Below are 57,671 nucleotides of genomic sequence, written 5' to 3'. Positions count from 1 at the left end.
AAAAGACATGAGCTTGATGACTTACTGGCGAATCCATCGCCTGCGAATTTGAGAGATTATTGTTTAGTCAGACTATCCGAACAGCTCGCCTCTACCGACATTGATATTTTTCAGAAATTTTTCGATCCATATAAAAAAGAGAAAAATTTAGAAGAAGCTATATTTAACTTCAATCCAGGTTTTTTAAAAGCATCGCAGAAATTTATCCAAGGCAAAACTGAAAATCCTGATGACCTTCTTGTCAAATTAATCGCAATACTTGTAGACTATCAACCAAGACCATTTCAATATAGCTATGATCTAACCACCGGAAAGCCAGGAAGTCCTCCAACCGGAGGGCCAGGAAATCCTCCAACCGGAGGGCCAGGAAGTCCTCCGACCGGAGGGCCAGGAAATTCCCCAACCGGAGGGCCAGGAAGTCCTCCGACCGGAGGGCCAGGAAATTCCCCAACCGGAGGGCCAGGAAGTCCTCCGACCGGAGGGCGACTAATGGGGTTTTATAAAAACAACATGATTGCGCTAAGATTCTCTACCGTTTCAGGTCTAATAATCATTATATTTTATATAATATATTGTTTGACCCCAAAAGGATGCATGTATTGGGATGGTCATAGATATGTTGAAACAACATGTCAATCCTCTGTACCTTACCATCGAGTAATTGGTTTTAATAACAATCAATTCCATAGTTTCTTCAAAATAATGCGACCAGATACTTTAAGTAAGAAAGATGTTGGGTTTGTCTGGTACTCCAAAATTGACAATGAAGTTGAATTCTTTACCGGGCCAGGATTTCATCCTATTGAAACTAAAAAAGGGTTGAAACTTGCCACCGAATATATTATAGAAACTTATGCGGGAGTAAATGCTAAAATAGATCAAAACAAAAGACTTAGCATCACGGGGAAATAACAAAAAGATTACTCAATAAAAAAAGCCACATCTTATGACGTGGCCTTAAATAAACATATGATTCACTAGTGGTTTGTCTTTTATTAACGGCAAACCACTAGTTGTAAAATTCTATTTATACGAATTGATCGATTTGGAAACTTTCCAGTCATTGCCCACACGCTCCAAGGTAACGAGATCTCTCTTGGTAAAGTTTTCAAATTTCAAAGTCACTCTAGCCACCATATAGTCTGCAAATTCCTCGATGATATCTGTGCTTACTGTACAGTTTAGCTTTTCGCCTTTTTGTTTTTTCAGAGATTTAACCACTTCGCTACGGCTGTTAGACTGCGCACTGGTAGCTTGGATCTTTTGATTAAAATCAGCTGCAAATAACTGCTCTACTCCTGCTGATTCTCCCTCTGTAGTTACCGCTACGTAGTGTTCTAAAGCGAAATCTGCTGTAGAAAGGTTAATATTAGCTTTTGTTGCTTTTGCTCCAGGCCCTTCAGCTGCCATAGCGAAAGTAGATACTGCGATTAGGGCTGCTGCTGCGAATGTTTTTACTAGCGTTTTCATAATGTCTTTATTTTATTGTGTTAGTTTTTAGTTCTTATTTGTTGACTCAAAACTACGACACAATACGCCCCTAGCCTATGGGCTTTAGACTAACGATCGGGAAAACTCGGTGAATGACAGGAATGGGGAGGTAAAAATAAATTCGCATGACTTGTAATAATTTAAAGAAATGCGGCCAGTAGGTATACCAGCCCTATTTTCTTTAAATCACCGGATAACCTACGTTATACGAATTGTTGTTGGCATTGATTTGAATTGTCTGAAATGACAGAAGTCGGTCAGCCTTACCAAAGTTGTCGATTGATGGTGCTACAAATGTAGATAGTATTAGTTTTACAAAATCGCCGTCCGGAACAGCTGTAAGCGCTGCCGTATCCTCATTGAAATGAGCCTTAGTTGTTGCAGCAGTAAAATTCGAATTGATCGGCTTTCCTGCATCGATGTTAAATACACTTCGCAATTTAAACTTATAGTATATATCATCAATTGCTCCCGAACCCATTCCTTCTGATGCAGGCATAATTATAAAATCAACAATCGCTAATGTCGCGCCAATTGTGATCATTCCTGATGTTTTAGCTAATAACATGATATGAATTGTTCCGTTCGAAGTCCTCTCTTCCTGTTTAGCCATCAAACTTTTGATTCGGGCAATATTTATGCGGGCTATCACATGGCCATCTGACGATAGATAGCTTGAGCTCAATAACTCCTGTCTTTTCCGTTGAAATGAAATGCGACTTTGAGTAGGACTCACCACCGTTCGAGCTCTTGCATACATATCAGCAGTAATTGAATTCCCTTCATAAAATTTAATCCGCGATTGCGGCTCAACCAGAGAATAGGAATTAGAGTTGTTGTTACGGATACTTACATTCCCTAAATATTCAGCATCTGTGGTAAAATTTCCGTCAAACTTGATATCGGAAAACTCCACATCTATCTTCTGATCTTCGTGCGCTTGGAAGTTGTTACTATCAATAGCCAACCCCATGTAATTTGTTGCCGCTCCGAATTTAAAGTACAAATGGGCTTTGTAGGTTTTAATCTCAGGTTGATTATTACCCTCGAAATAATTTCCAGAAATTTTTCCGCCGGCTATTGGTCCGGAATACAAAAAAACTCCACCACTTTCAAATACGTTATCTACAATCCTAGCAACATTTACTGTAGGTTTTCCGTCGATATTTTTAAACCAGATTCCGGATATACAGCCTTCACACATATTATCTTTAAAAGTAAAGTTAAAGCATCGATCAGCATCAACTATCCGTTCAACCTGTTCAAATATATTACCCGTAATCGTAACAGATTGTAAATACCCGTTTTTATAAGCGTCTGTGTCATTGGGCCTCTTTTCTTTATAAGATTTGATAACATGTTTAACCCTAAAAAAAGAACACTTGGTTATAAATACATTATAAATCCGATCCCCATCTACAAATGTACCGGATAAAGGTGTCCCATCTATTATGTTTCCAATATCCGGGCCGGCATTTCTTACAACCAAATTATCGATAAAAACCTTGCCTGTGTACAAATTTCCTGTTGAACCGGGATTCAATAATGAAGACTGTGATGTTATCCAGCCGTCATTGACATTATTCGTTAAATGCACCGATCCGCCTTTGCCACTAATCCGATGCGAAGGATATCTTTGTAATGTTGCATCAGGCAGTCCCAAATAGGAATCTGCGAGTAATTGGCAGGTAATTTCTATACTCCTATAACCTGAATTAAAAATTTGCTGTATAAAAGGGGTGGAATCGGTATCTAATCCGGCTTTTGCACCAAAGTAAAGCGGATTAACCGCTTCTAGAAATTTATGTTCTAACTTAATTCCTGCAGTAGCAATGATACTCCCGCCGTCGTCTGAACCCGTTGTATCTGATAAACTGTAAACAATAGGACCTGGTGTATCTCCTGCTTGGTAATAGCCCAGAAGTTGTACGCCTAGATAAGTACCATCCTGTAATTCGGCAATTTCACATGCACATAAGTTGCGCAAATCTGCCATTGTCTTTTTGATTAGAAATTGTTTTGCCATAATGCTGTTGTTTTTAATTCCTACACAAACTTAGGCTTCATTCAAGGGCTATATGAGTGAAAAGCGTCCAATGTAAGCGGTAGAATACATCTACCGAAAAGTTGAGCCGATGCGTAACCATAAAACGTAAAAAAGCCACATCTCACGAGTGGCTTCTAAACTAAACTTAAACATATGATTCACTAGTGCTCTACCTATAGCTTCGCAGAGCACTAGTTCTTGAGATTTATTTATATGAATTAATTGATTTGGATACTTTCCAGTCATTAGCCACACGCTCCAAGGTAACTAAGTCCGTTTTGGTGAAGTTCTCAAATTTCAACGTTACTTTAGCTACCATATAATCTGCAGATTCTTCTAAAATATCAGTGCTAACTGTGCAGTTCAGCTTCTCTCCTTTTTGCTTTTTCAATAGTTTAACTACGGCACTACGGCTGTTAGACTGCGCATTGGTAGCTTGGATCTTTTGATTAAAATCAGCTGCGAATAACTGCTCTACTCCTGCTGATTCTCCTTCAGTCGTTACCGCAACATAGTGATCCAGTGCCAAGTCTGCTGTGGAAAGGTTAACGTTTGTTTTTGTTGCTTTTGCTCCAGGTCCTTCAGCTGCCATGGCAAATGTTGATACGGCGATTAGGGCTGCTGCTGCGAATGTTTTTACTAGCGTTTTCATAATGTCTTTATTTTATATTGTTAGTTTTTTATCTGTTCTTATTTGTTGACTCAAAACTACAACACAATAGCCTTCTAGCCTACAGGCTTTAGACCAACGATCGGGAAAACTCGGTAAATGGTGGGAATGGGGAGGTGAAAGTTATCGTTCGAATTAACGATTCAATGAACCTATAGACTCCCGGAGAGATAATTTATTTCAAAATTTCATTATCTTAGTGCATGTGGCCACCGATATCAATTGACAAAATAGAACTTCTTATTTTGCAAGCAGAACTGACAATGGATTATAAAGCTTTAAACCTTTGGAATCTCATCAAAGTAACTCCTCATAAGTGGCAAGAAAAATCATTTGGAGATGACAGTGGGGGCTTTTGGGTGGTTGCTTTATTTGGAAATCAAATAATTTACTATAATGACATCGAAGAAGGCTTTAATATATCATCGTTTGTAATCTACGGCGTTATTGATCAATACGATTGTAACCAATCTGAATTGACCTCCCCCATTAATTATTTAGTTTCACAGTTGAGTCAAATCCCTGACGAGATTATTTAGGGTAATAAACCGAACTAAAGAAATAGATAAATCATAAAAAGGCCGCATCTCTCGACGTGGCCTTAATAAATAGATGATTTACGAGATCAGCCTTGGTAAGAACTTCAAATTTCAATATTACCTTGGATTCACGGCTATTACCCTTAAATTCTTTATTAGGGAAAAAAGTACAATACATATCCACCATTATCCATTCCTTGCGAATCAAGCTGATTATATCTTTGTATCATAACTTTAAAACAATTTAAACATTAAAAAAATGAAAACAATTATTGCAACAATCAGCTTAGTGATGACTTTATTGAGCACTTCTCTTTTCGCTCAAGGGAAAAGAGTACCAGCTTCTGCCGGAAGAGCAGAATACATCGAAGTAGAAAAGGGAGTAAAGCTCCATGTAACCGACCTTGGCGAAGGTAAGCCTATCGTATTGATTCATGGTTGGCCATTGAGCGATGAAATGTACGAATACCAATACCAATATCTATCCCGCAGAGGATTCAGAGTGATTGGTATTACACTTCGTGGTTTTGGAAAATCAGATAAACCTTACGGAAAGTATGACTTTGATGTTTTTTCCGATGATATAAAAGTGGTTCTGGAAAAACTGGACATACAAAATGCTACGCTTGGAGGGTTTTCGCTAGGTGGCGCAGTGGTACTGCATTATGTGACAAAATATAACTCCGCCCATATAAGCAAGCTAGCGCTGTTTGGGGCAGCGGCACCATCGTGGAAACAGCGGGAAGGTTTTCCTGACGGATTGCCGGATGCAGCGGTACAAGGATTGATAAACGCAACCAAAACACAAAGACAGGATCTGATCGCAAGTTTCGGCGCAGGCTTCGTGGCGAAAGAAGGTAATATCTCTAAAAACGTAGAAAAATGGTTGGAAAATATCAACTTGCAGGCCTCTCCTTATGCCATGACAGAATCGATCACGGCACTCCGCGATTTGGACCTACGCCCCCAGCTTTCAAAAATCAATATCCCTGTGATCATATTTCAGGGAGTGTATGATAAAAACTGTCCGCTTGTTTGGGCCGAACAATTACAGAAAGGCATAAAAAATGCAACGCTTATCCGCTTTGAAAACAGCGGTCATGCCTTGTTTGTCGAAGAAATGGAAAAATTCAATACCGAGCTGGAGAAATTTGCAAAATCATGATGAATTGCAAAACGGGAGAGCAAGAATATTGTGTTCTCCTGTTTCTATTTGAACTGAGATTTGTATTTTTAACCCCATTAGTTGACCAATATGGCAAGTGAAAAAGTATTTCGAAACGACCTAAAAACCATAGGGCTTATATCGTTGCATGAAGATAATGTCGATTCCATTAATGGCGCGGGATATAAACAATACATAAAAGTACTGCTTCTTTCAAAGGGAGCTGAGTTACAGGTTGATCTTGCTGAATATTCCGTAAAACAGCCCTCCCTGTTCTTTGTAAGCCCCAATCAGCATCTGCATATAAAGAAGCTTGGAAAAGAAGAGGGACACTTCATCTTTTACAACCGCGACTTTTATTGTATCCAGATACATGATGAGGAAGTAGCCTGCAACGGATTGCTGTTCAGCAACATCTACAATATGCCGATGGTGGAATTGGACAAGGACGAAATTCCCTTCTTTAGCTATATTTTCGGACAGATGACGGATGAGTTCGGATTGAACGATACCTCGCTGGAAGAGATGCTCCGTACCTATCTTAAACAATTGTTCATCAAATCCGCACGTTTGTGGAAAAAGCAAAATCTCGATAAAGAACTTAACGAACAGAACAGCGACCTGGAGTTTTTCAGGAAATTTACCTTGTTGGTTGACGAACATTATAAAGAAAAGCACCATGTTGCCGATTATGCCGAACTGCTGTTTATGGCTCCAAAAACAATTAGCCATAAATTTAAAAGACTCAACCTGCCACAGCCCAATGATGTGATCAAGAACAGAATTCTGTTAGAAGCAAAACGGCTGCTGGTACATACCAATCTGACGGCAAAAGAGGTTGGCTATGAACTGGGATATGAAGATCCAGCATACTTCAGCAGGCTATTTGTGCAGAAATCAGGTGAAACGCCGTCAGCATTCCGGGCAAAATTTCTTGCCATAAATTAAATTCAGTCGTTGTTGTTCCAATACAAAATTCAATATGATAAGCAGATTCTTTACTTACTTATTTTTTTCTCTTTTTATCCCGATGGCTCTTCGCGCGCAAATTCCAGAAAGCCGGTCCATGTCAGCATTGGCAGAACGAATACAACCGGCACCGGATGAAGTTTTCAACAAATTTCGCGAAGCAGGGATGCAGCCTGTGGATCATGTACTGACAGCCAAAGAAAAAGACAAGGTCGCAAAGGCTTTTAGTATGCTGTCGCCGCTGCACAGTAAAATTCTGAAGCAACATCTGCACAGTATAAGTTTCATGGATAATATGCCCAATACGGCACTTACATCACCGGTTGAAACAGCCGATTCAAGCCAAAAATTCAACATTACTTTTCGTGCAGAAATTATTAACGAAACTGTTTCCCAATGGGCCACATGGAAGGAGAATTCATACTACAAATTCCCTGAAGACAGCGGACTGAAGGTAACGATAGATGCCGGCGAGTTGGACGCTATGGTGTACGTATTGCTTCACGAGGCAACGCATGTGGTGGATGCGGTACTGGCTCTTACACCTCACTACGGCGAGGACGATACAGTTGCGGCACCTACAGCATTTACCCGGGGTATCTGGCATGCCGCGAATGTGCCCGAGAAAGCGTTCATCAGCCCTTTGCTGGCAACCACACGCTTCCGGAGCGGGAAGCAGGTGCCGGTTTCTGATGCACCGAAAATATACAAAGAGCTTCAAAAAACGCCCTTCGCTTCACTTTACAGTACAGCTGCATGGTTTGAAGACCTCGCTGAGCTGGTGGCTATCTATCATGTGACAGCAAAGCTAAACCAGCCGTTTCGGGTATCCGTAAAACAGAACAGCAAAGAAATCATGAGTTTTGAACCGATGAAGAGTAAGCTAGTGAAAAAGAGGCTGCAGCAGCTGAAGGTATTTTATGATTAGCGGTCCTTCGTGATTAATCCCGAGTTGTAAGCTCTGGTTGATAATCAAAGGATGTTGCAAATATTTACTAGTCCAACCTGTACTTCACTACGAGCGTAAGTCTTTTGAATTAAAACTGCAGTTAGTAAAAAATTATAAAACTATTTGCAAATGGCAATTGTTCTTATAATACAAAGCGGCTCCAAGCTATCTTTCGAAGGAAAGGTTCAACATAAAAATTGGCGTCGTACAGTGAAAATCCAATAGTCTTTAAAAACATTGGATGACGAAACAAAAAAGAGGAAACGATAGGAAACATAAAAATTACTGTACAAATAAACGCTAAGAGAAAGGGTCTGATGAGAATCAGGCCCTTTTGACGTAAAAACGCCAGATTTCACGGCCTGGCTTCTAAACTAAACTTAAATAGATGATTCACTAGTGGTTTGTCTTTTATTACTGGCAAACCACCAGTTGTAAAGTTCTATTTATACGAATTGATTGATTTGGATACTTTCCAGTCATCACCCACACGCTCCAAGGTGACAAGATCTGTTTTGGTGAAGTGCTCAAATTTCAAGGTCACTTTAGCGACCATATAGTCTGCGGATTCTTCTAAAATATCTGTGCTTACTGTACAGTTCAGCTTCTCCCCTTTTTGCTTTTTCAATAGTTTAACTACGGCACTACGGCTGTTAGACTGTGCATTGGAAGCTTGGATCTTTTGATTGAAATCTTCTGTGAATAACTGCACTACTCCTGCCGATTCGCCCGCAGTCGTTACTGCAACATAGTGCTCTAAAGCGAAATCTGCTGTGTAAAGGTTAACTTTTGCTGATTTTGAACCGTGGCCTTCAGCTGCCATAGCGAAAGTTGATACGGCGATTAAAGCTGCTACTGCGAATATTTTTACTATTGCTTTCATAATGTCTTTTTTTATAGTGTTAGTTTTTCATCTAAATAATTTGCTCTTCAATTGTGATGAAGCTTGAGCATTTCCATCGATGCTCATGATGGTTTTTGTTCTTATTTGTTGACTCAAAACTACAACACAATAGGTCCCTAGCCTATGGGCTTTAGACTAACGATCAGGAAAACTCGGTAAATAGCGGAAATGGGGAGGTAAATCTAAATAGGATGACGACTGATGTCAATACACCATCAACGACAGACAACAATGTACTGTTTCGTGTAAAAGCAGACATTAACAGTGAATTTACTCAATAGCTACTTACCAAACTCTTTCGATAATGAAAATAAGCCGTTGATCCTAGCGACAACATGTTCTCGCAGCCCCATATTGACGGCACCAAGACGTTATTGGCAAAAAATCAGGGTGATATATTCGGCCAAAGTAAGGGAGATATTCGTATGGGTTACACCAGACTATTGGTGCAAAACCGACCATTTACTATTGACCATTTCACCCCCTTTTTTTGCTGTAAATCCCCTCGAATTATCCAATTCATTGTAACGATAATTGTACCTAACATAACTCAATTTATAACCAAAATTCTTATTAATGAAAAGATGGAAGAAGATTAAATCTCGTCTAGGAATTTTTATATTTCTAATGACGGCAGCTTGTTGTGCAGCTATGGCTCAACAAGTTCGTGTACAAGGAAAAGTCTCCTCGGAAAATGACGGTACAGCGGTATCAGGCGTCACAGTAAGTGTCTTGGGGGGCACTATGCGCGTATCTACGGATGGAAATGGAAACTATGTACTTAATACTAACAAAACTGCGACATTAGTATTTAGTAGTGTCGGCTACGCACGTCAGGAAATTCTCCTGACCGGGAAAAAACCAGATGCCAACAATACCATCACTTTAGACATCCAAATTAAACTAAACGAAAATGTTATCGACGATGTCGTTGTCACGGGTTTTGGTCAACGCGAAAAAAGAGCTTCCGTAGTCGGCTCCGTAACCACGATTAACCCGAAAGAATTAAAAGGCCCGACGAGCAACCTAACCACTATGCTCGCCGGAAGGGTTGCCGGTATGATTGCCTTTCAACGCAGTGGTGAGCCTGGATCTGATAATGCAAATTTCTTTATTCGGGGACTTGGAAGTTTTGGTACCGGAAAACAGGACCCATTGATTCTCATCGATAACATCGAATCTTCACCGACCGATATGGCCCGCTTACAGCCCGATGATATTGCGAGCTTTTCTGTCCTTCGCGATGCCAATGCGGCCGCCATGTATGGTGCCCGGGGTGCAAACGGCGTCGTTCTGATCACCACAAAACTGGGTAAAGAAGGGGCTACCAAATTTGAATTCCGTACGGAAAGTAATGTTTCTACCAATACCCGCAATTTTAAATTTGCAGACAACATCCGCTACATGGAAATGGCCAACGAGGCCTACCTGACAAGGCCCGCTGATGCGGCCAGTGGACAGGGGCTCCCGTATTGGCAGACCAAAATTGACCATACAAGAGCCGGAGACAATCCGCTGCTCTACCCGAATAATAATTGGATTGACCAGCTTATAAAAGACTACACCATAAACCAACGTAATAACTTAAATATCAGCGGCGGTGGAGCAAAAGCAAAGTACTACCTATCCGGTACATATAACATCGACAATGGTATTTTAAAGATGAACGGAATCAACAATTTCAATAACAATATCAAGTTAAAAAATTACTCCGTCCGTTCAAATGTTGATATCAACTTTACCCCTACGACAACAGGTATCGTACGTGTATATGCTCAGTTTGACGATTACAATGGACCGATCGGCAGCACAGACGAAAATGGAAGCCGTATCAATGGTGGAGCTGCGACCTTCAGACGCGCCATCTGGTCAAATCCTGTGATGTTCCCGGCGATCTATCCGTCTTCGTATATGCCATACATGAATCACCCTTTATTTGGTAATGCACTAAATAGGAATGGTGGTTTATTTGTAAACCCTTACGCCGAAATGGTACGTGGTTACCAAGAATTTAATACCTCGACGATCATGCCACAGATTCAGATTAACCAAAATCTGAATGCATTGATCCCAGGGCTGAGCCTTACGGCAATGACTTATCTAAAACGTTATGCTTACTTTGAAGTAAGCCGCAAATATAATCCTTTCTATTACACAGCATCTGCTGATGCGACTGGCGATCTAAGCCTCCGGGTCATGAATGATGGTTCACTGGGATCGATTGGAACTGTTGGTACCGAATACCTCGATTATTCGGAGTCTGCAAAAGAAGTAAATTCGATGTTTTATGCGCATGCGATTGCCAGCTACAACCATGCTTTTGGTAAGCATAATGTAGGGGCTACAGTGATCGGTTTAGTTCAAAATTCATTGAGTGGGAATGCCGGAAACTTGCAATTGTCGCTGCCTTCACGCAATATCGGTCTTTCTGGTCGCTTTTCGTACAATTTTGATGATCGTTATATCGCCGAGTTCAACTTTGGTTACAATGGTTCAGAACGTTTTGCCAAAAATCGACGTTTAGGATTTTTTCCTTCCTTTGGGCTTAGCTACAATATATCCAATGAATCATTTTTCGAACCTGTCAAAGATGTCATTTCAAAACTAAAAATCCGTGCTACACATGGTTTTGCTGGTAACGATCAAATCGGCCGTTCGCAAGATCGTTTTTTCTATTTATCTGATGTCGACATGAATGCCTTTCAGATTGGATTTGGTGAGCTTTCGGGATATACCAGACCAACCATCGCCATACGTCGTTATGCCAATCAGGACATCACATGGGAGCGATCGCGCCAAACAAACTTAGGACTCGAACTCGGCCTCTTTAAAGACCTCGAGTTAAATGTAGATGTATACAAACAGATCCGGAGCAATATTCTCACCGGCCGATCATATATACCGAGTACAATGGGCCTTCGCGCCGCCATTGTCGCCAATACGAATAAAGCCGAAAGTAAAGGGGTAGATGTGACGTTAAATTATAATAAAAACTTTGGCGACAGCTGGTACATTCAGGGACGTGGAACGATGACTTATGCCGTAAGCAAGAAACTGATTGTGGATGAACCCGCATACAAAGAAGCCAGTCGCTATACAGTAGGTACTTCGGCGTCCCAAGAGTTTGGTTACATCGCTGAACGACTTTTTGTGGACGATCAGGAGGTACTGAATTCTCCGGTTCAATTCGGAAAACCGGGCTTAGATTACCTGGGTGGAGACATCAAATACCGTGACGTAAATGGCGATGGACAGATCACAGATTTAGACCGCGTCGCGATCGGATACCCTACCACGCCAGAAATGATCTATGGCTTTGGCGGTACTGTGGGTGGAAAGGGCTTAGACTTCAGCTTTTACTTTCAGGGATCTGCACGCTCTTCCTTTTTCATTAATCCCGAAAATATTTCGCCCTTCTATTTAAATGGTGGTTCGCAAAACGGCCTTCTACAGGTCATTGCCGATAGTTATTGGAGTGAAGAAAATCGAAATCTATACGCCTTTTGGCCTCGTCTAAGTGAAAACATTATAGCGAATAATAACCAAAGAAGTACCTGGTGGATGCGTAGTGGTGCTTTCCTTCGATTGAAAACAGTGGAAGTAGGTTACACGTTTAAGGAAAGTTTGATGAAACGCCTCAAAGCAAAAAACCTTCGGGTATACGCCAATGGAATGAATTTATTTGCCTTAAGCTCTTTTAAAATGTGGGATGTCGAGATGGGTGGAAAAGGAATAGGCTATCCGATTCAGGCCGTATATAACATAGGCTTACAACTGAGCTTTTAATGTGAACTACAATTAAGAAATCATGAAAAATAAAAATATGAAAAAGACAGCAACCTATATCGCATGCCTCTTGTTTAGTGCTTTTGGAGTTTCTGCCTGTAAAGATTATATCGATGTCGTTCCGGACAACGTGGCGACAATTGACAATGCCTTTTCCTTACGAAATGAAGCTGAAAAATTTCTCTTCACCTGCTACTCGTGGTTACCAAATAATTCGGATGCCCAAAGCAATACTGGATTTCTTGCCGGCGATGAGGTATGGCTACCTGTTGCCCAGCGGGAAATCTATCCGGCGAATAACTGGCGTATCGCCCGCGGCGGGCAGAATGTCAATCAACCACTTGTAGACTCCTGGAGAAGTGGTTTATGGATCGCTATCCGAGATTGCAATATCTTTTTAGAAAATGTTTCTGATCTGTCCAAGGTACCTGATCTCTCAATCGATGATCGTTCGCGATGGATTGGAGAAGTATTGTTTCTAAAAGCTTATTACCACTATTTGTTATTTCGCCAATATGGACCAATTCCCGTTGTCGAAAAAAACATCTCACTTGACGCAGATCAGTCTGCTGTACGGGTAGAACAGCGTCCTGTCGATGAGGTGGTCAATTACATTGTTTCTTTGCTGGACTCTGCTGCACAAAAATCTGTTCCTTTAATTATCCCCAATAAGGCCGCGGAACTTGGACGGGTGACCAAACCCATCATTCAGGCTGTAAAGGCTGAGGTATTGCTGACTGCCGCAAGTCCCCTATTCAATGGAAATACAGATTATCAGTCCATGCGCAATAGCAAAGGCGAACAGCTGTTTAATCCAACTTATGAGGCCTCAAAATGGACGAAGGCCGCGGAAGCTGCAAAAGCGGCAATTGAATCTGCCGATGCTGCGGGCATCCGCTTCTTCCCTTTCAATAAGGCCGAATATGGACAGTTTAAAATGAGCGATGCAACCGCACAGGTGCTGGGCATCAACTTGGGCTTTAATGAGCGTTGGTCTGCTGAACACATCTGGGCAAACCCCAATTACCAGGCATGGAATATACAGCGGGATGCGATGCCCCTCTTAACCCCGGAAGCAGTGGTCGGTACGGCAAGACAACACCTCAGCGCACCGCTGAAAATTGCAGAAATGTTTTACACAAAAAATGGTGTCCCCATCAATGAGGATAAAACCCTCGATTTTAACGACAAGTCGAGTCTACGCGCGGCTACCGCTGCAGATCGGTATTATATCAAAGAAGGGTATACTACAGCGCGTCTAAACTTCGACCGCGAGCCCCGATTTTATGCTGACCTGGGTTTTGACGGCGGCATCTGGTTCAAGTTTGATACCAAAAGCCTATCGGATGAGGATACGTATTATGTACAGGCGAAGCTAAATCAGCCGGCTGGTGCCAATAACCATGGGTGGATCAATGAAACTGGATACTTCCTTAAAAAATTAGTGAATTGGGAACAAGCTTTCAGTAGCAATGGTGTCAGTTATAAATCCTACCCTTGGCCAGATATGCGCCTAAGCGATATTTATCTGATGTATGCTGAGGCGTTGAATGAAGCCAATGGTCCTTCAGCTGATGTTTACGCGTATTTAGACCGCATACGCGAACGTGCTGGAATCCCCGGTGTCCTAACGTCTTGGAGCCAGTATTCGTCAAACCCAGACAAGCCTACAACCAAAGAAGGTCTTCGCGAAATTATCCAACGGGAGCGCATGATCGAATTGGCCTTTGAAGGAAAACGTTATTGGGATCTAAGGCGCTGGAAACTGGCCGTTAAATATTTCAATCAGAACATTACCGGATGGAGCGTAAATCAGGAGATCAGTCCAGATTATTACCAGATAAGAACATTGTTTCAGCAGACATTTGTGGCCCCTAGAGATTATTTCTGGCCAATTGCCCAAGGTGAATTAACCGTAAATCCTTCGTTGACACAAAATTTAGGCTGGTAGTCCTTTCAATTTTATCCTTAAAGTCATAAAGAAATGAACATAAACAGAAAATTGATACAGACCATATTTTTGTTCTGCATCTTATTCCAAAACTGTAAAGAAGAAATTCAAGTCGCTCCTGTTGTCAACAGTACTACACCGGGGCAAGTCAGTAATGTGAAGGTAGAAAACCTGGCTGGGGCCGCACGTATTACCTATACCTTACCAAAAGATCAGGATCTATTGTATGTCAAAGCCGTCTATCAATTAAAATCAGGTAAAGAAATGGAGGTGAAATCCTCCTACTATAACAACACACTTCTCGTGGAAGGTTTTGCAGATACAAATCCGCATTCGATCAAGCTCTATGCCGTAAATAGAAGTGAAATCAGTTCGGCGCCTATCGAAGTCTCCGTAACGCCTTTAGAAAATCCCATCTGGAATACCTTTCGGAGTCTGGAGGCCATTCCAGCTTTTGGTGGCATTCGGATCACTGCCGAAAACGAGACCGAGAAAAATCTCACCGTGATGGTGATGGTCGATTCGTTGGGTGAATGGGTACCTTCTGTAGACAACATCTATACTTCCGCTAAACAGATTTCACGTACCATCCGTGGGTTTGCACCAAATCCCAAACAGTTTGCGATTACCGTGAGAGACAAATACATGAATTTTACCGATACGCTTGTGACGACTTTGACCCCGCTGTTTGAACAGGCACTTCCCAAATCAAGGTATACTGCGGTTACATTACCCACCGACGCCAAACAACAATATACTTCTACCGGGTTATCCAAGATGTGGGACGGAGACAATTGGAACTGGCCCAATATATCTTTGACTGACGTCACTGTCAATGGTCCACAATGGGTCACATTTGATACCGGTAAGTTGGCCAAAATGAGCCGGATTGTGATCTGGGACTATCCAGAATACACCAACAGTGGCCGTATGTATTATTACGGTGGGAACGTGCGATTTTTTGAAATATGGGGTTCGGACAACCCACCTTCAGACGGGAGCTGGAACAACTGGACACGCTTAGGTACCTTCGAAAGCAAAAAGCCTTCTGGACTACCCATGGGGCAACAAACAGATGAGGACTATCAACTTGCCAATTCGGGTTTAAGCTTTGACTTTGATATCAGTGCACCGAAGGTCCGCTATCTACGCATCAAAACCATTAAAAATTGGCAGGGATCGTCCTTTATGTCCATCGCCGAATTACAGGTTTATGGCGATCCACGTTAGTACAACTTGTTTATTATCAATTAGACTATTATGAAAGTAGCACATATTAAAACATTCTTTATCATGTCTATGCTTAGCATGGCCATGCTTTCTTTCCTTTGCTGTTCAAAAAGTGATGATTATAAAAAGTACCTGGAAGGCGGTGAAATTTCCTACACCGGAAAAATTGATTCCGTAAAGGTCTTCTCTGGTAAAGAGCGCGTCTATATCACTGGATTATTTATGGCCGACCCCAAGGTAGATCGTCTCAAAATATACTGGGATAATCGGCAAGATTCGACTGAGTTAAAAATCAATCGTACGGCTGGCGTAGACACCTTAAAAATTTCACTGAAAATAAGTGAAGGAGTACATAATTTTGAACTTATCACCTACGATGCCCAAGGCAATAAGTCGCTAAGCGTTTTTAAAACTGGCGTATCTTATGGCGAACGGTTCAGCTCGGGACTTATCAACAGACCAATGTATGCTGTTGACTACTTTGCTGGCGATCAAAAAACCACCGTCAATTGGGGGGGAATCGATCTGACAAGTGGTGCTCAGTTTACAGAAGTTGAGTATACCAATACCTCAGGGAAATTAGTTGTTCAAAGAGACTCTATCAAGTTAGGTAAAAGTATTCTATCGGATTTTCTCCCTGGCAAACCACTCCGCTATCGTACATTATTTGTGCCGGATTCTTTAAGTATAGATACATTCTACACGAACTATTCCGCAAATATATCGCCCAAGGAGGTTTATCTAAAAAACATGAACTTTCCTTTCGAGACTTCTGCCATGGGCGGTGATCGCTGGGGCACTCCGGCGGTGTGGCTTGTAAATGATGCGGCAAAGAACTTCAAGACAGCAGATGGAAAATATTATGGTGGAATTGAGATTCGGGATAAAAAAGCCTGTTTATCTTTGGAAGCAGGTTGGTGGCAATGGGCCTCACCCTCACCCAACTTAGCGCCAATTGTAAATGGTAAGATTTATCAAACGACCAACCTACAGCCCGGAAAATATCGTTTTACAGTCTCAAAGATTGACAAAGGCAGCGCCGGTGTCGTTCACCTCATCGCCGCAAAAGGCAATGCCTTGCCCGATCAATCAGCCTTGAATACATCCTTAGGCTTTCAAACCCTATCTGGAAGCAGTGCAATATTCGAATTTACCGTAACAGAAGCGGGACCTGTAACCTTGGGTTTTCTCGGAAACATGAATGGAACCGCATCAGACGGCTCTTATTTTAAAGTCTCTGGCAATATGATCTTTGAAAAATTATAAGCAAAATAGATGAATAGATTAGTTTTTTATGTCATTTTTACAGCCTGCACTTTAGCAGGCTGTAAAAAGGCTACTCCCGAAAGCAGTATAGTAACGCCTACAGAAAAAACAGATGATATCGCACTTGCTACGCTTGGTAAATTGGCTTTTTCCAATATCACGACTACAGGTGCTATGATTACAGGAAAAGTGCTAAACAAAGGTGGTGCACTTGTTACCAGTCGTGGCGTCTGCTGGAACAAAGACCCGAATCCGACAATCGACAACAATCCGATGGAAGCAACTTCCAGTAAAGGTTCTGGTGAATTTACTGTGGCACTAACAGCCCTTGCCCCCTCACAAACCTATTACATTAGACCTTACGCCAAAAATAAGGGCGGAATTGCTTATGGCGAACAACAGGTATTGACCACTGCCGATATCCAATCGGTTACATTCGGGACGAACCCCATCTTTATTGTAGGATCATCAATTGCTTACTACGATGTCAATATTATCAGCAGTGGTGGTGGCGCTGTGACTGAACGAGGGCTATGCTGGGGCCTACAGGAAAAACCGACGGTCACTGATCATAAGGTTATGAATGCTGCAACTGGCACAGGCAAATTTCGAATCGGCATGCTCAATCTTACCCCCAGTACAAATTATCATTTACGCGCTTATGCGATCAATGAAACAGGTGTAAGCTACGGACCCGACATTTCCTTCCATACAATCGCCAAGGGCAAAGTAACCTATACATTCAATAAAGTCGACAATCCAACAGCGCAACAACTTGCTGCATACCAACGATTGCAAGTTGCTCTGGACAGTGCCGTCTGGTATGCCAATAATTATACTTCGGCCACCAAACACGTTTACCTCAACTACGACCCCGGGGTTCCGACAGCCGACGCGAATAACGAGGGCTGGATGCGATTTGGTGCCAGCGAGGGCTACCAAAATATCCGTACCATGTTGCATGAGATGAACCATACCCTCGGTACCGGGACGACAAGCTGGTGGTCACAAGCGATTATCAATGGCAAATATAGTCTGGCAAATGCCAACAATATGTTAAAAATGATCAATTCAGACGAATCAGCCGTTATAAATGGCGATAGCATGCACTGGTGGCCCTATGGTTTAAATCAAAATTCAGAAGTCAGTTCAAGCTGGGATTACGTATACAATTGCCTGATCATAGAAGCTATGCGGAAAGACGGCATGACTAGTCACAGTGGCGCTTACTAGCGGATAACTGAGCCACAAAAAAAGAGAAGAAAAACAGCAGTATGTTAAATAGCTGCTGTTTTTTTTCTCTTTTGCATTTTAAATGCCTCAGGTGATTAACCGATACTAGTAGGTACGCTTCCCAGATGGCTGTAGCGCTTGCGGTATTCTGAGGGCGAACAACCAAAAATTTTGGAAAAATGCTGCCTAAAATGTTTGATATCTTTGAAACCAACTTGATAAGCGGTTTCATTAATGTTAGTCTTGTTTTCTATAAGTAATTGCGCAGCCCGACGCATCCGAATAGATCGGATAAATTCGTTGGCAGATTTGCCTGAGATAGATTTTATCCGCCTATACATATTGGAATGACTCATCCCGAGCTCTTCGGCAAGCATCTTTACCGTAAAATTTTCATTCAACAAGTGCTTTTCAACCACGGCTATTGCCCGTTGCAAAAAATCTTTAAAAGCTGCCGGAACTTTATGGTCTTTGGACTGCAAGGTAATTTCACTATAAAAATAGGTATGTAATCTATTTTTATTTTCAATTAGACTTTCTACACGTGCCATGAGTAGCTCCCTGTCAAAAGGTTTGACGATATAGTCATCTGCACCAACTTCTATACCGTTTAATTTAACATCAAAAGACGAACTTGCTGTTAACAAGATAATAGGTACATGACTTCGTTTTATGCTGCTCTTCATCTGTTTGCAGAGATCAATTCCGGAAGTTCCGCTCATCATTACATCACTAATGACAATACTTGGTTCTAATTTTTCTAAAATGGCTGATGCCGTTTCAGCACTATTTGCTTTGACAACCTGATATTTGTCGGAAAAAATACGAGCAATATAATTTAGCATATCTTCACTGTCGTCGACGATCAATATTTTCTCCTGCAAATCATTTTCATACAATTCATCAAGTGCCTGACTTTGCACGGAATAAGTTGAAGCTGAAGGTTCGGGCTGCTCTCCTGCTACAGCACTACGATATCCAGTAGCCGTTTGTTGTAATTCGACGCTACCCACAATAGCTGATGAACTGACCTGGGTAATGGGTAACGAAATTGAAAAAGTTGCTCCAGCTCGCGGATTCGCAAAATATTCCAATCTACCTTGATGCAGATTAATGAATTTTTTCACAAAAAACAGTCCGATTCCAAAACCATCAGCACTGTGATTAAATAAACTAAAATTGCGTTTAAAAGGTTTAAATATTTCTTCCGTTAGCTGAGTTGGATAGCCCTGTCCCGAATCAATGATAGCACACCTTAGTTCCTCGTCTGTACGACTCACTTTAATACAGACAGATCCGCCATTGGCCGTATATTTAAGTGCATTTTGAAGTAAATTGATAAAACAAATTTCCAATTTTTCATAGTCTGCATTTAAGATTAGTCTTTCAATATCAGTCTCAAATGCGTAACTGATATTTCGAGAATTGGCCAATTGCCTAAAAGAATCAAACGTTCCCCGTAAAACCGGTATGATATCAAATACTGTATAAGCAAGCTCATCAAAATTTCCATCAGATTTTCTAAACAAAAGAAGTTTATCTGCAAGATTTAACAATCGCTTGGAATGATTGTAAACAGACAGCAGTTCCTCTGACTCGCCCATATTTTTTTTTGATTTGTTGACAATGTCTTTGATGGGATTTACAATGAGCGTCAATGGAGTCCTAATTTCATGGACGATATGGGTAAAAAACGTCAGCTTATCTTCGAGTAACTCGTGCTCTTTTTCCCGCTCAAATTCGGCTGTCTTTAACTTAAATAGCAATAGATCCTTATTCTCCCGATACCCATTGTAAAGATAGATGACCGCAACGATCAGCAAAAGATATCCTATATATGCCCATATGCTTCGATACCAAGGGGGCAAAACTACCACATCGATAATACGTTCTGCTTGATTCCATTGGCCATTTGCGTTACTCGATCGGATATGCAATTTATACTTGCCTTCCCTGAGATTCGAATAATAAGCAGTCCGCTGTTTATTGACGTAATTCCAATCTTTGTCCCAACCTTCCAAATAATAAGCGTAGTCGATCCTATCCGAAAAACTATAATCCAATGCTGCAAAGGAAAAAGATAAAATAGCCTTTTCATATGGTATTTTTAAGCTTTGAACAGCGTTCAAAGAGATTTGCTTATACGCTTCACTTTGCCCGTATGGCACATTCCCAATGCTCAATCGGGTCAATTTCAACGCGGGAAACCTGGCCTTAAAAAATATATCCTGCGGCCTGAATAAATTGAACCCACGGATACCACCAAAAACCAACAGATCGTCCCGTAATTTAATGGCAGCGTTATAATTAAATTGATTGCTCTGGAGACCGTCTGACTGATAGAAGTTTTGAAATGTTTTTTTTTGTACATCCATTTTGGAGAGTCCATCAAGTGAAGACATCCACATATTACCCTGTGCATCCTGTAAGCCATTCAACAAGGTATTGCTAACAAGGCCATCCTTTTCGGTATAGCGTCTATAGTTCATCGAGCTTAGATTCAGATGTAAAAGTCCACCACCCTCTGTGCCAAGCCAAAGAAAATCGCTTTCTGTTTGTTGGATAAAACGAATTGGGCTTCCAATGTGATAGCTATTGTATTTCATCGTACGCAAGTCTAGTCGGAATAAGGCGCTCCACGATCCCATCCACAATACAGTATCCTTGTCTTCAAAAAAAGTTAACACATCATTTATCGGCAAACTGAGGTGTTTAAACTGATCTGCGATGGTATCCAAGCAATAGACATTTCCACTGGCGAGTGTTGATGCCCAAAGCGTCCCCCTACTGTCTTTAAATAAACGCCATACAGCATTATTGACATATTGAGTGTTAGGATAATAACAGGGGTAATGTTTTACCTGGCCAGTTTTGGTATTTAATTTGACAATTCCCGTATCATAACTACCAATCCACAACTGGTCATTTTGATGTTGGATTAATGAGGTTATAAAAGCGGGTTTAACATCCTTATGCGCTGAATAGGGATAATGGACCAAGCTACCTTTCGATATACTCCATTTGTATAATCCATCCCCATCGGTTCCGATCCATATATGATTTTGATCGGCTTGCTCGAACGATAAAATAAAGTCGGCAGTATTTACCCGCTCGCTTTTGGGATTAAGTTTAAATGTTTGAAATCTTCTTTTTACCGGATCTACAATATTAATACCCCCTCTTAATGTGCCAATCCAAAGTCGATCATCTTTATCTTCCAGTACTGCAAAAATAGACTGACTGGTTAGTTGCTGTTGGTCAAACCCAATATTATCTTCAAACGTTCGCGTAATAATATTAAATTTCTGTATGCCATTACCGTCTGTACATATCCACAGCTTTTTGTCTTTTCCAAAATAAAGGTTAACGATAGACTTCCGGTCAGTATTGTGATTATAAGTTGTGAAAGCACCTGTTTCTACATGATAACAACTAATTGTTTGGTTGCTGGCGAACCAAATATCTCCTGTAGGTGCTACAGCCATCGTTGTCGACTGGAAATCAACTTTTTTTACGTTTGAAAAAAGGTGTTTTTTACTATCGTAATAAGCCAAACCAACATGGTCTATGAATGCCCAGACGCCTGCATCAGCAGCTTTGCAAATCGCTGAAACACGATAATCATTTTGATTTTGGCCAGCATCTTTTAAAGGTATCTTTTGGACGATACTTCCACCTCTTGTTTCTTCAACTTTAAATAGCCCTTTGGATCCGCCATGCAGAAATAACTGGCCTTGATTATCCTTTTCTATCTGATGGATCGGAAAATTCAGCAGTTTATTTCCTCCATCCGAGTATACTAAAACTTGTTTACATTGTGTGCGATTGGGATCTATCACTGCTAACCCACTTTTCGTTGCTACATATAGCTGTCCCGAAGCACTTTCGGCAACAGCTGTTACACGATTGTCAGGAAGGGTATTCTTAGACAATGGGTCGTTTTTAAAAACTTTAAATTCGTACCCATCGTAACGATTTAGGCCATTTGATGTCCCAAACCACATAAATCCATCCCTATCCTGAAAGATCGCGGTAACAAAATCATTTGAAAGCCCTTTATGGATACCCAAATAAGCAATAGACGACTGACACCATAACACATGAATAGGCAAAAATAATCCCAGGAGGATCAAGTAGAGATTTTTCATAAAAAGTTTATAATTGTGTTTATGACACTTAAATTACGAAAAGCCTATCGATCAACAAACTGAAATACAATATTTATTATCCAACGATCGTATGCTTATTATGATTAATGCGGTTAATCTCTTTGCGACTAAGTTTATTACATTCGAGAGGACAATTGGGGAGCCCACAGAAGCGCTGGAATGGCTAATTAAAATTAATCAGTGCAAGAATATCATTCCCTAAAGATTTGCTCAAATTGCCTTTTTCATCTAAGATCGACAGCAAACCAATTTGTGCTACGTATTCTTTCCCATGGTAGTTATCGCAAAGCTCTTTCTTTTTCTGGGTATTAGCATGAGGATACAGCAACATCCCTCCTACGGCATTCCAATAATCCAAATAAACGTAGATCTGTCGTAGATCTTGCGTGGATATCATATCATAGCTATAGTTCTTCCATTTGGTATCAATGACAAACTGTTTTCCACTGATTCGATGTTTTAATAGGATATCTGGTCGAAGGGTCTTATCGCGCCAAAATTGCTTGCTCTCCTGTCCTCGTACTTCCCAATATTTCGAACAGTTCGCCAACTGCGCAAGCACATACTTCTCCCAGAGCTCATTCATATTGAAAAGCAGCGCCAGCATATTTTCAGTTCCCGCTTTGACATTGGGGGCATAGTTTAAAATAATCAATCGTGCTAATTCAATTGCTGTCCGATAAGATTCCGTTTTACGGCTATAAGATAGCCTATCAAATAATTGCTGGTCGGCCCAGATCTCTTTGACTTCTGGAAAATTCAATTGCACCGTCTTGCACCGTCCATAACGATAGCTCCCATGCGACAGGCGAGCAACTATTTCCAAGCCTAGCTGGAGAATCTGATGCAGCACATGGTCACCGCCATATACTTGATGGGTATTGTAAAAACGCTCTTTATGAACGAGATTACGCTGAATATGCCCTGCAAACTCCAGTTTTCCTTTGAGCGCAACGGTATTTTTAGTTTCCTGATAATATTGTTTCACCAGTCCGTGATGCAGCAATTCTTCTACCGCTGTTAAATACCAATCAAAATAGATATCCAACAGATGGATCTGCTGTTTGTCAACAAAAGCCTCCCCAACTGCTGTAATCTTTATCCGCTCCGTTTCGAGAAGCATTTCGATCAATACGTCGCGCCAATTGACGGTAGATGCAGTCCGCTGGATCTTGGGAAGGATTTCAATGACAAGATCGTCCACCTGAACAATCCCGACATAGCTTTTGAATCGGATACCCTGATAGACAGGCGCAAAGTATTTACCCTGATGTAGATCATTGTATTTGAGCAGCACATGGAAGTAAATCTCCACAAATCGCAGACTTTCTCCTGCCTGAGTCTTGTAGGACTGATTGAGATACAAGGTATCATGCTCATAGACTTGAAGGACATGCTGCATATGATTATCCGATCAATTGATTCAAGGCATCAATAATATTTTCTTCTGGTACCTCGAGTACATTCAGCTTTGGTTTATACTGCGGCTTCCGTATTTTATCGAAATCCGGAAAGAGATCTCCAGAAAAGTTGTCATTTTCGATTTCAACAAAACCTGGTCCCAGCACCAAAGCAATTTTCTCCTCATCCCGATAAAAATATTCTTTGAGTAAGGGTACGATGCAATTGTTAAAAGCATGCGTGAGATCGCGCGTTGACTGCACATTAATCAGATAAGAATGTCCAATTTGATGGTCTTTGTCCAAAAGCACCTTGATGCGATTGTTGATTCTACTGAGGACATGTTGCAGATTGATATTTTCGATGATGATATCGCCGAGCAGTTCGGTATTGGGCATCATCTCCACAAAGGCAAACCGACGGCGCAAAGCAGTATCCAAAGCTTCCACCGAACGGTCGGCTGTATTCATGGTACCGATGAGATACAGATTGGATGGTACCGAAAATTTCTGCTTGCTATAAGGAAGGATAACTTCAAGTGCTTCATCCCGTCCTGCACGTTTGGATTCCTCAATCAACGTAATCAGTTCACCAAATATGGCGGATACGTTGCCCCGATTGATTTCATCGATAATTAAAACCACAGGCTTTCCTTGAATATCCTGATTGGCCATCGTCTTTTGAAATACCCCGGAATTAAACTTACCGACCAGTTCGGCACTGGCAGATGTCTCTTCACTCGAGTGCAGCTCGAGATAGGTATTGTATGCCGCATGGGCACAGGCAATCTTAAACAAACCGCTTTCTACTTCATAGATAAGCTGCTTTCTTCCATCGTCGGTTTCATGAAAACGGGGTTTGATTCCTTCCACAAAATCCTCATAGCTCATGCTCTGATGAAAAGTTGTAAAAAGGATCTGTCCTCGGTCCACATAACGCTGGTAACGCGATTTCAGTGAAGTCCTATCCTCAAGGGACAGTTCCGTTTCGCTTTTTCCTTCGATTATGGAAAGAGCCAAGTTGATGCTATTATAGGTTTTTCCCGTACCTGGAGGACCATACAAAATTTGGTTGAGCTGTATAGGCATACTGTTTGCAAATGTCTCGGTACTGACAGATTTTTCCTCACTCCCTATTTCTTTAATGATAGCGTGGTGTTTTTCGACACGTTGGTTCAGCTTATTGATCAGACTGACAAACTCCTGAGGTGTAACGCGATGCGCTGTAAACCGTTGGATAGATTGCTTGACACTTAAGATACCTTGATCGACGATAGCGATAATATCGGCCAACTGGCCATCAATATCCTGGCACATCGCTTCCAAAGAGACATAGTTTTCTTTGAGGCCAGCGATTCGAATCGTATACATTTTTGCAGTTTCATTGATTTTCCGTGCCAGCTTATACTTTTCCACCAAAGGCTCTTTAATTGTCTTGATTAAGTTTAGCACCGCACGATTTTGATCATCTTTGGGATCTTGGGTTTGAGTAAATTCAAAATAGTACGTATAAGTAGACTCCCCCAACACGAATATTAGGCTCATCGCATCGCCAGAAGAACCCGGGAAATTGACAGGAATTGACCAAAAGGTAGTTGCAAAATAGCCCGAACGCTGGGTTCCGATAAAGTAATCGGTTTCGGAATTCTTTGTGGCACTTTGTCTCACTGTAAACGTAAAATTGTTGTCTGCCTGATGTTTGGACATCAGCCAATCAAAAACACTTTTTTCGTATGCTTCGTAACTTAACATATATGGTACTGGCTTGCTATCTCGGTATTCCTACCGTGTTAAATAATTTTCTTGAAAATCTAATTTGATCGCTGTAGACACAGCTCTTAAGGATTGGACAGCTGCCTGTCCTTGGAACAAAGATACGATTAATACTTCTGTTTTTGTCGATATACTTTTGGTTCATGCGCTGACAACACATTGATTAAACCATCAGCATACAAAAAGATAAAATGCTGAACATTTTCTTTACTAACAATATGATAACTATTTTTTACTATCCAATCAATCAAATCAGATTTTCCCACCGTAAATAAGGACCAATTTCCTGTAATACCATAATCGTCAATTATTTTTAAAGAACTGTTTTCATTTTGATTTTGATAATAAAGTGCATGAAATCCAAAATCGAAGACAAGGTTAGGTTCAATATTCTCTATTTCAAAACTTATCTGCAGTCTATTCTCTTGATCATCTGATAAACTTATTAAATAAAGGTCTCCTTTAATCATTTCAACGGGATGCCATTTTTTTAATATGTTGCTCTTTTTCATATGTAAATTTAGTGGTGTTCAATGGCTCATAAAAATGGGTAAGCATTCCTTGAGCAAATCCGAGCTTCGTCTTTTTACTCCATTTCAGAATTCTGCTTGCCAGAAAACTTCGATTTCATTACCGCTTATGATGTCGATAATATTATTTACATTAACTATAGAATAGTGTTTCAGATCCCAATCTGAAAACATTTCTTGACTTTCTCTACGAAACCAATCTAAATAGTTTGAATTATCAGATACCACTAAACCTCTATAACCTGGGTGCTCATAGAGACTTCTCGATCTTGCACCTTCATCTGTCACTTGATAAGACATTACACCTTTAAATTTTAAGATTAATATTCGGTCATCTTTCATTTCAGCCAGATGAATCTCTATGTTGCCACCGTTGTCCGTTAAATGAACAAAATAAATATCATTTGGTGGAGGAGATACTGGATCCCATTTTATAAAATTGTTCATAACTATTGATACCTGAATTTTGTTCCTTTTAATTTATTAACGGGTTAACTCACTAACGTTTTCACCTCTTCCTTACTTAACCAGCGAAATGTAGCAGGTTCATCCGAAAGCACCTCAATTGCATTTTCTAAATTATAAATAACGAAATGTTCAATATTTTTTCTTTCTAAAATATTATAGCTGCCCTCAATAACTGAATCCAAATAAGCGGAGCATGTAGATCTCGCAAATCCTCGAAAATCGTCGTTCTCGTTAACCATCTTCATTAGCGCCAAGTCGATCGTAACTTTATACGAAACAAAATACTCAAATTTTATTTCGAGAATTTGAGTGTGGTCAACTAAGTTTTTTAAAAGAATAACTATTTCACTGTATTCCACATACATTTTATAAAAAAATAAATCTTGAGGAAGGGATAAATCAATAGCCCATTTTTCATATTTATCTTTCATCGTGTACTATCTAAATTTTGTTTCTATTACTTTTCTTCCAAATTCAATATCGGGCGCTGATGTTAGTCCTACAGGGTCAACTTAACTACCTATCCAAATTTTCAATTTCTTTTTTGAAATTAGCTAATAGAGAATAAAATCGAGTTTTCAATAGCTCACTTTTTCTTTTATTATCCATAACAATTTCATTAAAATAGATCGCATCAACCCAAATATTTAAATTATTAGTATTCGTTTCGAGCATGAAATCATAGGCCTTTTCAATATCTGATAATTCGAAACTTGAATATATATCCTCAGATTTGGATAATTGCATAGCGCTCAATAATAACTGACTTGACTTGAATCCATTTTATAGCAATTATTCAATTTATCAAAATTTTCCAGGAACGACAGTTCGTTACCAACTTCACGTTGAAGTTGATCTAATGCTTGGGCTAAAGAATCTTCAAAACTTTTTAACGCTAGTAGGTGCTTTTTAATATCCATTACTTATTCTTTTTTACACCCAATAATCTAAGTTATTGACCTCTGTATTACTATAATGTAGCGACCACACTCCATTTGCATGAAATCTCAGCACGAATGGTGAATGCCTAAAGTTAATTTAAAAGTTCCATACTTGTATATCACAAAAAAAGCCACATCTCCCGACCTGGCTTTTAAAATAAACTTAAATAGATAATTCTCTAGTGGCCTGTCCTCCACCCGAACTGACAGACCACTAACTATTTGATTTTATTTGTACGAATTGACTGATTTGGAAACTTTCCAGCTGTTACCCTCGCGCGCTAAGGTGACCAGGTCAGTCTTGGTAAAGTTTTCAAATTTCAAGGTTACTTTAGCGACCATATAGTCTGCTGACTCTTCAAGGATATCGGTGCTTACGGTGCAGTTCAGCTTCTCTCCTTTTTGCTTTTTCAAGAATTTAACGATTTCGCTACGGCCATGACTTTGTGCATTGGACGCTTGAATCTTTTGGTTAAAATCTTCAGCAAATAGCTGCTCTACACCTGCTGATTCTCCCTCGGTAGTTACCGCAACATAGTGATCAAGTGCCAAGTCTGCTGTAGATAGATTAACGTTTGCTTTTGTAGCTTTTGCGCCCGGTCCTTCAGCTGCCATTGCGAATGTTGATATGACGATTAGGGCTGCTGCTGCGAATGTTTTTACTAATGCTATCATAATGTCTTTTTTATAGTGTTAGTATTTTGTTCTTATTTGTTGACTCAAAACTACAACACAATCGGCCCCCAGCCTACGGACTTTAGACCAACGCTCAGGAAAACTCGGTGAATGGCGGGAATTGGGAGGCGAAAATATGTAGGATTACCATCTCTAATTTTTGAACAGCTTTCAGTTTACTGAGCAAACTAAATATCAACTAAATAAGAGCGAATATTAGATCAACTCTCACGAATACGAATCCCTCAGCCCAGTCAAATTTCTTGTGATTACTTTTAGTGTCAGATAATTAAAACATGCCCAAAAAGGCATACATTATTTAACAAATAAAACTTAAAAACAATGAAAAAGTTATTGATGAGTTTGGTAGCCCTAGCTGCGCTATCAAGCGCGGCCTTCGCCGGCACTGGAGCAAAAGCCGCCAAAGAAAATGTAGAAGTGAAAACAAGTACTTCGTCAACAGCCGAAAACGCCAACAAAGTTGAAGTTGCCGAATCAACAAAGGAAAACAACGCAAAGTTTCTGAGAAAGTGTGTTTACACGTTAACAGTCTACAATAGCAGTGGCGAAGTAATTGACACTTTCACTTCGCAAACCTATGTTGAAAATTCCTGTTCAGGATTCTTCGACAACTGTAGAACGATTTACCGGCATATGCTTGCCCACGGTGAATTAGGAATATAGTCTGCAAACTATATTTCATTCGAATTATAAGTACTGAAACATAAGCGAGGCTTAGGCCTCGCTTTTTCTTACCCAACTATCCTATAAAAATAACGTTCATTCTTTCATCACTCAACTTTCTTTCGGAATATGTTAATCGGCAACAATCAATAATTCAAACAACAGATATCGTTTGAAGACTTTTAATAGCACAATTTGAATGTAATCCGATGTTTTGTTATCTGAGAAATTTATTGAAGAAAAAAATCATCAATTAAACAATTAACAAAATAAATAATTTACACAGGATTTCATTGTTTAGCTACGCTAAAAAACATTTATGAAAGAAAATATAGCCATAAAAGAAAGAAAAATAATTATATCTTTGGCTACTTATTAGCCAAGTAAAAAGAAATGAAAAGTACTCTTGTTAGCGGGTTCAACCAATTGCAGTGGAAAACACTCAGTCTGTATTTTCTAGCTTTAATGATTTGCTTTAGCTGTAAAAAGACTGAACAAACCACTCCTCTAGTAGATAATCCCTTAAAATTGGAAACCATCGGAGTTGATGCGGCAAACAAAAAGACCATCGTTTTTGCAGGACGTGTATTGTATCTCAATAGTGAAAAAATAAAAGACCACGGATTTTTACTCAAATCAGGTTTCGGAGCTTCGGCAATTGAAAAAAAATATGCCTTAGGTGATGCTGTTCAAATTGGGAAAGTACAAACAAAGATTGAAACGCCAGCTGAAGTCCTAGAAACTGGTGTGGGAACGTATCGATTTTACATAGAAACCGATAAAAACACCTATTTCGGAGAAACTGTCCGGTTTCAGCTATCAAATTTCCTCGTAGATTATCAAATGGGCTTAAGCGCAACTGCGGGCGAAACAATTACAGTAAATGGTGATTTTAAGGATTTCAACAAGGAAAGCTATAAACTTAGCTACGACTTCAACAACCCTAAAGAGGTTGCTTATAACATCGACGCCACCAAGAGGAAAATTACGTTCGCTGTACCAGCTGGTTACCGTCATGGTGTAGATCTCAGCTTCTCTCTAACTCCTATCCAACCCGAAACAAACTTTAATAGCAGTATCGGTCTTGCATCTGTTAGGATATTGGGTACACTAGCTCCTCCCACGTCATATAACTATAATTATGACGATTACCTGCGCCTATCGGGAACTGGACTTCCTCCAGATCGTCCTTCATCATTTTACGTTATTATCGGCGACAAGCTGTTCCCCTACTCTCAGGAACTATTGCTAAGCGATATGATTTATGATCAACCCAAAACAGCCTACCGCATAGGGTATTATAATGGCCGGGATACAGTCATCTTCGATAAGAAAATTACCCTTAACATTCCGAAACCGACAGATTTGTCCATCCGTCAGTCTCATGTTCATCCGGGAAGGTCGATTTCCGTAACGGGTATTATCCCGTATAAATATAGCTTCATGCCTCTAATGAGCGTAGGCGGTAAAAGTGCCCGGTATAGTTGGACCTGGAACGGCGATGATAAAATAACTATCGGAGATATCCCGGATGGAACTTATCCATTCATTATGGAAGGTCCTTTTGCCAAATTTGAAAGTAAAGAAAAAATTGTTGTTCAATCGTTAAAAGTAACTGATGCGGGTTCATCGAAGGGCTATTATGGTACATCAGTAAAAATACTGGGTAATTTCATACGCGGTGACGAGTATATTGCAAGACTTGGGGATCAGGGGGACCAAAATTTGCAGGTCGCCAATGGTAGCGCCGTACTCGAAATCCCGAATATTAAGCCTGGTAAAGTAAAGATCACCGTGTTATACAATGACGACCATGGCAAGCAGCATACTGTCGCTACCGACCATCAGATTGAAGTACTCGCTCCTATCTTTGACGATTTTTATCCAAAATCGGGTAAGCCTGGCGACGTCATCACATTAAAAGGTAAAGGACTGGGCTACTGCGCAATTTACATGGGTGACGTTAGGTTAATCTCCGTAGGTGGTACAGTAGACGAACCGCAGGTTTTTATACCAAGGAATATTTTCTTCAAAGGAAAAGTACGCATCAGTGCACAATACCAAAGTGATTGGATCGAATGCAAGGAGACATTTGAATTATTATAATCGAAAAATTTATGAAAATGTATACAGTGGGGGTAACAAAATTAATAATATCAATTTTGATATTATTTTGCCTATTCATCTCCTGCAAGAAGGAAAATAAGACGGAGGCTCCGACCAACATCACAGTAAGCGCCGTCACGGGAAGCTTTGAAAAAATGACGCAATCGTCGATTGTCCTCCATGGGGCCGTAGGCGATGTAACCATGCTCCCTAATATTATAGAATACGGTTTTGTTTTGAGTACAAATGGAAATACAGGATATGCAAAGCCCGAATCCGAAATTGTATTGGGTAAAAAGTTATCCGAAAAAGATGTTGTTTTCACCTATAAACCTGAAGACAATTTTGACATGAATACGATCTATACCTATGCGTTCTATGTCAAGACCAAAAATGGCTTTTATAAAGGCACATCAAATTCATTTCAACTGGATGGCATGCAGGTAGAATCGCCTTCGGAAATCTTAGGTATGCCCGGCGAACAAGTGAGCCTCAAGGGTCGATTTTCGATGTTGGACGACAGCTATAAATTATATGGCATGCTGGACAGAAGCCAGCAAATAGCCTATCAAATCGCTGCAGATGGCTCAAGTCTAACATTTAAAATCCCAGATGTAGAAGGCTCTCAGCATGGAAAAAAACTAAGAATAGAGCTACAGAAAAATTCAACAGGAGGGAGTTTCAACAGACAGCTAGTCCAAATCAGCTTATTGGGCAAGCTGATTCCTCCAGCCATAGAATCCTACGGTTTTACAGATATGATACATTTTTATGGATCCTGCTTACCCGGATATGGAGGGAACGACAAATCATTCCAGATTATTATCGGCAACATCACAATCCCTTATACGCGTGAAATTGCCATTAAAGATCTGAAAGGTCTAGTAGGGAAAAGCTTTAAAATAGGCTACAAAAATGGCCGGGACTCCGTGCTATTTGCAATAGATTACAGCATCCAGGCGCCCAATGCTGCTGACATGTTTTTTGTCAATCCTGTAGCCCACCCGAATACCCACGCTATCGTCAATGGCTTTTCATTCTATTCATTCTTTGATATGTACCAAACAAAATATTATGTTGGGAAATATCAGGTTAATGAGATGGAGGTTAATGGAGACTATCCATCAGGAGCCATTTCAATACCGCTCAAGAATATCCCAGAAGGCCAATATAAATTGCGTCTGGACAATGGATTTTTTAATATTGAAAGCACAAAAACGATACAGATCAAGAAATTTGACTGGACTGCCATTGATAAAAAGGAGGCCTATGTTGGCGACTACCTAACACTCACCGGAAATTTTATCAAAGGGTTTGAATACACGATTTATGGAGACGATTTCTTTAAATTGCCAGTTGTATGCGCCGAAGACGGTAAATTAACTTTCCAGGTACAGACCTTCTTTGAGGAGACTGAATCGCTACATATTGTATACAATGAACTGTCCGAAACCGGATGGCATTTGTACACGCATGAGAAGGCATTACCATTTAAAAGTTTAGGTATGACCTTCGATAGCTTATCCCCCAAAATGGGATTACCGGGCTCTATTGTGCAGCTCAAGGGAAAAGGAATTGGTTTGGCACATATGATCCGGGTTGGCGATACACAGGTGTATCCACTTGTAAAAAGCGTGGATGAAGTTACGATTGCCATTCCTGTTTTTCTCACAAAAGGTAAAGTGAGAATCTCCGCCTCAACCTGGCGTAATACTGTGCTATTATCACCGGACTACTTCGAAGTCCAATAATGTAATTATGATGAAAAGTTTAATCCACCAGTTGCTAATATCCCTGGCAATAGTCACAACAACGTGGGCATGTAAGAAAACGGAAGAAGTCGTGGTCGTCCACACGCCCATGAAAGTGATTGCCAATGCTCCCACAGAAGTAAAGGATTCGCAAATCACCATGCATGGTGAAATAGAAAACACAAACGATGAAGAAATTTTAGATGTAGGCTTTATATTATCCGAAATTACAAAAACCGGGAGTAGCTTATTACAGGAAATCTCGGCTGGTAAACAAAAACTGACAGCAGGCAAAACTGTAGATTTTACCTTAAACGTAAAAGAGCCTTTTGACCTAGATTTAATTTATCAGTATGTATTTTATGTCAAGACTGCCAAAGGTTTCTACAAAAGCCCGGCTGTTCGTTTTAATGTCGACAATATTAGCGTAACAGATACCAAACCTATCTTAGTTTACCTTGGAGAGACAATTATATTGAAAGGAAACTTTAAGCAATTTAAGGATAACTACTATTTAATTGCCAATAGTGATCCACAGCAACGGTTGGCATTTACACTAAAAGACAACAAGACAACATTGGCGGTAACCCTGCCGAAAGGAGGATACTATCATGGAAATTCAGTGGGCATTACACTTCAGAAACCAATCAACGGCAGTCAATTTGTAAGTTCCAAACAACTGATAGAAACAAAGATTGTTGCTAAAATCACAGAACCAAGTAAATACAGCTTTGCATATAATGAAGGTATCCAGATCAACGGTATTGGATTGCCCCAATATAATGCGGATAACCTTTACCTTCTGATTAATGACCAACGCATACCATTTGCAAACTACCTACTGTTCAGACAATTAGTAGAACTAAAAAGCGGATCTTTCCGATTGGGATATACCAATGGTCGCGATAGTGTTTATCTAGCGAAAGAAATCCAGTTAGAGCAACCACCAGCAGATGATTTCGAATTAGCAACCACGCAAACGCATCCCGGCTGCAGGATAGAGACCAAAGGAATTAATTTTTATAAATATTTCGGTGATGAAATCAACAAGTTATTTATAGGCAGTTCGGCAGCGTCCGGTTTTATCGGAAGTAACGGATACAGTGCCCATGTCACTGTACCTAACAATCTACCAGAAGGAAAATACCCTATAACGTTGACAAGTGGCCTATCGACAGTGACCAGTAAGCAACATCTCGAAGTGAAGAAGTTACATTGGAATACGATTAATCAAAACACTTTTTTTGCCGGTGATACTGCCCGCCTAACAGGAAACTTTTACAATACCGTCGGCTACAACCTAGAATTTGTGGGTGGCCCCATACTATATAGTTTTGAGATGAAAAACGATCTTGTTAGTTTCAAAATACCGCAACTGACTCCCGGCAAGTATAAAATAAAGACATTTTATTATGGATTCTACAATAGCGAAAAATACTATGCTCCTGAAGAGAAGACCATTGAAATTGAAATGCCTATAATCACTGATTTCAGCCCACACACAGTTACCAGCGAATATGCTATCACGTTGCAGGGCAAGGGCCTTTCTGACGACTTTAAATTTTACTTTGGAGACCAAGAAGTAAATGCTTTCATTTCAGATGCCGAAAATAAGCGGATAATCTATATCCCTTACGATATAAAACCTGGTAAATATAAGGTCTGGATGAGTACTAAATATGGAAAAGTTGAAGCAAAAACATTGCTGGAAATCAAATAACAAAAAATCATGAAGCAGCAAATTATCAAATTGACTTTTACAATGCTTTTGTTTTTCGTTCTTGCATCGTGTAAGAAAGAGGAAAAGATAATTGATAAAACACCGATAACAATAGCGACCTTAGAAGCTGGCGATCTTAGAAACAACCATGCGATTTTATATGGCGAAATCCATTATCTAAATGATGAAGAGATACTGGACTACGGCTTTAAGATTGCATTGAGAGAAGAAACAACCTTCCGTACTATATCTTTGGGAAAACAGGCAAAAGTTGGTATCCTCAGTTATGACCTACAATCGACGTTTAAAATCGGTGAAGTCTATCGCTATATATTCTATGTAAAGACTGACCAGAATACATACGAGGGAAACCCCGTTCTCTTTACTGTAAATGATATCTGGGTAGATAATTCCAAACTCCAATATGCGAGTCCAGGCGACGTCATCACGATTAAAGGCCGTTTTAAGCAGGTGGATGATTCATTTAAGCTCTCCATCATTAGTAACTATTCTGGAGAAAATAGTGACGTTCCTTTTACTTTAGATAAGGAAAAAGAATCGCTAACGTTTACTATGTCGACGAAGAATGTATACCATGGGGAAGATGCTCGCGTGGTGTTATCAAAAAAAATAGATTATCAGAGTCTTCAGCAATATTTATTGAGTTATAAAATTGCAGCGCGGTTGTTGCCACCAAGTCCAGGCACCCATTATTATACAGATCCAATTAAGCTGAATGCGATCGGCTTATCGCCCCACAGATCTCACGACTTTAAAATTATCTTAGGTGATAAAGTCGTACGATATGAAGATAATTATTATGCACCCTACATACCACTTAATGGACATTCCTATAAATTAGGCTACATCTGGGGGCAGGATACGGTTTATCTCAAAGAGACATGGGACCTTGAGGTTCCCAATATGAAAACAGCAACGCTGAAGTATAAAATAGTGCACCCTTTTGGGCATACGGAACTTGAAGGCCTTGATTTCTTTAAATATCTGGTCAATAGCACGTATAAATTAGCGATAGGAAAGTATCAGGGAGAGCTTGCCATGACCAATTTTGAAAAAGATATTCCGGTACATGTTGGCGATATTCCGGAAGGAAAATATCCGATAGCGATCAATAGCAATGTATATGGCGATCTGAAAATCAACGACCAGTTGACCGTTCAAAATCTTCGTATTACGGCTGTAGACCCAGGGACAGGGTATTATGAAGACCCTATCCGGATAAAGGGAAATTTCCTACCCAACCAGGAGTATGTTATCAAACTGGGTGAATTTGAGATATATTATGGCCTACCAAAAAATGGTGAGCTCGAATTTCCATGTTCATTTACACTTGTAAAAGGAGATAACAACATTCAAATCGGCTATGCAAAGTATGGCGGCAGTTTTTTTGAGGTGGACCGTAAAGTCATAAAGGTAAACGGATTAAGTATAGACAGCTTTTATCCGACCAAAGGTGCTCCTGGAGATATTGTTAAGTTAAAGGTACGAGGTGCCAAGACAAATTATTATCGGATTGAGGTCGGCGGAGTTGAGGTTAGCCCAATATCGGTCAAACCTGGAGAAATGGAATTTATGGTGCCAACAGTCAACCGAAGGGGAAAAACAAAAATAAGAATTCTGATTAATAGTCAAACCTTCGAATCAAACGACTATTTCGAAGTTCTATAGCATCATTAAAACAATGCGTAATATGAATATGTCCTTAGCATTAGTTTAGGATTAACAAATAGGAAAATGAAGTGTCTAGCAGAAACGGATAGGATATCAAAAAAATAATCCGACTTCATAATGTAATACCGCTACAGCTGCTAAAGAATTATTATGATAAAATGGAATATAGTAGGTATGCTTTTGTTAATAGATGTACGACAAATCCAAATGTGAAATGGAACTCTTTGATAAAACTTTAGATTTAAGCCATAGGGGAAGAAGCCTTTTTTTACTGTTTTTTGCCACTGTACTGTTAACAATCCATGTCAGTTGTTCCGGTCAGCCGAGTCGACACGACACTGCTAGTGACTCAATTAGAATTATAGCAAAGAATGCTGATGAATCCCAGGTATTCCCTAAAAGAATAACGCTTGGAAGTCCTGTTTCCAAGGAAATAGGATTATTAAAAAAAGTAGTTCTTGAGAATAAGAATGTAGATACGAAAGAAGAGTATGAAAACAGCTCATTTTCGGGGGTAAAATATTTTTTCGACCCTAAAAACTATATCATTTTAAAGGTCAACACAGACTATCCAGCAATTTTATTAGAAAAATACAATTATAATGCTAATCTTGACTTGACGAAAAACTATCATCAGTTCTATCAACACCCAATGGTTGGTTTTATGCAAAACCATCAAATTTATATAGGTGTAAATGCAAATTCAGCTTATGAAAACCACAGCCTGTTTCCTATAAAATTTAACGAGCATAATCACAGTCTCGTTGAAAAAATCGATGACAGACAAGTCAATAACTATCAATTAATAAATAAAGTTGCTATTGATAGCTTGGAATTAAAGAACGGTTCCAATAGAGTTTATTTTAATAACGACTGGAACCTTTTAAAAGAACCCAAGCCTAAAAATGAATTTTATGAAAAGGTAGCACGCTTAAAAAATTCACTTAAAGCTGCTGCTCAAAAAAGGGATATTAATCCCGAAGATATTGATTTATCCATCTCAATGGTAATCGATAAGGATGGAAAAGTTAATCAACTGGACGCTTATTTGGAATACTCAATTCCGGAGAAACAATCTATTCGCATAGAAGATGCGGTATTAAAATCCTTTTTACAATCTTTAAAGATTGATCTTATCAACAATTATTCGTTTTTTATTCCAGCTCAGAATAAAGATAAAAATCAAGTGAGCGCATACTTTTTAACCCGATTAAATATTGGATTACCTTATCGAAATTTTAAATAACGAAACAAAAGGGCATAAATCCGAAAAAGCCACATCGCTCGACGTGGCTTCACAACATATATATTTATAGGGAATAAGCATTATTGGTAGGAATGAATTGACCTGGACACCTTCCAATCGCCATTATCGTAAACCAAAGTCACGAGGTCTGTCATGCTAAAGCTGTCAAATTTCATTGCAATTTTTGCAATCATATAATCTACTGATTTTTCTACGATCTTGATATTTACTTTGCAATTTAGCTTTTCTCCGTGTTGATTTTTCAACGATTTAATCACAGCGCTACGACCATAGGTCAATATGCTGTTAGCCTGTATCTTTTGGTTGAAATCGTCCGTAAACAACTGCTCCACGCCTACCGATTCCCCCTTGGTGGTGACTGCAAGATAGTGATCCAGTGCTAAGCCTGCCGTGGAAAGGTTAATGTTTGTCTTTTCTGATTTGTCTCCCCATCTTTCAGCTGCCATGGTGAATGTGGACAAGGCGATTAAAGCTATTGCAGTGCAATTTCTTACGAATGATTTCATGATATCTTTATTTTATTGTGTTAGTTATCGTGTTTCTACTTGTGGGTCCAAAACTTCTGTTTAATATGCATTTACCCCATGGTCTTTAGACCAGTGATCGAAGAAACTCGGTGAATTGTCATTTACCTACAAGAGATTTCGATCCGGAAGCATGCCGAAGAAATTTAGGATACATTTCGATAACCACATGCCAAACACTATACCAGTCGGCCAAAGGCGTATATTTATGCTTTCTGGGCCTTAAAATGGCCTTTTATTAATCTTCTTTTAAAAAGCAAATGTGCGCTTGCGAACAGTTTACAAACGTATTGTCCGCATCCGTACAATGGATAAAGCGTTAAATAGAGACCGTATCAATTACGCAAACACGGCATTTACAGAAGCAAAAAAGGAATGAGAAGGAAGGGATAACGAACATAAAAAAGCCCGAGAACAATCGGGCTTTTCCAAACGGCAAGTGCTACAAGGCCATTGCTATTCGGTATAAATGGACAAACATCCTCAAATCTGTCTTACGGACAAATCTACAACGTGTTACTTCAGTTTCTGTAAGCGCTCTTTCGCCGCGGGCACAATATCATCGTTTTTATCATAATTGTCAATCACACTTTTCAAGGTACTCTTCGCCTGGAAGGTATTGCCTTTGCGCGCATAGGCATCAGCAAGCAGTAGGAAACTCTTGGCAACCCAGTATTCCTGTGCTTCCCGATTGTTGATCACATCAAAGGCTGTTTCCAGCGCCTTATCATATTCTTTGTTATCATACTGCATTAGTGCCACGCGATAGCGCGCCTCTGCTCCGACTGCCGACTGGCTCTTCAACGCGGCCAGGTTAAATTCTTTCATGGCAGCCGCTACATTCTTTTCTTTTAGCAAGGCTTTTCCACTGTATAGGTGCGCTTTCGCAATTTCTTCCTCGGTTGCACCGTTGTAATTCTTGATCAGGCTTACGTACTTGGCCATTTGCTCCATATCGCCGAGTTCGAAGTAACACACCATCAGGTTCGTTACTGCGTAGCCATAGTTCTTTTTATATTCTTCGTTGAGCTCCAATTTTTTGAGGTGTACAATGGCCTCGTTGTATTCCTTGAGGTCCAGGTACAGCGCAGCCACCGTCAGCAAGGTATTCTCTGAATACTTGCTCGTCCAGTCGTTCAGGATGATATTCAGATCATGCAGTGCTTCCTGTGGATGCCCAGTACGGTACGAACTCACGCCACGGATGTAACGGGCGAATTTTTCTTGTTTGGGTTTTGGAAATTTATCGAAATAAGCATTGATCGCTTCTACAGCGGCTCCGTATTCTCCCCTGGCGAATAGAGACTGTGCGGCCTGAAAAGCCATATTATCCAATTCCGCAGGACTCAGATTACTGACATTGGTACCCACGGCATAACGGATATAGCTTGAAGCATCCCCCTGATCGAGGTAGATGTTTTCAATGAAACGCATGGCCTGCTCTGCCTCAGCAGTTCGGGTATACTTCTCCACCACCTTCTCGAAAGTCGCTTTCGCCGCTTCGGGCTCATCGTTATTGTACTGCACGAGCCCTATGGTCATTAAGGCACGGGGAATATAACTGCTACGGGGGTACTTTTCGACCATTGCTTGCAGCCCTTCGATAGCGCGGCCATAATCACCCATCGTGAAATAAGTGTAGGGAATTTCAAAGGCCGCATCATCTGCATAGTTCGAAGATGGAAATTGTTTCAGTACGGACCGCAGCGTACTGAGCTTGGTTTCATTGTCGCCTTGTAGACCAAATAAAATACCACGCTGGAAGAAGGCATAATCCTGGTTTGGCGCTTTGCTATTAATCAGCTGGTCGTAGTACTTGTTTGCCCGACCATAATCGCGCAGACACAAATACGAATCACCTAGACGTGCAATAACATCATACCGTATATTTTGATCCACGGTATTTCCTCCGGCAGTCAGAAAGCGTTCAAAATATTTGGCCGCCAACTCAAAACGGTTGTTTCGGTATGCCGCGTACGCCAGCCCGTAATTTGCATAATTATAGACATCAGTATTCCGAGCGACGGGCAGGCTTAGAAACTCGGAGAAGTTTTCTACAGCTTCACCAAATTTGCGCACTTCATACATGGCTTCTGCTTTCCAATAGGTCGCAAGAGCCGCCATTTCAGCATTGACCGGAAACTTTTCTGATCGCATAAACATAGATATGCTATTTTCGAAAGCACGCTCATTATAAAACTCCAATCCGCGGTAGTAGGTTACCTTTTGATAGATCGCATTGACTTCCCGACCGCGCTCTTTTAACGATTCCAGCATACTGACACCAGCATGGAAATTGGTCGTCCCCCGTAGAATTTCAGCGGATAGTGTTTCCGCACTTTCCTTTCTTTTTGAACCCGGATCGACAGGTTTCACTTCCTGGGCGATATATTTCTCGAGGACTTTTTGCGCAGCCTGGGTGGAGTCCATTGCAAACAAGATTTTGGCATAGTTAAATAGCGCATCGGCCTTCACTTGTCGGTCCAAATCCAGCTTTGTAGCTTTGACAAAAGCATTTCGTGCAGCTTGCTTGTCGCCCGTCTCCAGTGCGATATGACCTAAGGTCATGATGGCCCCTTGATAAAAGGCATCCGAAGGTTTTATGGCCTCCAACATACCGCTCGCTCTTTTGTATTCGCCGGCTCCGTAAGCCAGGTAGCTGATGCGATAATTATCGATATTGCTTTGTGAAGCGTCTGGATGCCGTTGCATCAATTCGTGGTAATAGGCCTGTTTATATTTTTGCTGTGCTAAATAGGTGGCAGTGGCAATCTGGCGCAATTCGGTTTCAATAGCATCGCGGTTGATAAGCGTCATATCCGGGCTGCGGCGCACCTTAACGGCATCAGCAAGCATAGGCCGGTAGTCACGTACGACATCAATGGAATCCATGGTTTGAACTTCACCAGCGCCAGCTTGCACACTATGCTGTTGTGGTTTCTCTTTCTTATCTTTCTGCTGTTTCCCCACTTCCTGCGCATAGCCTGTAAGCAGTAAAGCCGAAAGCGTTCCCGTAAAAAGGTATTTAAGATAGTTGTAGCTCATTCTTTCTTTCAATATCATTGTTCGTCCGTATTTCTGAGTTTTTCCAAACGTTCTTACGCCAAGGAGGCTGTAGTGCAATATTTATCTAAACAAATAGCCAAAACTAAAGAATTCTAGCCACATTCAGTAAATTATCAGCCTGAAAACAGACGCATTAGGTAATTTTTACCTTACCGTTGTTTGATTTTTACGATTTAGAATAACATAAGCTATTCCCAATGCGTCCTCGGCAACCGAGTTGATTACAATAATGAAGCCACTTTCTATAAATCCAAGAGATAATCGCATGGGCGACCTCAACGGCCAATACTGCCCGCATCTTGGCCTAGATGTACATTTTTTCTACTTCTAAAAAATAGTTCTTTGATCGGAATAAAGTTCTGAGGCAGGGAAAAAATCAGTAAAAAAGCGAGTGTTTAATAGGGCCATTTCAATAGGTGCTTATTTTCCCAATAGGATAAATAAAAAAACATATTCTTATTATTATGACAATATATTATATTTAGGTATATAAATATAAACATATGTTTAAACCATTTCTTATTCTCTTCCTAATTTTCATTTCCTGCCACGTGAAAGCTCAAAAAAGCAGTTCTTATTTTTATTTAAAGAATACCGCAGATAGTTTAATTTTTGAAAAGAAGACACCTGAAGCTTATTTGTTATATCGAAAAATGGTCAAGATTAGTGATATAGATCCGTTTATTGATATAGAATTGGTAAAATTAGCACTAAAAGTAAAAGACAGTAAAACAGCGGAAAAATATTTAAAGCAATCTATTTTAAACGGTGCTTCTTTAGGGATGTTAGAGGTTGACAGTAATGTAAATAGTTTTTTAAAACATCATACCAATTGGAGAAAAACCTACGATTTACTTCGTCAAAAACATCTAAGCAAAATAGCTCATTTGGAGGACCGCATAACTTTACTTAATATGTTGGAAAAGGATCAGGGATTGCGTTCCTTATTGGGAGTTATTGAATACAAAAAAGCTGATTCTCTTATTTTCGCTAGTGACACGGCTAATATGGCCGTGATAAAGGAGATTATAGCGAGAACAGAGTTTCCAAATCTCGAAACTGTTGGCATGGATGGCATAAACGCTATCTTTATATTATTATTACATACTTTAAACAATGGGATTGAGGATGCCAAAAATATTGAAATTTTGACACCATTGATGAAAAAAGCGGTTATAGACCTCAAGTATCCACCTTTCAACATGGCTTTAGTTATCGATAGACACCGGGCCATAATCCGTCAAAAACAGATTTATGGATCATACTGGGAAATGGGTAAACAAAACAAAAGAATTGTTACACCGATTGAGAACATTGATGAGGTAGATGTACGAAGAAAAGAAATTGGGCTACCACCGCTAAGTCTTTTAAGGAACCAAAGAGGGTATGAATTACCTGTGGATTATAAAAACTAAGTGATAATTTCAATTCAGCCAAAAAAAACATCACCTTGATTTAATCTGCCTTTTCATAAAAAAAATCGCAGGTATCATCTACAACAATGACAATACTATTTCCCCGTTTTTTTATGACTAATTCACACGAAGCAGTACCTCCAGAATAACGCAAAACCAATCGCGTATCAAATACGCCGTATGCTACATGGTATTCTCCATTGCCAAAAAAAGAACTTCGATATTTATTGTTATCCAACAAGGTTAGCTCATCATCTCTATCCGGCAGCTCTGCACCTGCAAAGCATTCGTGATATTTGAAGTCATATTTCCCTAATACCATCGAATGCGTAATCAATCTTGAATAAATAATAGCTGTAGCGATTAAAAACATGATAAGTAAGAATGGCCAACTTCTAGTTTTCTTCATTCCTTTAAATAAAGATATTATTGTTCTTTGGATTTACGATTAAATTTAGAGTTAAAACTTAAAAGAACAAATTTACAATCATAAAAATCTGTGATCATACAAAAAGCCACATCGCAGGATGTGGCTTCTAAACTAAATTTATAAACATGTGATTCACTAGAGCTCGGCTTTTGCTATGACTGAGCTGGCCTCAAATTATGAGCTACTATTTATACGAATTGATCGATTTGGACACTTTCCAGTCATTTCCTTCACGGACAAAGGTTACTAGATCGGTCTTGGTGAAATCTTCAAATTTCAAGGTCATTCTGGCCACCATATAATCGGCTGATGTTTCAAGGATCTCCGTACTTACCCTACAGTTTAGTTTCTCACCTTTTTGTTTTTTCAATGATTTTACCACTTCACTACGGCTATTTGACTTCAAGTTTGCTGTTTGAACCTTTTGATTAAAATCTTCAGCAAACAATTGTTCTACACCAGCCGATTCTCCTTCAGCCATGACAGCAACATAGTGCTCTAAAGCAAAGTCTGCGGTTGACAAGTTAACAGTTGTTTTTGCTGTTTTTGATCCTGGGCCCTCAGCTGCCATTGCACATGTTGAAATTGCGATTAAGGCTGCTGCTGCGATTGTTTTTACTAGCGTTTTCATAATATCCTTATTTTGTCGTGTAAGTTTTTCTGTTCTTATTTCTTAATTCAAAACTACGGTTCACTAGAGCTCTAACCGACAGATTTTAGACTAGTTCCCCACAAAATTCGGTGAATGACTGAGATCAAAAGGTGAACGTCAAAATACATTAAGAACATAAGATCCATTTTATTAACTCCGTGCCAAATACTATACCAGCTGTCCCTGTGCGTTCAATAACGTCCCCCATGACCTGTTAAAGCACATTTCGTATCTTTTCAAAAAAAAATAGCTGTACGAATGCGAACAGTTTAAAACAATATCGTTCACATGCGTACACTATATTAAATGCTGGCAAAAAGATGAACTGAAGCCATAAGAGATAGATAAAAGCTACGAGCATCGATACAATAAAGCAAGGTCAAATTCTCTTAATTTTTGCCTTGTTGTCTATCGTTATTGCCTGTTTAGGGCTATTCGGTGTAATCACATTCGCTATTCAATTGCGGATAAAGGAAATTGGTATACGTAAAACATTAGGCGCAACATTAAGCAACCTCGTTTATCTACTATGCTCTGATATGGTTAAACTGGTCGGTATAGCACTGTTGATTGCACTGCCGCTCGGATGGTTATTGATGAATCAGTGGCTGCAAGAGTTCGCTTATCGCATTTCGGTCAGCTGGTGGATACTTGCTCTCGCAGGGATTATTGCACTGGTAATTGCTATTCTAACCCTATGTACCAGAGCAATAGCCGCTGCAAAAGCTAATCCGGTCGACAGCTTAAAAGCGGAGTAAAAATTTGAAAACAACCTCATTCTCAATCACGCCATTCTAATACCCGTATGGCTGTCGCGGGAGCATCAGCTAGACCCTCAGCATCCTTTTGCACTGTAGGCTGCACAAATAAAGCAATTTTACGTTTCTTTTGCCACAACTGGGTATCATATGTAGGTTCCCAGGCTCCTACAGACTGATCACAAAGATCAATAATATTATTAGCCTCTTGCTGCATCCCATTCAACCTCAGTATCGAAGGTCGGTAACCGCGCTCTTGATCCCGAAAGACCAGCGTCAACATTGTTTTATGATCTTTTCCGCGAACCAATAGCTGCGGCCTGGCAATTGGAATATCCTTTGTTCCACCACCACTCAGCGTAAAGGGTGTTTTTCTAAAATCAAAAGACCGGATCTTCCATTCACCCTCTTGTAAATAGATGACCTTGTATTGTGGGATCTCTGATCCTGCGTCACGCCAGTAACTGGCGATAAAAGGATTCCCTTTTTCATCCGCAGCGATAGAGGTTTGATTAATCAATTCGTGCTGTTGTGGGATACGGGCTGCGTATTCAACGGTAGATTCTTTCATAGGCAGCTCGTACTGCATTCCATTACTCTTTTGCCAGGTTAATCCGCCATCGTTTGAACATGCATAAGCCATATCATGATTGCTTTCCACATTGGTACTTTCCCGCCACACCCAAGAAAGATGTATCGTTCCCCGACGATCCACATAACTTTGCCAATAGGCATTTCTCCGCCCCTCGCCATCAATCAGATTGCTATGCATCCGCTCCCACTTCTGTTGTTTACTGTCGTACCTATTAACCACAAGATTACCATGACCGGATCCGCCATCACGATATAAAAACAGCAACTCACCACTGGGCAACTTTAAGAATTCAGGATAGGTCACCTTTGATTCATTTTGTCCCAGCATGGCTTGCTCATAACCTAGCACAAGACTATTGGGGTGAAGGGTACGTGCATATCTCAACTTGCTGTCATGCTGATCCCAGCAAACGTGGAGATATCCTGCCTTATCCACCATAATACTGATCACATTATGGGCATCCTTCACATGCCCAGTATAACCCGAACGTCGCAACTTCCAGACCTTGCCAGAAAGTAACCGCTGACCTAGAACTACATATCCAGCTTCGTCATAATAAGCGATATATTGGTATTTACCATTGCTGGTTAATGAATTTTTACGAAATACGGTTGTGTTGACCGTGTTCTTTGCCCACCCATTTCCGACAAGCGTATTCTTAATTTTCTGCCCTTGTGCATTGTAAATAAACAAGAGGCACGCGCAAGCGAGCATCCCTACTCTTATTAGTTGATTTAGATATTGCTTCATTGAATTTTTTATACATTTGCTGATTCCGCCAAGTCCTTTTGAAAGGAGTCTTATCACCGGAATTTGGGGTTATTGAATGGCTTTGCTCTGATCTTTATGCCAGTCCTGTCCTGACCAGATACGCCGTGCACTCCAGTCGCTCGCTTCACTTGTCCAAAAAGAATCTCCGTCGGGTAATCCCAAAGGCAAAAAAATTACTGAACATAAATAGGGGCTTCCCTGATTATTGTACGGATCGCCCAAGCCCGGCTGATTACCATACATACCCAATGTCAACCAGCCCTTTTCATACGTATTAGGGTTTTCGGTCGATTTTCTCAGTACCGCAGACAGTGCAGCCTTCACCTGTCCTTCGCTAAGCTCCACAGGGAGCCGTTTCTTGAAAGCCATATCGGCGAGATGATGGAAAGCTGCCGCACGATAGATTACAGACCTTCCCGTCGGAGGGAAGCTGCCATCGGCATTGATCATCCGCTCCTGAATTAGGGCATAGCGCGCATTGCGGAGCTTGATTTTTGCAAACATCCCATCATAGTTTTTAGTTTTCAGCTGTATGAAATCCATAATTCCGGCCAGGAAGGGATGGATAACATAACTATTATAGTAATCAAACGCATAATGCGGACCATCCATATACATTCCATCGCCAACATACCACTGTTCCAATTGCTGCAGCGCATAATCAACGCGCATCACGTCCCAATCATCCGCATACTTCGCTAAAAAAACTTCATTCATCGCTGAAAAGAGCAACCAGTTTGAATAAGCCGGCCGAAATTGGCGGGTAATTTTTATGGATGCTACCAAATTCTTTTTTGTCTGATTGTCGATATGATCCCACAGCCAAGGACTTCGCATAAATCCCAAAGCGATAAATGAGGCATCAACAAGTTGTTGACCACCAAGATCAAAACGCATAAAATCCCGCGCATTGCTGTCCAAAGCATTTTTAAGTGCTTGAACAGTCCATGCTCTATACTGATCGCGTAACTTTATCTCTTCAGCCGAACCGCCATCCAAAGAAAGCCAGGGCGCTATGCCTGACAATACCCTTCCCAAGACTTCAACATATTGTACTTTGATGCGCTGTTCCTTATTATCCACGTGTATAGAAGTCATTTGTGGCATAGTTAACCGTAGGCTATCATGGGCCAGACTGCGGAGGACAGGACGCAGCATCTGATCCATTTCTTTAAGCCAAAAAGCTCTATCCGCCTCCTTTGCTGATACAGGTTTCTCCTTCAAGCCCTGTCCAAGGGCAGAATGGCCTGTCAGAAAAATGACCAAGAACAATAAAATCTTATTTTTCATTTTCAAATCCAATCTATTTTTGAGCTAAATAACGATACATTTCCGAGCCGGCTAATAAAAACGCACCTACACCAAAAGGAGCTGTAGAGTTGGTATCCACCACCTGTCCGGGGATAGCTTTTTCACCGATCGGTTGTACGTACCCAACTCTGCCATCGGGTTGTAAAGCGACCTCACTAAGATATTTCCAGCCTTTAACCGCAGCATTTTTAAATTTAAAATCGCTTAGCAATCCATTATTTATTCCCCAGAGAAGTCCATAAGTAAAAAAAGCGGTTCCGCTTGTTTCCCTGCCGGGTGCATGTTCGGAATCTAACATGCTTCGAGTCCAGAATCCCTCCTGCTGTTGACAACTCATGATAGCGGCTGCCATTTCCTTAAAACGCTCCTGATAGTAGGTATAATGTTTATCCTCCTCAGGTAGATCTTGAAGAACCTTCGCAAATGCCGCGAAAACCCAGCCATCGCCCCGGGCCCAAAAATCCTTTTTGCCGTGTAAGCTCTGGTGTTTCGGGAAAACATATTTTGCATCACGGTAATACAATTTCGCTTCCTGATCAAACATGATACTATCGGCATATTGCAAATAAGTATACATCTTATCCAGATAAAGTGAATTCCCTGTCAATTTGTACATTTTAGTCATCACCGGCATCACCATATACAAACCATCGGCCCACCACCAATAGTCCTGTTTATTGGAGTGGATCTGATATTCCATGACTTCTTGAGCACGTGCAATCTTTTCAGGGCTTGGCGATAAATGATAGAGATCGATATAGGTTTGGAAACAGATTTGCCAATCACCAAAAAGAACGTGTTCGTCTGTTTCCCCATAGTTGTATTTCCACAGTTGCGTATCGGTAGACTTGGCTCCTTTCCAATCATTGTATATCGCCCAATCCGTAGAATATTTTAAGTCTCCTGCTGATTTTGAAATCTTATAGAATTCCATATTTCCGGTATGATAAGCTGCCTGATCCCAAAACGCCCAAACTTCGGGCTTATGATGAGACTGCCAGTATTGGTTTGCCTTACTTAGCTGAGCTAGTACGGTCTTTTTGTTCAATTGCTGTCCAAATGAAAAATGTCCTACAAACAATAGACATAAGATTAAATTGATCCGCATATATTTAGATGTATCGTATTTTTTGATAAACTAGCACATAAGCTGCTTAAATTGGTTTGTACACTATTTTAATAGAGACACTTATTACTTTCATCCCGTCCTCTTTTTGCTTTATGAAGCAAAATCTTACTCGTAAAAACTGTTCGCCTTAAATAAACGTACAATATACACTTATTTTAAAAAACAATCGTATCTTTAACCATATAATCTTCAAATTGACTTTTTCTGATCACAAAAGTTGTTTACAAGATAATAACCTATGATAAGGAAGAATCGATAAATTATCTGATATCGGAAATACCATACTAACATCGCTGCTAACATGCCTAGTTTGAACAGACTCCTACATTCACGTCAGGCCTTGATCCTGATATTCGTTCTCATCCTTGTTCACACAAGCACGCTGACCCACGCGCAATTCCCCAAGGAGATGAATAAAGATTTATCCAATAGTTCGGTGAAATCTATATTTCAGGATAGTCAGGGCTTCATGTGGTTTGGTACCTACGACGGGCTAAACAGATTCGACGGTTATGATATAAAAACCTACAGAAATCAGCTAAATAACGAAAATAGCATTCCGCATAATTATATCTATTGTATAGCAGAAGACCATAATAAAAAATTATGGATAGGAACTGGTCAAGGAATTGGAGTCTACGACCGAAATTTTGATACTTTCACGCGTTTAAATTATATAGACCAAAAATCAAAACGGTCATATCATCTCAATGCCGATACGAAATCCATTCAAATCGATAGTGATAATAATATTTATATCGGCACAAACGGCTGGGGGCTATTTTACAAAAGTCATCAAGAAGCATATGCCATACAAATTGCTTTTAAAGATTATAAATCGAACCTATCCACCTTATACTACCACGTATCGGCCACGCATATTGACGCGACCGGCATGGTATGGGTTTTTATAGAGGGACGCGGTTTATACGCTTTCGACAAAAAAACTCAGCAGTTGAATCTTGTATCGAAGGCTATTACGAGTGCAACCTGTATGGCTAGCACAAACAGCGGTGAACTCTTTATTGGTAATTACGAGGGGCTATTTGTTTGGAAAATCAAAGACCATGTGCTTTCGTCCTTGTATCCACAGGAGCTTAAATCGAGCCAGATCAACATGCTGACGCTGGAGGGGCAAAACAAACTTTGGTTAGCCACCCAAAACAATGGCATTTTTATACTTAACCTATCTCATGGAAAAGCAGCAAATAAAAATGTTCTACAGCCCGTACAATTTTCACTGAATAGCAAAACCATTTATACGGTTTACATAGACTCCCAGCGTAAAATATGGATTGGCACCGGAAAGGGCGGCATTGAGACCATTGATAACAATGGCTATAAATTTAATTATTTACAGCAGAAACATTATGCGGGATTTAACTTAGCGCACAAATTTGTACGTTCTTTCGTTGAGTATGATAACAAGATCTGGATTGGTACCGAAGGTGATGGCCTTTATGTATGGGATAACAAGACCAATCAGGTTCAATCTTTTCAAAAAGGGCCAAAGCAATTGCCAGACAATACGATAAACCATCTTTTGACCGGAACTAACGGAGATCTATGGATCGCAACCGAAAGGGGCATTGCGCGTTATGCAAAAGGTTCGGGTTTAAAATATTATGTTTGCAGGACGCCAAATGGGGTCGTAAATAACAGTGTACAATTACTTTTTAAGGATCAGGATGAGAAGATCTGGGCAGCGACATTTTCTGAGGGAAGAGTGTATACATATAATCCGACAAGCGACCAATTTGAAGTCTTCAGCGAAGACATCTATGATATCAATTGCATGATTGACGATAAACAAGGCAATATCTGGATGGGGAATTACAATGAGATCATACAGCTAAACAAGAAGACACGAAAAAGCGCCAGGTATTTAATCGGAAAACCTGTTCGTGCCATTCGGCTCGGAAAAAATAACAGACTTTGGTTAGGAACAGAAGGTAAAGGGCTCTTGGCATTTGATAGCAAATCAAAAAAGATTGTCGAAAATTATTCCACAAATGAAGGTTTGAGTAACAATGCCGTACTTAATATTTTGGAAGATAAAACCGGGAAACTATGGTTAAGTACCTTTAATGGCCTCTCGAAGTTCGATCCTTCCACTAAAAAAATTGTACGATACGAAGAAACGGATGGGCTTCAAAGCAACGAGTTTTCTTATGGATCAGCATTTAAGCTCAAAGATGGCCATCTTCTTTTCGGAGGAAACAACGGCTTTAACATCTTTGATGCAGATAGTATCAAACTGAAAATTTATGAACCTGCCTTAGCAATCACAAGTCTTAAAATTAACAATAAAAAGATTGCCGAACTGAGCGACCGGGTCGATATTGGAAAAGATAATGCTATTCACAAATTGACCCTTCCCTACAATCAATCTACTTTTTCGCTGGAGTTTGCCGCCTTGGAGTTTGATTCGCCACAAAAGATAAAATATAGATACCGCTTGGAAGGTTTAGACAAGCAATGGAACGATGCCGGGTCTACCCGATCTATCAATTACAACGGTCTACATGAAGGAAATTATACCCTGCTTATTCAATCGACCGACTCGGAAGGCAATTGGACAAATAAGCAGATTAAGCTCGAGATTCAAATTCTCCCGCCTTGGTATAGAAGCTGGTGGGCTTACCTGCTTTACACGCTGGCTATGATCTATACGGGGCTATGGTATCTGCGCTATCGGAGGAGGCAAATCGCTTTAAATTATGAAATACAGCTTTCAAAATTCACCATCCAAAAGGAAAGAGAACTCAATGAAAAGAGGCACGCATTTTTTACCAATATATCGCATGAATTTAGAACACCGCTGACCTTAATTATTAATCCGATTAAAGATCTGCTGAAGACCAATAAAGAGTCTGAAGACAGGGCTTCCCTTCAGGTAGTACACAGGAACGCCAAAAGGCTTTTGAGCTTGGTGGACCAGCTGCTTGTATTTAGAAAAACAGAGGACGGTGCCGAACAGCTCAAAACCAGCATTTTCGACTGTCAAAGCTTTATGAGAGAAATATTTCTATATTTCGCTGCCCAGGCAAAATTACAAAAGATAAATTATCAGTTCCAGGAAAATTCCGATCCGGTCTTTGTCAATGCCGACAAAGAAAAAATTGAGATCATCTTATGCAATCTCATATCAAATGCCTTTAAATTTACGCCTTCCGATGGCGCTATTCATATTGCTCTATCGCAACAGGGTAGGGAATTAACCATTCAGATCAAGGATTCGGGAAAAGGTATCCCCGAACATCTTGGCGATAGAATATTCGACAAATATTTTTCGGATCCACTGACTGGCCCCAAAAAACAAACGGGATTCGGGATCGGCATGTATCTGGTCAAAACTTTTGTTGAAATGCACGCCGGAAAAATAAGTTATACGAGTTCAGCAACAGCGGGAACAACATTCGACCTCGTTTTGCCTATCGTGGCACAACAAATGCCGGCCGAAGAACCATTGGCAGATGTAGCGCACCGCAACGAGTCGGGGATTCAAATGCTATACGATGCACAAGTGGTGACAGAAACAGCTCCCACATTTCCAACGGCCATATCAAGCAAAAAATTCAGTATCTTATTGGTTGACGACGACGATGCGATCCGCAGCTATCTTACCGACATTTTTAAGGTAGAATATACGGTCTATGGTGCCCGTAATGGCGTTCAGGCATTAGCTATGATCAACGAAAAACAACCTGATCTGGTCATAAGTGATATTATCATGGAAGAGATGGATGGATTGTCACTCTGCAAAGCCGTAAAATCTAATGCTACGCTCAACCATATTCAAATCATCCTGCTTACTTCAAGTACTTCCGACGGCACGAAGTTAGCCGGAATTCAATATGGTGCCGATGATTATATCCACAAGCCATTTGATTCGGAAATATTGTTGCTTCGGGTCAAGACATTACTGCAGAACAAAAAGAACCTTCAGGACTTTTTCCTTAACGCTATCACATTACAGTCGAATGAGCTAAAGATATCGATCACAGACAAGCTATTTATAGAACGGTGCATTGAGATTATTGAAGAGAACCTACTGGAAGAATTGACTGTAATAAGCCTTGCCGAAAAAACGGGGATGAGTCATTCGTCACTTTATAAAAAAATTAAAACAATTTCAGGCAAATCGATCAATGAATTTATCAGGTCGGTACGACTCAAAAAAGCAGCAGAAATGCTTATTTTGACAGATTCGAAAATTAATGAAGTAGCTAACTTAACAGGTTTTTACGATCAGCGCTACTTTAGACAACAATTCAACAAATTGTTTGGCGATACACCATCCGACTATGTCAAAAAGTACCGAAAAGCATTTCAGAATGAATTCCATGTAGACCGGCCTTAGTCTGAATTGTTAAAAAGCAAATTAAGTCCTGTACAACAATCACGAGCTCTTTCTGCTGTACAGGACGCTATAATTATTCGACTGGTTTTATAACGAAGGAGAATGAATAATCTTTGTACGGCAATGTATATTCGTGAAGTGGCCATGCTCCCCAGCTATTGATTCCCCCTACGCCCATTTGTCTGAGGTCAATATTAACTTGCGTTTGTTTCCTTTTGACAAGGTCAGCTGCATGGCGTTGTTGTCGCTTGGGACCATCGTCCAAATCCTTATCAAAATAATGCAAAGCGCTCATACTGAAAGTAGAATCTGCCGTAAAAAACAATCCCTCACCTTGCTTATTTCTTATTTCCATCCACCTGACATCGGTCTTATTACCTGTCTCCTGTGGCATTACATAAGGAAAATACTGTTGATCGACGGTCTGTTTATAAATTCCGACATGCGATGCAAAATTACGGTCGATGTAGTTCTCCTGTGGTCCCCTACCGTAGTAATTAATGGCCTCAAATCCAGCAGGCATGATCCATTGCATGCCGAAACGTGGCAGAACAGCAACCTTTTTTGTGGTGTCAGCCGTGAATGATTGAGAAATGCGCATTTCACCCCGTTGATTAATGCAGTATTTCATTGCTAACTGTCCATATACCTGATGCATTTTGTAGGCCGCATAGACATAGACCAGGCTATCGATTAATTCGGATCTAATTTCAAGTAATTCAATAGAATCCGTAACCTGTTTCCAAGGTTTCAGTTTTTCAGGTGTATTTGCACCGAAATCGTTATCATTCGGTGCACGCCAATAATTATTCTTAAATAAAGCATGCTCATCCATTAAATCCCGTCCTTTGTAATGATATCTGGTCAGCCATCCTGATTTAAGGTCAAACTCCATCTGCAGCTGTTTTGCCGAGATAATCAGATTTCCATCTTTTCGCTCAGTCTTAATTTTCCCCTGTGCCACAATGGTTGTCTTAGGTTGAAAAACACCACCTAAAGACAACTGTTCGGTTGCAATAATATGCCCCATAGGAAGTAAGGGTTCGGCTTTTTTCAATCGATAAGTCAGATTCAGAAATTTCTCCCCACGTGCATCTGTTTGATAAGGGATAGACAGCACACCAGATTGTTGCGGCAACACATTCAAGTGACTGATTAAACCAGATTGGGCTTTCTTTCCGTCAACAATAAGCTCCCATTGAAGTTCAACATTGTCAAGCCCAGTAAAAAAACGTTCATTGTAAACCTGTATCTTTTTCTCCTTCATTAGGCTGCTATGGATATCTTGATATACTTTCTTCATTTCCCAGGCATGCGGATAGGGTGTCCTATTAGCATAAAAAATGCCTTTGGAAGCATAATTCCAGTCCGTTATGGCTTCCTTAGGCTCATAGTCTCCACCATAGGTATAAACCGTATCGCCTTTAGCGTTGATTTTAATAAAACATTGGTCCACAAAATCCCAGATATATCCGCCTTGGAATATTCCTTTATTTGCCCGAATGATGTCCCAATAATCCTTAAAGTTTCCTAATGAATTTCCCATGGCATGGGCATACTCACATTGAATAAAGGGCCTTTGGGGCTTAGGGTTGCGCGCTGCATAATTTTTCATCGCCGATGGGCTTGCATACATGGGAACAATCAGATCGGTATTCCAATCAAATCGTAATTCGCCATAATTATTCACAGCCCTTTCGTATTGTACAGGGCGACTTTTATCGAGCTCTTTCATCCGGAGGTAGGCCCGATAGAAATTGTAGCCATTTCCAGCTTCGTTGCCCATGCTCCAAATAATTACGCTGGGATGATTCCGGTCGCGCTGAATAAGACGTTCAACACGGGCAACATGTGCCTTTTCCCAGGTCGGCCTATTGGCCATCGTATAAGACAGGTCATAGCCCATGCCATGAGATTCGATATTAGCCTCATCAATCACATACAATCCATATTGATCACAGAGTTGCAACCAATATTCGGCATTGGGATAATGGCTGGTACGGACAGCATTGATATTGAACTTTTTCATGAGCTGTACATCACGCAACATATTTTCTTTGGAGATCACATGCCCTGTTACAGGATCTGTTTCATGCCTGTTTATTCCCTTGATAAGTATAGGCTGTCCATTCACGTGCAACTGACCTTCTTTGATCTCAACCCGACGGAAGCCCACTTGCTGGGGAACGACCTCGCTGAGTTTGCCCTCGTGGTCTATTAGCTTAACAGTCACCTGGTATAAATTTGGCATTTCGGCCGACCATAGTTCAGGATGGTCTATGGTCTGTTCAATATCCACTTCCTGTCCGTCGACTTTAACAGTTGCAATTGACACAAGCCGACCGTTTCTATGAAGTGTAACCTCTGCCATTAGATCCCCATGACTGGCCTGGTTAAAGATCAGCTTAGTATTTAACTTTCCTTCATCAAAAGAATCGTTGAGGGTCGGTGCCAACTGAATATCACGTAGATATATCGGTTGCCGTGCCAGCAGATAACAATCTCGCGTAATTCCACTGAGGCGCCACATGTCCTGATCCTCCAAATAATTTGCGACTCCCCAACGCATGACGCGCATTGCGATTAAATTTTTTCCTTTTCTCAAATATCTTGTTACATCAAACTCGGAAGGTAATTTGCTATCCTCCCCATACCCCACATATTGACCATTTACCCAAACAGATAGATTTGATTTGGCAGCCCCAATATGGAGGATAATAGGCTTGCCCTGCCAATCCTCGGGAATAACTACCTCACGGCGGTACACCGCCGTGGGGTTGAAATCCATCGGCACAATTGGTGGATTTGGTTTTCCGATCAAATAAGTGAATTCAAAACCGGAGGTAGTATACATCGGGAAACCGTATCCATTGAGTTCCCAGTTTGCAGGCACCTGAAAATTAGCCCAAAGATGATCATCATAAGTCAACGATTCAAAATTGGCCGGTAATTTTGACGGACTATCTGCCCATTTAAATTTCCAGGGTCCATTCAAACTTAAATAAGCGGAAGATTCACGCCAATCGCTATTGACGATCTGAGACGTATTCGGAAAGGTCACAAAATCTGTATGCATGGGCAGCCGATTTTCTTCGGTAATCGTTTCATCTAACCAAGGGATCCCTTTTCGGACAACAGTATCTTGCTGTTGCATTTTATTCCGCTCATAAGTCAAGGTAATACTGGATTGCGGATACCCCAAAGTGAAGACACAGCTATAGAGTAGAATAAGCACTAATTTATTCAGAGATTGCATTTTTTATTATTTATCGATTAATAAATCATTTCAAAAAAGATTGATTTGTTTAACTGAATCTAGGTTAAATACAGCTATATGATCGAACTAATGAAATACACTTAAATCCCACTGATCCTTCCAATTTATCTGTACTTTTTCATTCTGGAGATCAACCGGTAGCCAGATATATCTGCTATCCATAAGATCTTTGGGGTTCCAGCGGTCGGCCATAAAGATAAAGGCATCTGTTTTTCCTGCGACAGGAAGAATAAATGTGGATTGACCGCCATAAGTCAAAGCCGAATTTGGCCCTTGCATTGGATCCCCTAGGGATTTCCAGGGGCCAAAAAGACTCTTAGCGACATGGAGCTCTGCACGATTTGGAGCCCAGCCGGTGCATCCGCTGGTGATCAGATAATACTGATCTTTATGCTTGAATAAAGCTGGGGCTTCCCGATGATTCCGGAAGAGTAAGGAATCTTTTGCTGTCACATGCAGGTAATCATCGGTTAATTGAACCAGGCGTAAGGCATAGTTTTCGTCCGATGAATAGATTTGGTAAGCCCTGCCATCGGTGTCTACAAATAAACCCATATCGCGTGACATATTGTTATTTGGCCGGAAGCTGTGGACAAACTGAAACGGCCCAAGCGGAGAGTCACTGGTAGCAACGGCGGCCCTGGCTGCTGCATAGCCTTGCCCTTTCAACTCAAGATGGAACCACATCACATATTTCTTCAGCTGCTCATGATAGATAACCTTTGGCCGTTCCATAATACAGCCCCAGGCAATATCGCTTGTAGAATCTGCGCTAGGTGTGAGAGCCAATCCTTCAAACTTCCAGTTATACAAATCATTGGATGAGTACACATTGACGCCCTGGGATGTCGTTCCGCCACGTTTCTCACCATACCAATAATATTTTCCATTTTGATGAAGTACGCCGCCGCCATGGGCATTGATCACATCACCGGATTGGTCTTTCCATATTTCCCCTGGCGTAAAACTATTCATTTCAGCACGTTCTATTTTTTGATAGACCCGGATATAATCAATTTCATATTTAGCGGGAAGTAATTTATCAGCTATCGTGCCACCGTTTATTCCACCGAGGGCCAAATTTAACAGGAGATAATGTGGTTGGGTAAATGGATTGAATCCTGTACCGTCCCGATTGACCAATTGATCCATAGGGACGTGAAGCATTTCCATATCATCCACATAGAGCGTAATGGCATCTTCATCCCAAACCATGCGCCAGATATGAAATTGATCTGCCCAAGCCTTTCCGCCAAGATCTTTGACTGCTTTTGTCTTACCGAACCAATGTGCTTTCCACCGTTGGTCAGTGCCAGTTGCGATATTGGCTAATATATTGCCGCGATAATATTCCATGATATCTATTTCACCATTGGATGGCCATTCTTTGGTGGTGCCTAATGTCCAGAATGCAGGCCAAAGGCCCTCACCAACTGGGATACGCGCCCGGATTTCAAAAATCCCGTATTTCCAGCTCTGCTTGCCCAAAGTATTTATCGAAGCCGAAGTATAGGTTATCTTTTTACGGCTGGCAATCCAATCAGAGCTGCCCTGAATAAAACCCGGATGATTACGTTGTTCTTTTTTTGCTTCAATAACCAACAGGCCATTACGACAGGAAGCGTTTTCCTTTTGATACCACTGCTCTTCCCGGTTACGTTTGAAACCTTCTTCGTAACTCCATTTAGTCGTGTCGGGTGCACCATTATAATCAAATTCATCCGACCAGACCAATTTATACTGCGGTGGGATGGGCTGTTGACTATAGGCGATAAAACAACTTGACAGCAAACTAAGACAGACAGATAAAAGTTTTTTCATGATTTAGTTTAAGTTTCTTTGAGTTAACTGCTCGTGATGATCAGTAAACAAAAATATCCCCCTTTTCCTACGTAGTCAAGGGGGATATTGAGTCAAAAAGAGGGATATATTCGTATTTGTGTAATAATGAGATGACACATATCCCTTTTTATATTTCTACAAGCCGGTTGGGGCAGTTCCACT

General features: G+C 40.5%; 40 protein-coding genes (2 of these 40 cut by a window edge). 19 read left to right on the top strand and 21 right to left on the bottom strand.

The window, feature by feature from the left end; all coding sequences use genetic code 11:
• On the top strand, positions 1 to 912 hold the 3' portion of the coding sequence (locus tag BGP15_RS01085) for a hypothetical protein (RefSeq protein ID WP_286768499.1). 60 nt of this gene lie to the left of the window's left edge; the window shows 912 of its 972 coding nt (coding positions 61-972); its start codon lies off the left edge, out of view; the stop codon is at positions 910 to 912.
• Positions 913 to 1,023: 111 nt separating this feature from the next.
• Here BGP15_RS01085 and BGP15_RS01080 read toward each other — a convergent pair whose 3' ends face one another.
• From BGP15_RS01080 to BGP15_RS01070, 3 genes are all read right to left on the bottom strand, one after another.
• Complete coding sequence (locus BGP15_RS01080; RefSeq protein WP_286768498.1) at positions 1,024 to 1,470, bottom strand: nuclear transport factor 2 family protein; 447 nt, start codon at positions 1,468 to 1,470, stop codon at positions 1,024 to 1,026.
• A 202-nt stretch (positions 1,471 to 1,672) separates the two neighbouring features.
• Entirely contained in the window at positions 1,673 to 3,517 is a 1,845-nt protein-coding gene (locus BGP15_RS01075; protein WP_286768497.1) for a hypothetical protein, read from the bottom strand.
• A gap of 226 nt (positions 3,518 to 3,743) precedes the next feature.
• A complete protein-coding gene (locus BGP15_RS01070) occupies positions 3,744 to 4,190 on the bottom strand; it encodes a nuclear transport factor 2 family protein (protein WP_286768496.1) in 447 nt (148 codons plus the stop codon).
• A gap of 263 nt (positions 4,191 to 4,453) precedes the next feature.
• Here BGP15_RS01070 and BGP15_RS01065 point away from each other — a divergent pair, with 263 nt between their 5' ends.
• From BGP15_RS01065 to BGP15_RS01050, 4 genes are all read left to right on the top strand, one after another.
• Complete coding sequence (locus BGP15_RS01065) at positions 4,454 to 4,747, top strand: hypothetical protein (RefSeq protein WP_286768495.1); 294 nt, start codon at positions 4,454 to 4,456, stop codon at positions 4,745 to 4,747.
• Between the two features lie 259 nt (positions 4,748 to 5,006).
• Positions 5,007 to 5,912 carry an alpha/beta fold hydrolase gene (locus BGP15_RS01060; protein ID WP_286768494.1) on the top strand — a complete coding sequence of 302 codons (906 nt, stop codon included), beginning with the start codon at positions 5,007 to 5,009 and terminating at the stop codon, positions 5,910 to 5,912.
• 90 nt (positions 5,913 to 6,002) lie between these two features.
• Positions 6,003 to 6,860 (top strand): helix-turn-helix domain-containing protein, encoded by an 858-nt coding sequence (locus BGP15_RS01055; RefSeq protein WP_286768493.1) that lies wholly within the window; start codon positions 6,003 to 6,005, stop codon positions 6,858 to 6,860.
• 34 nt (positions 6,861 to 6,894) lie between these two features.
• Entirely contained in the window at positions 6,895 to 7,809 is a 915-nt protein-coding gene (locus BGP15_RS01050) for a hypothetical protein (protein ID WP_286768492.1), read from the top strand.
• A 463-nt stretch (positions 7,810 to 8,272) separates the two neighbouring features.
• Here BGP15_RS01050 and BGP15_RS01045 read toward each other — a convergent pair whose 3' ends face one another.
• Entirely contained in the window at positions 8,273 to 8,713 is a 441-nt protein-coding gene (locus BGP15_RS01045) for a hypothetical protein (RefSeq protein ID WP_286768491.1), read from the bottom strand.
• 597 nt (positions 8,714 to 9,310) lie between these two features.
• On the opposite strand from BGP15_RS01045, the gene BGP15_RS01040 reads away from it, so the two are divergent.
• From BGP15_RS01040 to BGP15_RS01020, 5 genes are read left to right on the top strand one after another with little or no spacing between them, the layout of a single operon-like run.
• Positions 9,311 to 12,520, top strand: coding sequence for a SusC/RagA family TonB-linked outer membrane protein (locus BGP15_RS01040; RefSeq protein ID WP_286768490.1), 3,210 nt, complete (start codon positions 9,311 to 9,313; stop codon positions 12,518 to 12,520).
• Between the two features lie 37 nt (positions 12,521 to 12,557).
• Positions 12,558 to 14,471 (top strand): RagB/SusD family nutrient uptake outer membrane protein, encoded by a 1,914-nt coding sequence (locus tag BGP15_RS01035; RefSeq protein WP_286768489.1) that lies wholly within the window; start codon positions 12,558 to 12,560, stop codon positions 14,469 to 14,471.
• Between the two features lie 33 nt (positions 14,472 to 14,504).
• A complete protein-coding gene (locus tag BGP15_RS01030) occupies positions 14,505 to 15,701 on the top strand; it encodes a DUF5000 domain-containing lipoprotein (RefSeq protein ID WP_286768488.1) in 1,197 nt (398 codons plus the stop codon).
• A gap of 30 nt (positions 15,702 to 15,731) precedes the next feature.
• The gene (locus tag BGP15_RS01025) at positions 15,732 to 16,967 is read left to right on the top strand and encodes a DUF4998 domain-containing protein (protein WP_286768487.1); all 1,236 of its coding nucleotides are present in this window, start codon (positions 15,732 to 15,734) and stop codon (positions 16,965 to 16,967) included.
• Between the two features lie 9 nt (positions 16,968 to 16,976).
• Complete coding sequence (locus tag BGP15_RS01020) at positions 16,977 to 18,200, top strand: hypothetical protein (RefSeq protein WP_286768486.1); 1,224 nt, start codon at positions 16,977 to 16,979, stop codon at positions 18,198 to 18,200.
• Positions 18,201 to 18,295: 95 nt separating this feature from the next.
• Here the strand turns inward: BGP15_RS01020 and BGP15_RS01015 are convergent, their stop codons facing one another.
• From BGP15_RS01015 to BGP15_RS00985, 7 genes are all read right to left on the bottom strand, one after another.
• Positions 18,296 to 22,348: a hybrid sensor histidine kinase/response regulator transcription factor gene (locus BGP15_RS01015; RefSeq protein WP_286768485.1), complete on the bottom strand. Its 4,053-nt coding sequence runs from the start codon at positions 22,346 to 22,348 to the stop codon at positions 18,296 to 18,298.
• 184 nt (positions 22,349 to 22,532) lie between these two features.
• Positions 22,533 to 23,771 (bottom strand): McrC family protein, encoded by a 1,239-nt coding sequence (locus BGP15_RS01010; protein WP_286768484.1) that lies wholly within the window; start codon positions 23,769 to 23,771, stop codon positions 22,533 to 22,535.
• Between the two features lie 4 nt (positions 23,772 to 23,775).
• A complete protein-coding gene (locus BGP15_RS01005; RefSeq protein WP_286768483.1) occupies positions 23,776 to 25,521 on the bottom strand; it encodes an McrB family protein in 1,746 nt (581 codons plus the stop codon).
• 128 nt (positions 25,522 to 25,649) lie between these two features.
• Positions 25,650 to 26,054: a hypothetical protein gene (locus BGP15_RS01000; protein ID WP_286768482.1), complete on the bottom strand. Its 405-nt coding sequence runs from the start codon at positions 26,052 to 26,054 to the stop codon at positions 25,650 to 25,652.
• Between the two features lie 84 nt (positions 26,055 to 26,138).
• On the bottom strand, positions 26,139 to 26,519 hold the full coding sequence (locus tag BGP15_RS00995; RefSeq protein WP_286768481.1) for a hypothetical protein: 381 nt from the start codon (positions 26,517 to 26,519) through the stop codon (positions 26,139 to 26,141).
• Between the two features lie 44 nt (positions 26,520 to 26,563).
• A complete protein-coding gene (locus tag BGP15_RS00990; protein ID WP_286768480.1) occupies positions 26,564 to 26,971 on the bottom strand; it encodes a hypothetical protein in 408 nt (135 codons plus the stop codon).
• 738 nt (positions 26,972 to 27,709) lie between these two features.
• Positions 27,710 to 28,156 (bottom strand): nuclear transport factor 2 family protein, encoded by a 447-nt coding sequence (locus BGP15_RS00985; RefSeq protein WP_286768479.1) that lies wholly within the window; start codon positions 28,154 to 28,156, stop codon positions 27,710 to 27,712.
• 342 nt (positions 28,157 to 28,498) lie between these two features.
• Here BGP15_RS00985 and BGP15_RS00980 point away from each other — a divergent pair, with 342 nt between their 5' ends.
• The 6 genes from BGP15_RS00980 (at position 28,499) to BGP15_RS00955 (ending at position 37,355) form a co-directional block, all read left to right on the top strand.
• On the top strand, positions 28,499 to 28,840 hold the full coding sequence (locus BGP15_RS00980) for a hypothetical protein (protein WP_286768478.1): 342 nt from the start codon (positions 28,499 to 28,501) through the stop codon (positions 28,838 to 28,840).
• A gap of 393 nt (positions 28,841 to 29,233) precedes the next feature.
• Positions 29,234 to 30,946 carry a hypothetical protein gene (locus BGP15_RS00975; RefSeq protein ID WP_286768477.1) on the top strand — a complete coding sequence of 571 codons (1,713 nt, stop codon included), beginning with the start codon at positions 29,234 to 29,236 and terminating at the stop codon, positions 30,944 to 30,946.
• An 11-nt stretch (positions 30,947 to 30,957) separates the two neighbouring features.
• Entirely contained in the window at positions 30,958 to 32,697 is a 1,740-nt protein-coding gene (locus BGP15_RS00970) for a hypothetical protein (RefSeq protein WP_286768476.1), read from the top strand.
• Between the two features lie 7 nt (positions 32,698 to 32,704).
• Complete coding sequence (locus tag BGP15_RS00965) at positions 32,705 to 34,417, top strand: hypothetical protein (protein ID WP_286768475.1); 1,713 nt, start codon at positions 32,705 to 32,707, stop codon at positions 34,415 to 34,417.
• Between the two features lie 9 nt (positions 34,418 to 34,426).
• On the top strand, positions 34,427 to 36,106 hold the full coding sequence (locus tag BGP15_RS00960; protein ID WP_286768474.1) for a hypothetical protein: 1,680 nt from the start codon (positions 34,427 to 34,429) through the stop codon (positions 36,104 to 36,106).
• 217 nt (positions 36,107 to 36,323) lie between these two features.
• Positions 36,324 to 37,355: a hypothetical protein gene (locus BGP15_RS00955; RefSeq protein ID WP_286768473.1), complete on the top strand. Its 1,032-nt coding sequence runs from the start codon at positions 36,324 to 36,326 to the stop codon at positions 37,353 to 37,355.
• An 80-nt stretch (positions 37,356 to 37,435) separates the two neighbouring features.
• Here BGP15_RS00955 and BGP15_RS00950 read toward each other — a convergent pair whose 3' ends face one another.
• Together BGP15_RS00950 and BGP15_RS00945 are read right to left on the bottom strand one after the other, a co-directional pair.
• A complete protein-coding gene (locus BGP15_RS00950; protein WP_286768472.1) occupies positions 37,436 to 37,882 on the bottom strand; it encodes a hypothetical protein in 447 nt (148 codons plus the stop codon).
• Positions 37,883 to 38,416: 534 nt separating this feature from the next.
• Positions 38,417 to 40,963 carry a tetratricopeptide repeat protein gene (locus BGP15_RS00945; RefSeq protein ID WP_286768471.1) on the bottom strand — a complete coding sequence of 849 codons (2,547 nt, stop codon included), beginning with the start codon at positions 40,961 to 40,963 and terminating at the stop codon, positions 38,417 to 38,419.
• A gap of 506 nt (positions 40,964 to 41,469) precedes the next feature.
• Here BGP15_RS00945 and BGP15_RS00940 point away from each other — a divergent pair.
• A complete protein-coding gene (locus BGP15_RS00940) occupies positions 41,470 to 42,381 on the top strand; it encodes a DUF6624 domain-containing protein (protein ID WP_286768470.1) in 912 nt (303 codons plus the stop codon).
• A 40-nt stretch (positions 42,382 to 42,421) separates the two neighbouring features.
• On the opposite strand, the gene BGP15_RS00935 is transcribed toward BGP15_RS00940, so the two are convergent.
• On the bottom strand, positions 42,422 to 42,790 hold the full coding sequence (locus BGP15_RS00935; protein WP_286768469.1) for a hypothetical protein: 369 nt from the start codon (positions 42,788 to 42,790) through the stop codon (positions 42,422 to 42,424).
• Positions 42,791 to 42,995: 205 nt separating this feature from the next.
• Entirely contained in the window at positions 42,996 to 43,442 is a 447-nt protein-coding gene (locus tag BGP15_RS00930) for a nuclear transport factor 2 family protein (RefSeq protein ID WP_286752552.1), read from the bottom strand.
• 425 nt (positions 43,443 to 43,867) lie between these two features.
• Here BGP15_RS00930 and BGP15_RS00925 point away from each other — a divergent pair, with 425 nt between their 5' ends.
• Positions 43,868 to 44,221, top strand: a complete 354-nt coding sequence (locus BGP15_RS00925) for an ABC transporter permease (RefSeq protein WP_286768468.1) — start codon at positions 43,868 to 43,870, stop codon at positions 44,219 to 44,221.
• A 22-nt stretch (positions 44,222 to 44,243) separates the two neighbouring features.
• Here the strand turns inward: BGP15_RS00925 and BGP15_RS00920 are convergent, their stop codons facing one another.
• From BGP15_RS00920 to BGP15_RS00910, 3 genes are all read right to left on the bottom strand, one after another.
• Complete coding sequence (locus tag BGP15_RS00920) at positions 44,244 to 45,566, bottom strand: BNR repeat-containing protein (RefSeq protein WP_286768467.1); 1,323 nt, start codon at positions 45,564 to 45,566, stop codon at positions 44,244 to 44,246.
• A gap of 69 nt (positions 45,567 to 45,635) precedes the next feature.
• Positions 45,636 to 46,877, bottom strand: coding sequence for a DUF2264 domain-containing protein (locus BGP15_RS00915; RefSeq protein ID WP_286768466.1), 1,242 nt, complete (start codon positions 46,875 to 46,877; stop codon positions 45,636 to 45,638).
• A 13-nt stretch (positions 46,878 to 46,890) separates the two neighbouring features.
• Positions 46,891 to 48,006, bottom strand: coding sequence for a glycoside hydrolase family 88/105 protein (locus BGP15_RS00910; protein ID WP_286768465.1), 1,116 nt, complete (start codon positions 48,004 to 48,006; stop codon positions 46,891 to 46,893).
• A gap of 331 nt (positions 48,007 to 48,337) precedes the next feature.
• Here BGP15_RS00910 and BGP15_RS00905 point away from each other — a divergent pair, with 331 nt between their 5' ends.
• The gene (locus tag BGP15_RS00905) at positions 48,338 to 52,390 is read left to right on the top strand and encodes a hybrid sensor histidine kinase/response regulator transcription factor (protein WP_286768464.1); all 4,053 of its coding nucleotides are present in this window, start codon (positions 48,338 to 48,340) and stop codon (positions 52,388 to 52,390) included.
• Positions 52,391 to 52,463: 73 nt separating this feature from the next.
• Here BGP15_RS00905 and BGP15_RS00900 read toward each other — a convergent pair whose 3' ends face one another.
• The 3 genes from BGP15_RS00900 to BGP15_RS00890 form a co-directional block, all read right to left on the bottom strand.
• Positions 52,464 to 55,646, bottom strand: a complete 3,183-nt coding sequence (locus BGP15_RS00900) for a glycoside hydrolase family 2 TIM barrel-domain containing protein (protein WP_286768463.1) — start codon at positions 55,644 to 55,646, stop codon at positions 52,464 to 52,466.
• An 87-nt stretch (positions 55,647 to 55,733) separates the two neighbouring features.
• On the bottom strand, positions 55,734 to 57,488 hold the full coding sequence (locus BGP15_RS00895) for a family 43 glycosylhydrolase (protein ID WP_286768462.1): 1,755 nt from the start codon (positions 57,486 to 57,488) through the stop codon (positions 55,734 to 55,736).
• A gap of 156 nt (positions 57,489 to 57,644) precedes the next feature.
• Positions 57,645 to 57,671 carry the end of a RagB/SusD family nutrient uptake outer membrane protein gene (locus BGP15_RS00890; RefSeq protein WP_286768461.1) on the bottom strand. The gene runs 1,971 nt beyond the window's last position, so only the last 27 of its 1,998 coding nucleotides appear in the window; the start codon falls outside the window, past its right edge; it ends in the stop codon at positions 57,645 to 57,647.

Source organism: Sphingobacterium sp. 40-24, assembly GCF_001899705.1.
In the GTDB taxonomy this organism is placed as follows: domain Bacteria; phylum Bacteroidota; class Bacteroidia; order Sphingobacteriales; family Sphingobacteriaceae; genus Sphingobacterium; species Sphingobacterium multivorum.
This window is presented reverse-complemented; position numbering and strand designations above follow the sequence as displayed.

What these genes read in the sequence shown, in the direction of transcription:
- BGP15_RS00955 (WP_286768473.1), top strand. Translation starts at nt 36,324, where the DNA reads ATGGAACTCTTTGATAAAACTTTAGATTTAAGCCATAGGGGAAGAAGC.
- BGP15_RS01025 (WP_286768487.1), top strand. Translation starts at nt 15,732, where the DNA reads ATGAAAGTAGCACATATTAAAACATTCTTTATCATGTCTATGCTTAGC.
- BGP15_RS01020 (WP_286768486.1), top strand. Translation starts at nt 16,977, where the DNA reads ATGAATAGATTAGTTTTTTATGTCATTTTTACAGCCTGCACTTTAGCA.
- BGP15_RS01000 (WP_286768482.1), bottom strand. Translation starts at nt 26,054, where the DNA reads ATGAAAAAGAGCAACATATTAAAAAAATGGCATCCCGTTGAAATGATT.
- BGP15_RS00985 (WP_286768479.1), bottom strand. Translation starts at nt 28,156, where the DNA reads ATGATAGCATTAGTAAAAACATTCGCAGCAGCAGCCCTAATCGTCATA.
- BGP15_RS01050 (WP_286768492.1), top strand. Translation starts at nt 6,895, where the DNA reads ATGATAAGCAGATTCTTTACTTACTTATTTTTTTCTCTTTTTATCCCG.
- BGP15_RS01030 (WP_286768488.1), top strand. Translation starts at nt 14,505, where the DNA reads ATGAACATAAACAGAAAATTGATACAGACCATATTTTTGTTCTGCATC.
- BGP15_RS00960 (WP_286768474.1), top strand. Translation starts at nt 34,427, where the DNA reads ATGAAGCAGCAAATTATCAAATTGACTTTTACAATGCTTTTGTTTTTC.
- BGP15_RS01045 (WP_286768491.1), bottom strand. Translation starts at nt 8,713, where the DNA reads ATGAAAGCAATAGTAAAAATATTCGCAGTAGCAGCTTTAATCGCCGTA.
- BGP15_RS00965 (WP_286768475.1), top strand. Translation starts at nt 32,705, where the DNA reads ATGATGAAAAGTTTAATCCACCAGTTGCTAATATCCCTGGCAATAGTC.
- BGP15_RS01005 (WP_286768483.1), bottom strand. Translation starts at nt 25,521, where the DNA reads ATGTTAAGTTACGAAGCATACGAAAAAAGTGTTTTTGATTGGCTGATG.
- BGP15_RS01035 (WP_286768489.1), top strand. Translation starts at nt 12,558, where the DNA reads ATGAAAAAGACAGCAACCTATATCGCATGCCTCTTGTTTAGTGCTTTT.
- BGP15_RS00970 (WP_286768476.1), top strand. Translation starts at nt 30,958, where the DNA reads ATGAAAATGTATACAGTGGGGGTAACAAAATTAATAATATCAATTTTG.
- BGP15_RS01010 (WP_286768484.1), bottom strand. Translation starts at nt 23,771, where the DNA reads ATGCAGCATGTCCTTCAAGTCTATGAGCATGATACCTTGTATCTCAAT.
- BGP15_RS01070 (WP_286768496.1), bottom strand. Translation starts at nt 4,190, where the DNA reads ATGAAAACGCTAGTAAAAACATTCGCAGCAGCAGCCCTAATCGCCGTA.
- BGP15_RS00900 (WP_286768463.1), bottom strand. Translation starts at nt 55,646, where the DNA reads ATGCAATCTCTGAATAAATTAGTGCTTATTCTACTCTATAGCTGTGTC.
- BGP15_RS00995 (WP_286768481.1), bottom strand. Translation starts at nt 26,519, where the DNA reads ATGAACAATTTTATAAAATGGGATCCAGTATCTCCTCCACCAAATGAT.
- BGP15_RS00935 (WP_286768469.1), bottom strand. Translation starts at nt 42,790, where the DNA reads ATGAAGAAAACTAGAAGTTGGCCATTCTTACTTATCATGTTTTTAATC.
- BGP15_RS00940 (WP_286768470.1), top strand. Translation starts at nt 41,470, where the DNA reads ATGTTTAAACCATTTCTTATTCTCTTCCTAATTTTCATTTCCTGCCAC.
- BGP15_RS00980 (WP_286768478.1), top strand. Translation starts at nt 28,499, where the DNA reads ATGAAAAAGTTATTGATGAGTTTGGTAGCCCTAGCTGCGCTATCAAGC.
- BGP15_RS01055 (WP_286768493.1), top strand. Translation starts at nt 6,003, where the DNA reads ATGGCAAGTGAAAAAGTATTTCGAAACGACCTAAAAACCATAGGGCTT.
- BGP15_RS00975 (WP_286768477.1), top strand. Translation starts at nt 29,234, where the DNA reads ATGAAAAGTACTCTTGTTAGCGGGTTCAACCAATTGCAGTGGAAAACA.
- BGP15_RS01040 (WP_286768490.1), top strand. Translation starts at nt 9,311, where the DNA reads ATGAAAAGATGGAAGAAGATTAAATCTCGTCTAGGAATTTTTATATTT.
- BGP15_RS00930 (WP_286752552.1), bottom strand. Translation starts at nt 43,442, where the DNA reads ATGAAAACGCTAGTAAAAACAATCGCAGCAGCAGCCTTAATCGCAATT.
- BGP15_RS00910 (WP_286768465.1), bottom strand. Translation starts at nt 48,006, where the DNA reads ATGCGGATCAATTTAATCTTATGTCTATTGTTTGTAGGACATTTTTCA.
- BGP15_RS01015 (WP_286768485.1), bottom strand. Translation starts at nt 22,348, where the DNA reads ATGAAAAATCTCTACTTGATCCTCCTGGGATTATTTTTGCCTATTCAT.
- BGP15_RS01080 (WP_286768498.1), bottom strand. Translation starts at nt 1,470, where the DNA reads ATGAAAACGCTAGTAAAAACATTCGCAGCAGCAGCCCTAATCGCAGTA.
- BGP15_RS00895 (WP_286768462.1), bottom strand. Translation starts at nt 57,488, where the DNA reads ATGAAAAAACTTTTATCTGTCTGTCTTAGTTTGCTGTCAAGTTGTTTT.
- BGP15_RS01060 (WP_286768494.1), top strand. Translation starts at nt 5,007, where the DNA reads ATGAAAACAATTATTGCAACAATCAGCTTAGTGATGACTTTATTGAGC.
- BGP15_RS00915 (WP_286768466.1), bottom strand. Translation starts at nt 46,877, where the DNA reads ATGAAAAATAAGATTTTATTGTTCTTGGTCATTTTTCTGACAGGCCAT.
- BGP15_RS00990 (WP_286768480.1), bottom strand. Translation starts at nt 26,971, where the DNA reads ATGAAAGATAAATATGAAAAATGGGCTATTGATTTATCCCTTCCTCAA.
- BGP15_RS00920 (WP_286768467.1), bottom strand. Translation starts at nt 45,566, where the DNA reads ATGAAGCAATATCTAAATCAACTAATAAGAGTAGGGATGCTCGCTTGC.
- BGP15_RS00950 (WP_286768472.1), bottom strand. Translation starts at nt 37,882, where the DNA reads ATGAAATCATTCGTAAGAAATTGCACTGCAATAGCTTTAATCGCCTTG.
- BGP15_RS00945 (WP_286768471.1), bottom strand. Translation starts at nt 40,963, where the DNA reads ATGATATTGAAAGAAAGAATGAGCTACAACTATCTTAAATACCTTTTT.
- BGP15_RS01075 (WP_286768497.1), bottom strand. Translation starts at nt 3,517, where the DNA reads ATGGCAAAACAATTTCTAATCAAAAAGACAATGGCAGATTTGCGCAAC.